The sequence below is a fragment of the Mesorhizobium sp. WSM4820 genome (genome assembly GCF_055811075.1).
Genome location: NZ_JBVVQN010000001.1, coordinates 569,608 through 627,160 on the forward strand (window position 1 = coordinate 569,608; position 57,553 = coordinate 627,160).

The following is a 57,553-nucleotide window of genomic DNA, read 5'->3' on the forward strand; positions in this document are numbered from 1 at the left end:
ATTTCGAGGCGAAGGTGAAGGACCCGTCTGTCACGCTGTTCTTCCTGTGCCACCCACACAATCCAACCGGCCGCGCCTGGACGGAGCACGAACTGCGCCGTGTGGGCGAATTCTGCTTCGCCAATGGCGTTCGTGTGGTGTCGGACGAAATTCACGCCGATTTGTTGCGTCGGGGCAAACGGCACCTCCCGCTGGCGAAGCTGTTTCCGGACAGCAAGGACATCGTCACCTGTATGGCGGTCAGCAAGACGTTCAACCTCGCTGGACTGATGCTCGCGACCGTCATCATCCCGGATCCGTCGCTTCGCGCGCAGTGGCGCGAGCGGCACTATCCGTTCGTCAATCCGATCAGCCTTGCCGCGGCGGTCGCGGTTTACGCAGATGGAGGTGCGTGGCTGGACGCGCTATGCACCTATCTCGACGAAAACTTTCGGATGGTTGCGGCCTTCCTTGGCCAACATCTGCAACAAGCCCGCTTCAAGATCCCCGATGCGACCTATCTCGCCTGGGTCGACTTGTCGGCCTATTTCCCACGGCCGATCAACCTGACGCGCTTCTTCCTGGAAAAAGCAGGCGTCGTACTGGAAGGCGGTGAGATGTTCGTGTCGAACGGTGGCTGCCATGTTCGCCTCAACATCGCATGCCCACGGCCAGTGCTGTCGCGCGCCCTCATGCATATACACCAGGCGCTTGCGGGGCGAGGGGCCCAAACAATCAACGCGGATGCAAAGCCGCTTTGGTAACCCCGAAGATCGCTTCGGCGGGAAGTTTCGGTTTTTGCTGACAAAGCGGAAGGCACCGGCCTGTTCGGCCGGGGGTCTTGTGCTCGGCCTCAGTCGCCGCATGCATGGTGGTCGGGATGTCGCCGGCGTCGATGCAGCAGACCGGCTTGCCGCGCCGGGATAGGTGCTGCCGTGACCGGCTCCGAAGATCACAGCACGGGCGTGTGGCCATTGGCGAGACGATCGGGGAAGCCGAAAAGGGAGGCGAGGCGGTCATTTTGATGGTCTTGAGGATTTCGGTGCTGTAGGGGACGAAATCCTACGCTAAGCCGATCGACGCAAAATCAGAGAGGCTTTCCGTCGGTTCACGCTGAGAATTCCACCCATCAGAAAGTCGCATAAGATAGAAACTGGAACGATGGTTCTGGAACTATGCGGAAAATTTATTTCAATTTACTTCAGCCTCTTCTTCACCGTCTCGGCACTGCCGGGGCGGCAATACTTGTCTCCCACGGTGCCGACGCTGATCTTGCTAATCAAGTAGTTACAGGCGTCGCTGCGGCTATCTTGATCGGTATCGATCTGGTCAACAGCCGCAAGCCAAAGTCTCTCGACTAATGGCGATCCCGTGGGCTCCAATCATCTCCGCAGGCGCTAGCCTGATCGGGTCGTTGTTCGGTGAGGACGAAGAAACGACAAGCCAGATCAACTACAAGGATATGGCGAAAGACGCGGAAGCGGCGGGGTTCAATCCCTTGACCGCGATCCGCAACGGCGGGTCTGCCGGTTACACCCAGACAAGCCATCCCGGCTTGTCGTCGGGTGCCTTCATCGCTGACGCCATCGGGCAAATCGGCTCTGCTATCGCAAGCGTTGATCCAATGGCGGAAAAAACCGCGCAACTCGAATACCAAATCCGTCAGGAAACGCTCCGCAACCTTCAAGCCGATACGTCGGCGCGGTTGCGGGCGTCTATCGGCGGGGTTCCCGTCTCGGCCGGCGCTAGCCGCGTCGTGGCGGGCGCGGCTCTGTCGAAAGTGGTCCCTCCTGGCATGCCCTTTGGGCCGGATGTTCCGGCCAAGGTCGTTCAGGACGAAATCACCAGCCCGTTTCCGGTCGGGTCCGGAATCGAAGTACCGGGCGGGATCAAGTCCGGTGATGCGTGGGAAAGCTTCATGGGTGATCTTGGTACGATCCCCGCGACAGTAATCAACGTCGGTTCCACGCTCTACCACAACTTCCGCAAGTATCGTCCTGAGATCGATACGCCAAACGCGTTTAAGAAAACGCGTGAGTATCAAAACTCGGTGCGGAAAACCTTGGGGAAGTCGGCCAATCCCGACTTTTCTCCATGGGGTTATTAAAACAGCGAGGCAAGGCCGCCAATCATGGTCATGGCAATTACGGCAATGGTCATGAACGCGAGGACATTAAGCAGGGCTGACATGTCTAACTCTCCCAAAAAGCGTTGCGGCGCTTGTATGCGCCGCCGCGTGAAACTTCGCAAGTTCCTCAAAAGCCTGAAAGGCAAACGCAAATGATCAATACCCGCAAGCATGTCGCGCCTATCGACATTCCTCGCACCAACCGCGTCCATACGGGTCGCGGTATCACCTCTCTGCCGGCCGGCAAGATGGTGCCTATCTTCGCGGCCGGTCTTCACAGGGAAGACGCCATTGTAAACGGCGCTCTCCGCTGTTCCTTCGAACTGGAAGAAACGGTTGAAATCTTGATGAACGCCGTTCGCGTTGACGTGAAAGCATATGTCATCCCAATGCTCGCTCTCGACCGCTTCCAGGGGTCGCTGGATGTCCTCAATCGGTCGTATGAAGGCCAACCGCCGCTTGACGGCGAAACCGTTATTCCGTTCATCGAAACTATGGTGGGTCCGGCCTATGCCAGTAACGATATTCTCACGTACCTGGGCCTTCATTATAAGGTCGGCGGCAATATCAATACGGCGATTATCGAAGCATACAATCAGGTCTGGAACTATCGCGCGGCCAACCGCTCGAAGGCGTTGACGCCGCGCACTCGCCTTCAGGCCAATCTGGCTCCGGCCTTCTGGAACCACGAAATGTTTAAGCATATCGTGCCGAACTTCGATGAGGCCAAGGTGGACGGCGAAGTCGCGCTTAGCGTCGTCAACGCCAAGCTGCCGGTTACGGGTATCGCTGCCAATCCGGTAAACTCCTATGTGGCAGCCAATGCCACCTTTAAAGAGGCGGACGGCACGCTTGCTGCCGGCTCTAACTGGCTTGGTATCGATGCTACACGCTTCGCCATTCAGGCCGACAACGTGTCTAAAATCCCGCAGATTTTTGCGGAAATGCAACAAAACGGGATTACCGTCTCGCTCGCCAACATCGAGCTAGCGAAGAAAACCCAAGCATTCGCGCGGCTGCGGGAGCAGTATGCCGGTCACTCGGAAGAGTGGTGTATCAACCTTCTGATGGACGGTATCTCCATCCCCGACCAGTTCTTGAAAGACCCTATGCTGGTCGCTGAGGCGTCAACCATCTTCGGCATGAGTAAGCGCTATGCCACGGACGCCGCCAACCTGACCGACAGCGTTGTCAACGGCGCAACCTTCGTGGACCTCAACATCCGTCTGCCTCGCCTCAATACGGGCGGTGTGCTGCTCATCGTCGCGGAAGTGACGCCGGAGCAGTTGTTCGAACGTCAAAAGGATGCCTTCCTGCATCTGTCGAACAACGAAGCCGACAGGCCGAAATTCCTGCGGGACTATCTCGATCCGCAGAAAGTCGAAATCGTCACAAACGATATGATCGACGTGAACCACGCGACGCCGGCCGGCACGTTCGGCTATGCGCCTATGGGGCACAAGTGGAACGTGACCGCTCCTCATATCGGCGGGCGCTTCTATCGCCCTCAGGTGGATGCCGCCTTTGACGAGGATCGTCAACGGTTTTGGGCCGTCGAAACTGCAAACCCTACCTTGGGGCCGGATTTCTATCTGTGCACGAACATCCACACGAAACCTTTCGCCGTGACTAATCAGGACATCGCGGAAGTGGTGATCCAGGGTGATCTTCTCATCCAGGGCAACACGCAGTTTGGCCCGGCTCTCATAGAGGCGTCGAACGATTACGCCAAGGTTCTGGCGGAAGTCGACACGACGCGTATCGTTACGCCGTGAGGCAGCTTCGGCTCCTTTGGCTTACAAACCGGCATGGGGCGGTATGCCGCTCCCTGCTTCTTCTGTCCAGAAACGGGCATCGTCCTGCGGGGCGTCCCATCTTCAAAAGGAAATGAAATGTCTATCAAGGTCGGAAATCTCACGGACTGGCTTCCCCTGTCCGGTTCTATCATCCTGGACGGGTCGGAAGACCGCACCAGGCGCGTTCGGCTCTATCTCAACTGCCTGGAGCCAACGCCGCTGTTCGTCGTGCTGGACGGCGCTCCGGCGCGCTTCCTGGCAACGATGCCGGCCGGGCTCGAGCTCATCGAATTCGTCGCCTCTGGCGAAATCGAAATCTCGGCCGATAGTCTTGACCGCGTCGTCTACTACCAGTCCACCGAACACGAGAAAATGTGGTTCGATGGCAACGGCGCAAGCTTTACCACGATCCACGAACGCGCTCCGCGCAACGAGGCGCTGGAATGGGTCCAGTTCCAATCGGAACAAAATCAGAAGCGGATGGAGTCGGCGCTCCGCTCTGAGATGCAAACTCATCTCGCCGCAATGAAGGCTGAATATGAAAAGTCCTCCTCTGGAATACATGGCGGCGCGGCTCCGCAACATCCGCAACCTGCGAAAGCAAAAGCAACCGCCGCTCCTGTCCCGCCAGTGGACGGGGGAGCGGGGCAACCGCCGAATGGCGGCGCTGTCCAGCCAGCGCCAGGAAGCGCTCCGGCTGACGGACAAGCTCAAGGCGCGGGTGCGCAGTGAGTATCGCTGATAAAGTCCGGGAAGCTGTCGCGCGTCTTCACGCGCGGCAGTCCCACATCCCAGAACACAAGGTCCGCAGGGCGGCCGAATTGGTCCACGCGCCAGCTGGTCCATTGGTCCAGTCGGGCGAAGACGGCTTGCGCCAGTCTCTCCTGGCCATTGCCGACGGCAAGTTCTGCCAGGGCGTCAAATACAGCGACCAGCAGCTGCGCGCCGATCGCCGTGCCGCTCATCCCAATGTGATCGAGTTCGGCCGGCTGCTCGTCAAGCGCATGCGGCGGCTCAACGTCCCCATGTTCGAAAGCTGCATGTGGCGGACCATGGAAGACCAGCAGGCCGCGTTCGTGCTTGGCAATTCCAAGGCGAAGCCGGGGCAAAGCCCGCATAACTACGGCGTTGCCGTCGATGTCATCCACGGTATTCGCGGCTGGGACTTGTCCGAGCGCGAATGGTCCATAGTTGGCCACGTAGGCAAGGAACTGGCCGCACAAAGGGGCTTTAAGCTCACCTGGGGCGGCGACTGGAAGTCGATCTATGATCCTGCCCATTGGGAGCTAGCCGGATGGCGTGCGAACTTGGACAGTCCGGCCGAAAAAAACAGGCTCGTTCTGCGAGGCTCTGGCCGCGACTGGCCGCCGCTGTCCTAGTGGCGAAATGCCATTCCAGGTCAGATCTGAGTTCTGAAATTCTATTCCAGATCAGATCTGATTTCTGGGCGTTTCTCCCTGGCTGGGCTTGTTCCCGGCCTTGCGGGCGCGCGTGTATCTTTATGTACACGCGCGCGCCCGCACACACGGTTACCTTGTCCCCATGTGCAATTAGTGACACCAAACAATTCAGCAAGGTCTAAAATGTGCAAAGCACCATCCCAACTAGCTGACGGAACGATTGTTGGGTGTCGCAATTGCTCGCAATGCTTCGGCCGGGCTGTCGATGACTGGTCCGGCCGGTGCATTGCGGAAAGTAAGTTCGCAACCGCGCCGTTCTTCATCAACCTGACCTATGGGAAGGAATTGGATGAGAACAACAAACAGACGGGCTCGTCTGATCATCATCGGGCGGCGGTGCTGACTTACTCGGATGTGCAGAAATATTTCAAGCGCCTTCGCAAAGGCGGGTTCCCCGCTAGGTATTTTACCGTTGGCGAATATGGCTCTACCAAGGGCCGTGCGCACTGGCACATCCTCGTCTTCTGGCAAGGGCCTGTCCCCGTCCACACTCCTTCCACCCGTTGGAAGCAAATCCGCTTCATGGAAGCGCACTGGCCGCATGGCTGGTCCGTGTGGGAACCTCTAGGTGCTACCGCAGAAGACACTGCCGCCGCAGTCCGTTACGTATGTAAATACCTCAACAAGGACCTGGGCGGCTCAGAACGGCAAGCAAAATGCCAGATGTCTAAAAAGCCGCTCCTTGGGGCGGCCTGGCTGCACCATCGTGCGGCCTTACATGTGGCTCAAGGGATTGCTCCGCAAGGCCTGTTTTATACCTTTGCCGACATGCCGGAAAAGCAGTTCATGCTCCGGCCGGGCTCCGCTGCGGCGGACCTGTTCTGTCAGTCCTTCAACGACCAATGGGCGGACGCCTATGCGTGTGAGCCAATCTATGCTCGCCGCAACGTCGAACGCGGCCCTAAGGGCAAGCGCCAGGTCGTGCCAGAAACCCGAATCGTCGGGTTCAAGGGCGTTGGTCGCCCGCCTCCTCCTTCCGATCTCATGGATGAGTACGGGGATAGGATTTTCACCACATATGAGGGAAAAACGTCATGGCTTCTAAAGGACGAAAAAAAACTAGAAGAGTACAGGGACCGAGTTCGGGCCAAGTACTGGCACCCCGTATACGGGGCGGGGTTCAACCTATATCCGCCACACCTGCAAGGGGTCGTGCCATCGGGGCTCTAAAAGCACCCCTTCATCCTAAGCCGCTTAAGGCCGGTCCCACTAGGTCGGCCGTCTCAGAAATGAGTAAACGCCTAGCGGCCGGCCGTGCGGAGCACGACAGACGCGTAGCGGCTGGGTTCTTAGCTCCGACAGAAGCCGGCAAGCTCAGGCGCTCGCGGCTCAATATCTCTGCTGTCAATCCAAGCCGCAAACCTAAAGCTGACGCCTCAAAGCCTGAGCCTGCGAAGTCGTCAAAGACGCGCGAAAAAGAGGCCGTCTGCAAAAAGCGGCCTGACAGCAAAAAGGCCAGAACCGGCTCCGGCTCTGGCCCTAGAAAATTCATCCCGTGGTGCGGCTAGCAAGCCTTGGTAGCGAAGCGATCAAGCGCGAAGTGCAAGAAATCTTTGCCGACGAGCGTCCCCGTCCGGCTGTTCTTCAACGGCCCCGGCTCAAGGCCGGGGTCGTCCCGCATCCTCCGCATGACCTGTTGTAGGTCTGCGGCTTGGTGGCTGTGAACCCAACCGGTCACTTGGACAAAGCCTTCGCTCTCCATCCTCTGGCGAAAGTCTGCCTGCCGTCTGGCGCTACCCGTGGCCTTGGCCTTCGGGTGCTTCTTGGCATGCTCTGCGCCGGCTGCTTGCAACCGGGCGGCAATCTCGTCGCTACGCTTTGTCATTCTGCTCTGCTCCATTCTGCGCCGGATGAGTCCGTGCGCCCACCGTTATTAGTAACGGAAAAGGGCAGGGCAATCAACCAAAAATAAAAGGCGTTACATTAGCGCGAGCGCTATGGACAAAGCCTTGCAAATCACGGCTTAGCTCGTCCTGGCGGCGATCCTCAAAGCCTGCGCTTTTGGAATAGCATTCTAACCGTTCTCGGTTTGTGCTTCCAAAGTCGCATAAGATAGATTATGGAACTGATGTGCGTTGTGATTGCGTTGCTTTTCGGCCCAACCGCAGTTCCTTGTTTCCTTTGGAACCAGCGGAACTGCGGTTGATGGCGTTGCGTCTCCTGCGACGCACACAAGTTCCTACGCCGCCTGTGGCACGCAGGCCTCGCAGATCGCCGCGACGTGCCGGTGGTCGGTGCCGCAGCAGCCGCCCAGGATGCGCATCGTCGGAAACGAGGCTGTCAGCCTGCTGTAGCGCCGCCCGAGATCGTCCGGGTCGCCCGCGTCGAGCGTTTCCGATTCGTCCAGTTCGGCATGGCTTTTGGTTGAAGCGTTCGCCTTCACGCCATAGACGCGATCGAGCCAGCGCTCGCCCTTGTTCAGCGCCTGCATGAAATGCGTCGGATGGGCGCAGTTGATCATATAGTAGGCCGGCGCACCGTCTGTCGCGTCGTCGACCCTGTCGATCGCCTCGCCGAGCGTCGTGCCGGTCACCAGCTTGCCGTCCGTCTCCACCGTGAACGAGATCATGCACGGCATCTCATGCGCCTTGGCAGCCCGCGCCACGCCGATTGCCTCGTGGAAATTGGTGAGCGTATAGGCTGCAACCATGTCGGCCTCGGTCCGCGCGAAACTCTCGATCTGCGCCGCGTGATAGGCTTCCGCCTCGCTGGCGTCCATCTTGCCGGCTTTGTAGCCGTCGCCGCGCGGCCCGATCGCGCCGCTGATGACGCACGGCGTTTCGGCGGTCTCGAACTCATTGCGCAGGTCGAGAAGAAGCTCGATCGAGGCCTCGTTGACGGCCCGCAACGCTTCCTGCCCGTAGCCGAGCAAGGTTCCCCAATCGGGGTTGGCTCGCCACGTCGGCGTGTCGAGGATGAAGCCGGTCCCGCTTCTGCGCGCAATGGTCAGATAACGAACGAAATATTCCCTCAGCTTCTGCCGGCCTTCAGCCGTTGCCATCAGCGTGAATGAAGCAAAGTGCGGAAGGTCGAGGCCTTCGTGAAAGATGAGGGTCGTTTCCATGCCGCCATCGCTCAGGAATGTTCTGTTGGCGAGTTGCGGCAGATTCTGGCGGTACTTGGCCATGTTTGTCTCCAGTGGTAAGATGACACCGTGCCGACCTGATGGCGGCCGGTTCGCAATAGCCAGGTTTTAGCAGTACGTGCCGCCGGTGCGGTAGAAGGCTTGTGGTCCGGTACTCCACCGAAGCGGAAACCGCAGCAATTACAGACGGATAGCCGCGCTGGGCCGGTCATATTGCTATCGGTGCCGATGGTGGCGGGTGTGAAAACCATACCGCCGGTACAGTAGATCTGAGGGCATTCGGCCATGCGCAAAGGTGCGGAAACGCGCGAACGCATTCTGGAGATCGCCGAGGCCTCGGTGCTCGCCAAGGGCTTCGGCGCGACGTCCATCGAGGAGGTGATCGCCGAAGCCGGCATCACCAAGAGCGGCTTCTTCTATCATTTCAAAGACAAGAACGAACTCGCCCGCGCCTTGATGCTGCGCTACGTCGAGGAGAACGACCGCATCTTCGATGATGTGTTTCACCGCGGCCGGCAATTGTCCGATGATCCGTTGCAGTCGTTCCTGATCACGCTCAAGCTGCTTGCCGAGCTGATGGGTGACTTGCCGAACGGCCACCCCGGCTGCCTGATCGCGACGTTCACCTATCAGGAGCGCCTCTTTGACCGCACCGTTCGCGACATCGCCGCCGCCGCCGTCCGCTCCTGGAACGGGCGGTTTCGCGATGCGCTGAACGAGATCGCGGCCGTTTATCCTGCCCGCAAGGGCATGGACCTCGACGACGTCGCCATCATGTTCTCCTGTGTGATCGATGGCGGCATCATCATGTCGCGCGGGCTCGGCGACCCGCGTGTCCTTGAACGCCAGATCCTCGCCTTCCGCAACGTCGTAAAGATGTTGTTCGCGCCGGCGGCGCCCGAAATCATGCAGCCGCCCACCGCAGTCGCCGCCGAATAGAGTGCGCCGGTCGGCGCTCGCTGCAGCCTCGAGACTGCGTATCAGGCGCGTTCGATTCAGACTGCCAGCGTCGCCACGACAGCTTGCGCTGCCCGGACCATCGCCTGTGGTTCGGCGGCGAACACCGCGTCGTGCGCGCCGGCCGCTGCCCAAACACGATCGAAACCGAGCAGCGTTTCGTCGGCGAACGCCGGGATTGCAATCAGATGGCCGATCGGCGCCACGCCGCCGATTGCAAATCCAGTCTCGTCGCGGATCTGCCGCGGGTCGGCGCGCTTCAGCAGCTCGCCGGCCAGTGCTGCAGCCTTGGCCAGGTCGAGCTGGTTGGAGCCGGAAACCAGGAAGAGAAACAGCTTTCCGCTGGTTTCTCCCTGGAACACCAGGGATTTGACGATCTGGGCGACTGTGCAGCCGCATTGCGCGGCGGCTTCCTCGGCGGTTCGTGTCGAGGCGCCCATGCGCCTGATTTCGATGTCGAGGCCGGCATCGGCCGCTGCCCTGGTCACACGATCAATGCTTCCAGCCATGAAGAACCGAACCTATCATGCAGATTCATAAAGGATTTCGATCGTCATGCCGTCATAGGCCGGGTCGACGTCGGCCGGCGTCTCGGCCACCACCGCAGCGTAGTCGAGCGGCACATGCATATGCGTCAGTACGGCCTTTTTCGGCGCCAGTTTTTCGATCCAGCCGAGTGCCTGGCCGAGCGACAGATGGCTCGGATGCGGCCTGTATTGCAGCGCATCGATGACCAGCACGTCGAGATCGCGCAGCCGTTCGGCGGTGGCGTCGGGGAAATCACTGACATCGGGGCAATAGGCGAGGCCGCCGATGCGAAACCCAAGCGATATGATGTCGCCATGGATCTGCGGCAGCGGCTCGAGGGTCAGGGCACCCCCCTCGCCTTCGATCACCACCGGCCTGGCATGGTCGATGATATGGGGCTCGACAATGGGCGGATAGGAACTGCCTAACGGTGTTTCGAAACAATAGCCGAACGCTTCCCGTAACCGCAGCATGGTCGGCTGGTCGGCGTGGATATCGATCCGATGACGCTGCTCGAGCACGAAGCCGCGCAAATCGTCGATGCCGTGGATGTGGTCGGCATGCGGATGCGTAAAGACGACCGCATCGATGCGCCTGACTGAAGCCAGCAGCATCTGCGCGCGGAAATCCGGCCCGGTGTCGATGACGACTGTGGTCCTGTCGCCGTTTGCCGCGATCCGCTCGATGAGCGCTGCGGTGCGCATGCGCCGGTTCCTCGGATTGGCCGGATCGCAATTGCCCCAGTCGCCGGTGATGCGCGGCGTGCCCGGCGATGAGCCGCAGCCGAGAATGGTGAGGCGCAGCCGGTCGCTCATGCGTCAAACGCTCAGCGCGGTCGGGCGCGGCATCTTGCTGAACAGCCGGAAGAAATTGTCCGTGGTGACAGCGGCGATGTCAGCCTCGCTGACGCCGATCGTTTCGGCCAGCACCTTGGCCGTGTGCGCGACATAGGCAGGCTCGTTGCGCTTGCCGCGAAACGGTACCGGCGCAAGGTACGGCGCGTCGGTTTCGACCAGCAGGCGGTCATGTGGCACATCGGCGGCGATGGCGCGCAGCTCGGCTGAATTCTTGAAAGTCACGATGCCGGAAAACGAAACATAGCCGCCGAGCGCCACGCCGATTTCGGCCAGCCTGCGCCCTGACGAAAAACAGTGCAGGACGAAGGGGAAGGCGCCCTTCCCTGTTTCGTCCTCGAGGATATCAGCCATGTCGCTGTCGGCATCACGCGCGTGGATGACCAGAGGCAGGCCCGTCTCGCGCGCTGCGGCGATGTGCGTGCGAAAGCCCTGCGCCTGCGCATCGCGCGGCGCATGATCGTAGAAATAGTCGAGCCCGGCCTCGCCGATCGCCACCACTTTGCGATGAGCGGACAGCCGGACCAGCGCCTCGACAGTCACGTCCATCTCCTCGGCGGCGTTGTGAGGATGGGTGCCGACAGAGCAATAGACTTCGTCGAAAGATTCAGCGATCTCAAGCACTTGTTGGAACCGCTTCACACGCGTCGAGATCGTCACCATGCGACCGATTCCAGCGGCCAAGGCGCGGGCGACGATGGCCGCCCGCTCCTCTGCGAAATCCGGAAAGTCGAGATGGCAGTGACTGTCGACCAACATCAGATGTTCGCGTCCGGCTGCTCGACGTAACGCGGAAACACGCCCTCCGGCGCGGGCAGAGTAACCCCCGATACCAGCGCATGGTCCGCGTGGACATGCACGAAATCGCGGCTGTCCGCCGGTACGGCCAGCAGGTCGAGCAGCTTGGCGGCCGACCCCGGAATGAAGGGCTGGCACAGCAGCGCCACGCGTCGGACGACTTCCGCGGTCGTCCACAGCACCGTTTCCATGCGCGCCGGATCGGTCTTTCTGAGCGCCCACGGTTCCTGCGAGGCGAAGTAGCGATCGGCCTCCGCCACGACGCCGAAGATCGCCGCCAGCGCTAGATGGATGCCCTGCTCCGCCATCATCTTGCGTGCAGCAGCAAGCGCCTCCACAGTCTGATCGAGGATTGCCCTGTCGGCCTCCGCCAGTTCGCTGCGTTTCGGCACTACGCCGCCGCAGTTCTTGGCGATCATCGACAGCGAGCGCTGCGCCAGATTGCCAAGGCCGTTGGCGAGGTCGGCATTGGTGCGGTTGACGATGGCGTCGTGGCTGTAGCTGCCGTCCTGGCCGAACGGCACTTCGCGCATGAAGAAATAGCGCACCTGGTCGAGACCGTAATGCTCGATCATCGCGAACGGATCGACGACGTTGCCGACCGACTTCGACATTTTTTCGCCGCGGTTGAACAGAAAACCATGCGCGAATACGCGCTTCGGCAGTTCGATCCCTGCCGACAGCAGGAAGGCCGGCCAGTAGACGGCATGGAAGCGGACGATGTCCTTGCCGATGACGTGGACGTTCGCCGGCCAGAAGGACCATCTGTCATCGGCCGCATCCGGATAACCGGCAGCCGTGATGTAGTTGGTCAATGCATCGACCCAGACATACATCACATGCTTGTCGTCGCCCGGCACCGGCACGCCCCATTTGAACGTGGTGCGCGAGATCGACAGATCCTTCAGTCCGGATTTGACGAAGCTGACGACTTCGTTGCGCCGCTCGGCCGGACCGACGAATTCGGGGTTGCTTTCATAGAGCGCGAGCAGCTTGTCCTGATAGGCGGAAAGGCGGAAGAAATAGCTCTCTTCCTCGGTCCACTCGACCGGCGAGCCGAGCGGCTCGCGGCGCACGCCGTCGTCGCCGACCTTGGTTTCGGCCTCGTCGAAATAGGCTTCCTGCCGCACCGAATACCAGCCGCTGTAGCGGTCGAGGTAGATGTCGCCATTCTCCGCCATGCGCGTCCAGATCGCCTGGCAGGACTTGTAATGGCGCTCCTCGGTGGTGCGGATGAAAACGTCGTTCGAACAACCGATCGCTTCATACATCGAGCGGAAGATCGCCGAATTGCGATCGGCAAGCGCTTTCGGCGTCAGGCCTTCGGCGTCCGCCGTCTGCTGCATCTTCAAACCGTGCTCGTCGGTTCCCGAGACGAAGAAGACGTCCTTGCCGTCGAGCCGCTGGAAGCGGGCCATCGTGTCGCTGGCGATGACAGTGTAGGCGTGACCGATATGCGGCTTGCCGTTCGGATAGAAAATCGGCGTTGTGAGGTAGTATTTGTCGCGTGCCATGGATGAGCCGTCATGAATGTCTGAATGAAGATGTAGCGGTGGATATCGCATCGAAACGGCGATTGCCATCCCGATGGGCCGTCACATTCGCATTGCAGAATTCAGGCGGTCGATCATGGTCAAGGCATGCTGCTTCTTGTCGAGATTGTAGGTGTCGGTCTCAGATATAGCGTTCAAGGCCTCGTGCCAAGTATCGGACAGCGTTTTGGCCCGCGCCAGATCGCCCGCCAGCGCGGCCTGGCTTGCGCCGGTCGAGAGCAGGTCGAGCGCACGGCGATTGAAGATATCGAACTGGATTGCCCGGTCGCGCCCGGCGACCGCCTCCGCGAGGCGATAGGCGCCGGCAACATCGCTCTTTGCCGCTGTCGCCAGGGCGTCGAGCGTCTCGGCGATTTCCAGCCCGCCATACTGCGTCAACAGGATTGCGGTGCGCGCGCTGCCCCCTGCCCGCTTGGCCAAAGCCGCGCGCGCCGCAGGATCGTCCGGTGGCGGTGGTTCGACGCTCTCCAGGACCGTCATCAGGCTCTCGGCATCCAGCGGCGTCAGCCGCACCATCTGGCAGCGAGAGCGGATGGTCGGCAACAGGCTGCCCGGCGCGTGGACGATGAGGATGAACAAGGTGCGTGCAGGTGGTTCTTCAAGATTCTTCAGCAAGGCGTTGGCCGCATTGGTATTCATGTCGTCGGCCGGGTCGACGATCACCACCCGGTAGCTGCCGTCATGCGAGGTCAGCGACAGGAAACGGCTGACCTTGCGGATCTCGTCGACGGTGACGACGGTCTTGAAGCTTTTCGTCTTGTCGTTCGGTGGGCGGGTCAGATGCAGCACCGAGGGATGCGCGCCGGTGGCGATCTGGCGAAACAGCGATGACGCCGGATCGGGAACGGCAAGGACCTCCGGCGCCTGTTCGAACGCCGGATGCTTCAACAGATGATGCGCCAGATGAAAGGCGAGCGTCGCCTTGCCGATGCCGACCGGCCCGACAAAGATCAGCGCATGCGGCAGCTTCCCGGAGCGATAGGCTGATGCCAGCATGTTCGCTGCCTGGTCATGTCCGACCAGGCGCGGCGTCTCGGATGGCTCCGGGATGCCGTCAAGCGTGTCGTGCTGTTCTGGTGCGATCCGTTCGAAAATCATCCCGGCGACTGCTTCCTGTGTCTCGGCGTCATCGTCTCCAGCGCCGCGAACACGGCGCCGGCGACGACATTCTCCACCGTGTCGGGGTCGGCGGACGCGTCGACGACGATGCAGCGCTCGGGTTCTGCCGCGGCGATCGCCAGAAACGCTTCGCGGCGGCGCTGATGGATATCAAGCGTTTCCTTTTCGAAGCGGTCGGCGCCGGCATCGGTGCCGCGCCGTGCGGTGGCGCGCCGCAGTCCTTCGGCCGGGTCGAGATCAAAGATCAGCGTCATGTCGGGCACCATGCCGTTGATGGCGACCTTTTCCAGCGCGTCCATGAAGGCTGGATCGAGGCCGCCGGTGACGCCCTGGTAGACGCGCGAGGAGTCCATGAAGCGATCACAAAGCACGACCGAGCCGCGCTCGACCGCCGGCCGGATGACTTGCTCGACATGGTCGGAACGCGCGGCGGCGAACAGCAGCGCCTCCATCCTGGGGCCGAATGGCTCGGCAGCGCCGGAAAGCAGTACATGCCGGACCGCCTCTGCGCCTGGCGAGCCGCCCGGCTCGCGTGTGACAACGACATCGTATTGCTTGGCGCGCATCTTGCCGGCCAGGCGCTCGATCTGCGTCGACTTGCCTGCCCCTTCTCCGCCTTCGAAGGTGATGAAGAATCCGCTCACCAAAGCCTTTGTCCATGCTGAGGGACCGTAATAGTCCGGACTTGAGAAAAGGTCCACGCCGCGGCTGCTAACGCAGCCAGCCGACCGCCAGTTCCTTGGCGGCATCGAGCGCGCGTTGCGGCAGCGAGCCGACGCCAACCCTTTCGGCGGCGAAAAGCGGCGTTTCCTGGCTCAGCGTGTCACCGATCCAGACCCGCAGCGCACCCACCGGTTGCCCCTCCTCCACGGGGGCTGCAACCGGTCCCTCATAGACGATCCTGGCGGTCAGCTTGTCGCGGTTGGCGATCGGCAGGAAGATGACCACGGGCGCTTTTGCCTTCAGCGCCACGCCGGATTTCGCACCGCCGAAAACCTGGGCCTCGCCGACCACCTCATCCTTGGCGAAAATCTCGGTTTTCTCAAAGGAACGAAGGCCCCAGTCGAGCAGCTTTCGCGCTTCCTCGGCGCGCTCGCGGTCGCTTGCCAGGCCGCTCATCGCCGCAATGACCCGCCTGCCACCTTGGCTGACCGAGCCGACGATGCCGAAGCCGGATGCCTCGCTCCTGCCCATCGCCAGGCCGTCGGCGCCGATATCCATCGCCAGCAGCGGGTTGCGGTTCCTCTGGGTGATTTTGTTCCAGGTGAAATCCTTCTGGCCGTAGTAGCGATAGAGGTCCGGGTACTCGCGCCAGATATGCAGGGCAAGGAGCGCAAGCTCTCGAACCGTCGTCTGCTGACCATCGGCCGGCAGGCCGGTTGCATTGACGAATGTCGATTTCTCGAGACCAATCTGCCTTGCGCGCTCGGTCATTCCAGTCGCGAAATTCGCCTCCGACCCGGCAAACCCTTCTGCGATGATGATGCAGCCGTCATTGGCGGCCTGGACCGTCACGCCCTGGATCAGGTCTTCAAGCCGGACCGTCGACTTGAGCTGGGCAAACATCGTCGACGTGCCGGATGGCGCGCCGCCGGTGCGCCATGCGTTCTCACTCACCACGTATGTATCGTTAAGCGTCACGCGCCTCGATTTGATGGCGTTGAACACCACCTCCATCGTCATCAGCTTGGCCAGTGACGCCGGCTGAATCGGCCTGTCGGCATCCTTGGAAAACAGCACCGTTCCGGTTTCGGCATCGATCATGAAGGCCTGTGCGGCCTTGGTTTCGAAAAGCTGCGCCGCGGCCGGAGCCAGCGAAAGCAGCAGCAGGCCAAAACCCAGAAGCCCGGCGAGAGGCGCGGCGAAGCGAAATTTCATGAGAAGTTCGACCTGTCAGCCGGTAGTTCCGGGCAAGCCTAAAGCGCGTCGCCGTCGACGACTTCACGCGACGTGCTTTAGGCTGTTGTTTTATGCATGTCGTTATCGCAAAACCGCTGCACATTTTTGCGCGACATGCATTATCAGGCTTTGTCCCGGCCGAGCAACCGCGCGATGGACAACCGGCCAAAACTTCAAGTTTTGCCGGTCAATTCCGAACCACGAGCGCGTCCGGCGCGCCATGCGACCATGCCGCCTGCAGCATGTCGTCCAGGCTGCCATGGCCGTCCGGATAGAGATTGACCGAATACCAGTCCTTGCCCTCGAATTCCGAGCGCTGGATTTCGGTGTTGCCGAAGCCGGAAAGCTGGGTTGCCACCTGCTGCGCCTCGGCGGCATCCTCGAACGAGCCCGCCGCGATATAGTCGGTGGGCGAAGCGGCCGAAGGAACTTGCCGCTTCCACGATTGCAGGATTTCGGCGGGCCCGGCGCCATCCAGCGCGGCAAAGACAGTGGAGGCGCGCTGCACGCGTTCGCTCGCATAAGACAGCGTCGCTACCCTGAACGGCGATTGCGGCAGATTGATCTGCGGCCGTTCCGGCACGATCGGCCCGAAATCGGGCAGCGTCACGCTGCCGGCGGCCGGCGTCTGCGCCGCCACGACCGGCTGTGCCGATGCGGAATTCGTCAACTGACCGGGAAAGGCAGCGGCGGCGGCCAACGCCGTGCTCGGCGATGGTCCGTTCATGGCGATCATGACGCCGGTGGGCAGGCCGTCCGACGGATCCGGCGCCCTGTTGCCGGGATGGTAAGAGGCCATCAGATAGTGTTCGTCTTTGCCGTGAAGCGGCGCCCGTCCGACATATTCGACCTTCACCTTGGCCGTGCCGATATTGGCATAGTCGAGCATTTCGGCGGCGCGCTTCGACACATCGATGATGCGCCCCTCATGGTAAGGACCGCGATCGTTGACGCGCACGATGACCGAGCTGCCGGTCTTCAGATTGGTGACCCGCGCATAGCTCGGCAGCGGCATTGTCGGATGCGCGCCGGTCAGATGTGTCATGTCGTAGACTTCGCCGTTGGCGGTCAGCCTGCCGTGGAAGGCTTCGCCATACCAGGAGGCGAGACCCTTCTTGGCGTAGCGCTTGTCTTCCTTCGGATAATACCACTTGCCGCGCACTTGATAGGGCTTGCCGAGCTGATCGCGTCCGCCGCCACGCTGCAGGCCCGACATCTTGAAGCTAACGCGCGGGCTGGCTTTTACGCCATATTCGGATTCGGCAAAATATTCCTTGGAGCGAGGCTTCTTGTTGACCATTGCCTTTGGCTGTGGCGGCGCCGCGCAAGCCGCCAGCAAGGCAGCCGACAGGGCACACAACGCGAAAGCGGAAGCGCGACGAAGACGCGGGCGCGTCGTGCTTGGCATTTTTCGATTGTCCCCTCTCAACAAAGGCGCCGCAACTTGACCGTCGGCAGGGCCAAAACCTACCCGACAATGCCAGCGACACCTTGATTCGCAATCCCTTGTGCACAGGAATTGTTTATCACCGTATTAACCGATTATGGTCGGAACCGGGCGAGATTGTGGCACAAGCCGTCCCGGCGATCGCTGTGAGAAATCACGGCGTTTCGAGCTTCGGCGCAGCGCTGCTCGTCCTGCTCAAGCCCCGCCGTCAAGCACCCGTGCCCTGCCCCTGGCAGGAACCGGCAACAGCCGGTTGACAGGACTTCGTTGGGCGCACTAGAGCAATGAAGAGCGAACGATCTCCGAGGCGTGCCCACAGGGTACGCGTTGCGATCAGGACGAGCATCCAGGTGGTTGAAAAATCACGATGGAGGGATGGCCGAGCGGTTTAAGGCACCGGTCTTGAAAACCGGCGTGGGTGCAAGCCCACCGTGGGTTCGAATCCCACTCCCTCCGCCAACTGCCGTTGATTTATCTAAGTAATTTATCGATTTGCCAGAGTTACGCACTAATCTACGGACAGTGATTTGCAGGCCACCGATGAAATGCAGCCCAAGATGGACATATGCTGCTTCGTTAACCCGGACTAGGCTCCCGCAATTTGCGAGCCTCGTTCCGATCTTGGGTTATGCCGTAATCTGGGGAAACCAGTTCCAAGACTGGAACATGAGATTTGACTCTTTGGGGAGCACTTCTGGCTACTTCCGGTCGTGTCCCACCGCGTGGCGTAGGTCGGCGGTAGCGAAGCCGCTGGCGAGCGCGCCCTCAACAGCGCTGTGGCGAGCGAGCGGCGTAGCGGCGGTCATCGATGGTCGAGAAGATCCTGACCACGTATCTGCGGGAAAAGGGCTACCTGCCGAAAGGCGCAGCAGAATAGCTATGCTCGTCACCGTCAGCCGGGAGGAGTGTAGAGCGGCTCTCTGCATCGATGAACCAAGCACTGGCCATCGAGCGTCGGCACAAACCCTACCGCTGGGATTTCCGACCAGTCGCACGCATTGCTGTACCGGCGGACGTAGAGGGCATAGGTGTTCGGGCCGGTGGTCAGCACCGCCGAGCCATGGCTCTGGATTAGCGCCTGCGTCTGTTGGCAGGTCATGGCGCGGGTGTCCGGCCTGGCCTGGGCGAGGGTTGTGAAGGCAAGCGTGACCGCTGCCGAGGTCAACGCAATCCGGCGAATGGACATGACGAGACTCCCATGATGAGCCATTTGGTTGACAAACTCGCATGTCGCAGGGCAGCTGTGCAATGGCGGCCTCCAAATCGGAATTTCCGGACTGGAGCAAACCGCCCGCCCCGTGCGAATTGACGGCGTGCCGCTGGAGCCCGCAACCGAGGACGCTCTCAACGTGCCGGCGGTCACGGCCGGCAGCCTTGCAATTTGAGCAAACAAATAGCCCGACCAGGTCGTCATGCATCGAGCCGTGGTCACGGCGGAGCCTGTCAATCAGCGCCTGGATGTCGAGCTTCGTCGATCTGCAGCACATATTCACCAGCCAAGTGGAGCACGCCCCCGAAGGCTCGCCAGGCCCAGCGACCTCCTCCGCAACCAAAGCCGCTGGGCCGCCCCGCTCCGCCAGTCCGGCTAGAGCTTCCCTTTGAACCGATCTCCATTCATGGGGCTGGGCAGCACCATCACAGGCGAACGAATCCTATAAGCGGCAGATGATCGGAGGCGACCCGCGAAAGCGGCGTGTCATGGGCTTCGACGGATGAGATCATTCCGTGTCGGTTTGCCATGATCCGGTCGAGCGACAGCAGCGGCAGACTCGATGGAAAGGTGGGGACCGCCGGTGGCGCGGGACCGAAAGTCGTGTGCAGCGTATTCAGCGCGGAACGGTTTCCGAGTCGCCATTCGTTCAAATCGCCGAGCAGCAGTGTTGGTTTTTCGTCCGGTCTGTTCATGATTTCGAGCACGACACGGGCCTGTTCGGAGCGCGATCGGCGCAGCAAGCCGAGATGGGCTGCGATAATGCGCAGAGTTCGTTTCTCGTCCAGATCGATTTCGGCAACCAGGGCTCCGCGCGGCTCCAGCCCCGGGAGCTTTATCTGATGGACATTGCGAACGATGCCCCGTTTGAAAAGCAGAACGTTGCCGTGCCAGCCGTGTCCTTTGCCGTTTCCGGACACCGGCACCGGCACCAGGCCTGTTTCCAATTCGAGACGCAGCAGATCCAGAAGGCCGGCACGATCTCCAAAGCGATTGTCCGCTTCCTGCAACGCAATGACATCCGGGCCGATTTCCCGGATGACGCGACCGATTCGTTCGGGATCGAACTTTCTGTCGACGCCCACGCATTTGTGAACATTGTAAGATGCGACCAGAGTCCCCGCAGGGCGTGTCCCTTCGGACGGCGCAGCCTTCGCCTTCTGCTTCTTTCTGTCGCGAATGGATTTGAGCACACTTGCAGGAAAGCTCTGTCCAGTTCTTTGCATGAGTCTGCTGCTCGTCCTCACTACCTTCAAGACTTAGCTTTGTCTCACTCAAACAGGATCTGCAATCGCTGCTTCCTGCCCTGACGAGATGCGGCGCTCGAAAGGAGCGATGGCTGCGTCGCCCGAATTGCCTCGGGCAGAACGAGAAAGCCTCTAAAGGTAGGGCGATCCCAGCCACAACACTCGGTCGAACAGGCGGACGATGAATGGCCGGGCTCTCAAGGTTTCGATCGTTACAGACGTGGCGGAGGCGATTGCCGATCCGATCCGCGCTTCAATCTCCGCAGCAAAGCCTGCATCAAGAACCTCTACATCAATCTCAAAATTCAGCCGCAGGGACCGGGCGTCAAGATTGGAGGATCCTATAAAAGCCCAAACTCCATCGACCGACAGCAGCTTCGAATGATCGAACGAGCCCTGCGTGCGCCATACGCGGCAATAGTGCTTCAGGACCTGATCGAATTGCGCCGTCATCGCCCGGTCAATAAGGAAAAGATTGTTCATCGCCGGTACCACGATGTCGATCTCGACGCCTCGCCTGGCTGCGGTCGTCAGCGCGCTGATCAGTTCCCGATCCGGCAGGAAATAGGGCGACATGATGCGGATCGATTTGCGGGCGACGGAAAATGCCCCGATCAGCAAGTTGTGGTTCGTTTCGATGCTGGCATCCGGCCCGGATGCAACCGCCCGCGCCAGCATCGGTTGACCGGGAGCCGCGGGAAGCGCGGCCACTTGCCAGGTGTCGCCTTTCAGGAACTCGCCGCTCACGAAGCGCCAATCTTCGGCGGCAACCGAAAAAAGGTCGGCAACGACCGGCCCGGTGACCTGAAAATGCGTGTCCCTCGCGCTGGAGGAGCCGGCGAACTCGGCTGAGAATCCCTTTCGGATGTTCATCCCTCCGGTGAACGCAATCGTGCCGTCGACGACCAGGATCTTCCGGTGCGTTCTGAGGTTGGCGTAGGGAAGACGCAGGCCCATGACAATGTTGCCGTTGAAGAGGTCTGCCGGGATTCCCGCCTCTCGCAGGCGCCCAAGAATGCTGGGGACGGAGTAACGCGCCCCGACGGCATCGATCAGCACGCGAACGCTGACACCCCGCTGGACGGCTCGCGCGAGAGATTCCACGAAAAGCCGCCCGACATCGTCATTGTCGAAGATGTAGGTCTCGAGCAGGACAGTGCGTTGAGCGCCGTCAATCGCTCGGCACATTGCGGCATAGGCCTCGTCACCTGTCTCCAATATCGCAATCGCGTTTCCCGAGGTCAGGGCACGCCGGGCCACCCTGTCGCCCAATGTCTTCAGGCCGGTGAAGCGTTGGCCGTACCGCTCGGCAATCAGTTCCTCGGCGGCAAAGTTGCGCTCATGTTTTGCGGAAGCCGCCTCGCTGGAAAGGGGCCGCATGGCGCTGATCGTGGCACGACGGATGCGGTTTATGCCGGCAACGGCGTAGATGATCGCGCCGAGGAATGGCGACAGGAACATCACGCCGACCCAACCCGTGGCGGCGCGGACGTCTTCCTTCGTCATTATGGCGTGGACGATGCCGATGGCCGCCATCACCACCGAAATGATCGCGAGGACCTGGGGCCAATGAGTCAATAAGGTCTGCAACATCGCCAGGACTATCCAGCGAGCGGTTGCAGAACGCAATGCAACTCATCCCCGGGGTCAGACCACGGTAACAAACTGGACAGAGCCGCTGTCGGGTTCGATGGAACGGCCCCGTCGCCGGAGGCCAACAGCCACGAGCGGGCACTACAGGCCTAACTTCTCCCGGAGTGCATCGATGCGTTTAGAGGCTTCCGCCTTGCTGAGGCCGTCAGCATAGGCGTCAGGGTCGTCGGCCTGTTCGGCCAAAGTTTTCAAATAGGAGGCTTGTGCGGGGGTCATGGGATCATCTCCGCTGATCCAATCTTCCGGGTCCTTTTCGACATTTGCCGGTGCCTCGATTTTTGGGTTGTGCCGGTCACCCATGATCAATCTCCCTTGATGATCACCACAATGAGAATGATCATGATTTGTTCCGCCAGATTGGTATGCGCGTCGCGTCCGCCCGCGTAGGCCTCAAATCGGTGAGGACGCCCGTGAGCAGCGATCAGGGCATTGGAGCCGTGCCTGGCTCATAAACGACCCCCAACTCGGGAGTCGGCTTCTTCAAATTTTTTGGCCTTCAGCCATGTGCTCGACAGTCCGCTCCTGTAGCGGCTGTCGGCGCGCTTCGAGATAATTCCATTGAGCCCGATCTTCTCGACGGTGCGGAAGAGCGCCAGCGCGCTGCCCTCGAAATGCTCACTGTATTGGATCTTGCCGAGGCCAGGCTCAATCAGTTGCCACAGCGCCTGCTTGCGCTGCAGCAGCGGCAAGGAGCCTAGATCGTGGCCGTCGAGATGGAGGATATCGAACGCGACGAACACCAGCCGGCTCGGCTCGTTCCAGATCGCCGCTTCCAGCGCAGGGCAATCGAAAGCGCTCTGCTCGCCGGGAACAATGACTTCGCCGTCGAGAATGGCAGTCCGGCATGGCAGATCGACGGCTAGTGCGATGGGCCAGTATTTCGTGGTCCAGTCGCGGCCGTTCTTGTTGTAAAGACGCACACCGCCATTATCGATGATGATCTGGGTTCGATAGCCGTCGAGATTGGCCTCGTGGACCCAGCCCTCACCTTCAGGCGGCCGCTCGACCCGAGTCGGGATCTGCGGCGGAAGAAACTCCAGCCGGCCGCCAACGACCTTGGCACGCTTACTCAATGACGCCACCTTTGACCGCGCAGCGGCGGCTATCGGCACAGGCAGCACGACATCTCCCCAACATGATGCCTGCCACCTGTGCCGAGCCCCCGCCAAGCCGCCGAGCCCCCGCCAAGCATTGCAAGCATCTACGCACGAAGCCGATCTGTCGTTAGCTTTGCATCCTAATACTTATCCCGGCGTACATATCTTGCCCGGCGCGGCGCTCTTGCACCGTTCCCGACCGGCTAATTGCTGTCCGGGATCGCCGCCAGCCTACGCAGCCCTTTGCTGGTGAGATAATCCGGGCTAGAGCGGTTCGTCATTTCAAGGAACCGCAGAACCGCTCTATCTCTTTGTTTCTTGACTTGGCAAACATACGACTCGCGGTCTCAACAAGTGTCTTATGCTGCGTAGTTGCAATGTATGCTCCGCTGTGATGCGCGGCGACATCGATGAACAGTTGGTCGATAAATCGGGAATTGGCTATAATTGATGGCGCGGTGGACGCGACACGAAAATATTCTGGTCCATGAGCTTCCCGATCCTGTACTCAGCTTCCGAGCGCTTTGAGCCAATGTTCAAAGGAAGAGGCCTCCTCGTGTCCGGCATGCGAAACAGAGTGGGCGGGGCGCGGTAACACCACGGAGCTTCGGACTTCGCGGGGGCTGTAGCCGAATTCCTTGCTAAAAGCTCGGCTGAAATTAGCCGCTGAACTAAACCCGACGGCTTCGGCAATATTAACAATGCGCCGGCTGTCCGCCGGATTGCTAAGCGCAACATGGGCTGCCAGAAGTCGGCGACTTTGTATGTAGTGGAGAACACCACCGCTCGGTTCGAACAACTGATAAAGACGAGAGCGCGAGACGCCGAGCGCCCGGCACATTGAATCCGGCGTCAGATGAGCCGCATCCAGATTGTTGTGGACGTATCGACGGGCTCGCTCCATCAGCGCGACACTCACCAATTGTTCGGTGGCCGCGGCATGTTCCGCCGGGGGCGAGAGGCAGGCAATGATCATGCTGCGTGTTGCGTGCACGATGCGGGGCAGATCGTCAACCGTGAGACTGCGCAGTCTTGCTTCGATGTTCTTGAGGTAGTCGAGCAAAAGGTTGGCAAAGTTGCCGGACAGAATTGAATTATTCTTTGCGTCCAGGGTTGCCGCCGCATCGGCGAACAAATCACGCGGCAAATAGAGAAAGAGACTTTGGGATTCCGTTGCCCTCCCCCGAAACGGGTAGCCAAGCGATCTAATCTCCAATTTGCCCGGCTGGTTTTCCGCTACGCGGCGATCGACCTCCGTCCACGACCGGCCAGTATGCGGCAAAGCGATATACCAGTGATCGATCGAGCTGGACCGAAGCTTCGCAGCAGAACGCATATAACTATGTGCCGGTGCGCGCTGTTGAACGATCAGCATGCCGCCGAGGTTCCAAGCCGTGTGGTCGGCGGGAAAGCCATCGTCGAGCGATTTGTCATCCGGCAACTTGATCTCGACAAGCGGAGCCATATGCGCCTGCCAAGCGACGAATTGATCTTCTGGCGCCAGTTCGAGCGTCGAAAAGGGCAAAGGTTCGAGCGCCGGCGCAAGTGACGGGGCAGCCTCATTGTAAGGCTGAGCTTCGCGCGGCCAACGACGTCGATCGCGCTCAAGCGCCTGCCTCGCAAGCGCCTTGTCCTGCCTCTTAGCGTCCATCGCGTAGTGCCGTATCCGATTCCGGTATGCCCATCGCCACCGCAATCATGTGGTGTATCACAGCCATCTGGCAAGACCAGCTGAACGCGAGTCCACAGAGGGCTATCACACTGGGTTACAGCAAGAAATGCATTCCGAGATAAGTTTCTGGATGCGACGATAACGACACTCTTCAACGTGGTGCGTATAGAGTCTGGCACGGTGAAAGCGTAGTTGAGGAGGCAACGAAATGAACGCAAACCTCAAAACAGAAGCTCGTCGCAAGATAATTCTTGATGGATATTTTAATAACGAACCTTTGAAAGATATTGCAGCCAAGGTCGGATGCTCACTGGCGAGTTTGAAAGTCACCGCCAGTAGACTCGGTTGCACACGAACTCCGAAGAGGCGGCGGAATTTCGGCGAGGATTTCATGTCCCAGAACAAAAATTGCGGGATTACCGCCAACTTATGATTGCTGGACAGTATAGATCTCGCGAGTGCGCCCTGATTTGGGACTATTGAAAGACCAATTATCGGTCAGCGAGTAAACTTATTCCAATCACGCCTCAGCGGTTCATCGACAAAAAAGAGTCCGCCTCAATCACTGGCAACAGGCCCTGAAAGGTTCGCACAGATGCTGCGTCGGCGTTTCAATCGCACCTGCCTCAGCCCTCATGATCTGGCTATTTGCGAACGCGTGTTCGATCAGGTTTGCGCAGATGAACACATGGACTCTTCAAGCCGGGATGCCGAGGCCTTAGCGGTGGCGATTGTCGCAATCTTCCGAAACATTACTACCAAGGAGCGCGAACTGCTGGATGAATTGAGGTCTCTTCGTCTCTCAAAGGGCGCAGAGAAGGCGCACTAGCTTGGCGGCTTTCCCTGACGAATTGTTCGCGTTAGCACAGCCGGATTCGCATCTGCATTGCCCCATTGAGTCCCGCCAGAGTGTAGCCACAGCGCTTGCGAAGGAGATGGAAATGGGTTTAGCCCAAGACTTGTCTGATGTTGCGCTCACATTCGATTGTCCGAATTGCTCGCATCCGGCGGTAAGGAAGGGCTCTGCGCTAAGAACGATCGCGCACTTCAGATGCGACGGGTGCAACGCCAAGGTACGGATCACCTATCCGCAGAAGCTAGCGATCTTCGAAAAGTACAGGCTATTAGCCGCCCAAGGGGCATTGCGATAAGACGATCCGGAAACGCGTCGCCAATGGCGGTGACGCGGACCAGCTGCAAAAGGTCGATGCCCTAGTGGGTCTCGCTAAAGAAATGGCCCACCGGCAACTGGCCGGGTTAGAAAGCCCGGCAGATAAAGCGTGGTCGTGGTTGTGGTCGTGGAGGTCTCGCCCGAAGTTCCGCTCGTCGTCTGGGCAAAGGAAAGGCCGGCGGAAAGCGCCAACACGGCCGAGGTCAAAACGATTCGTTTCGTATTCCTTTCTCCTGTCTTAAGCGCACGACGCGCTCACAAACCAGCATGCGGACAGAAGGAATGTTCCACTGATGGGGCTCACCCTCGGAATCGTTCCGCGTGCCAGTGGATCTTGCCGTCAGGCCGGCGTGATCGTGAGATCCTCGCTTACTCGAACATGATCCGAGAGGTTCCTCTTTCTGCGATCGACATTCTCCGAGCTTCTTGGATCCGCTCGGCCTGTTGTTTGGTATAGGGACCCATCGGCCGGGTCTTTTCATGGCCGCGGCGAACCCGACAGTACCAGTGGCCGCTGTCAGAGAAGATCTCAACCGAGGTCGGTGCATCGTTGGCCGCCGCCTTGGCGACCTCGCTGATGAATTTCACGACCTTTGAATGGTGCCGGGCGGGTGCAACCGTGCGCAAACCACTGGTGACGCTAAGTTCCTGCTGCACTGGGGACATGGTCGAACTCCTGTCGGTCATTTGCTTGCGCTCCCTCCCACCGGCGCTGCGCAGCATTCAGCGCAGAGCTGGGTGGATAATCTCGAAGCCTATTGCTCTGACTAGCTATCTAGCAAACGAAATTGATTGACATTTAAACGCAATTTTTATGCTATATGTTTTATGGACATTGAACTCGCCCGGACTTTCATCGAGATCGTTTCGACAGGGAGTTTCATTCGGGCATCGGAGCGCTTGAATGTCGCCCAGACGACCGTAAGCGCACGGATTCGCAACCTCGAGCAGCAATTGGGCCGCGCGCTTTTTGTTCGCCACAAAGGCGGAGCTTCTCTCACCCCGGCCGGTGAGCAATTTCTGCGCCACGCGCCGATGTTCGTCCAACTATGGCAACGCACCCTTCACCAGGTTGCCGTGCCCCCGGGACGTCGAGCTGTTCTGACGGTCGGCAGCGAAGTCAGCCTAGCGCAACCTCTTCTGCTCGATTGGGTCCGATGGATGCGCGGGTCGCTTCAGGATATTGCACTTCGAGTACACGTCGATGTGCCGAAGGATTTGATCAATCAGGTTGCGTCAGGAATGGTCGACTTGGCTATCATGTACGCGCCCCCCCACAGACCGGGTTTGAAGATCGATCTGCTTCTGGAGGAAAAACTCGTCCTCGTGACGACCAATTCCGAAGCGCGCCTCCTGGACGAATCCGATTATGTTTATATGGATTGGGGGCCGGATTTTGAACTTCACCACGGGATGAATTTCCCGAGTGCTGCGCCGGATCTTTCTTTCGATCTCGGTCCGCTCGCACTGAGCTATGTTCTTGCGACTGGCGGCTCCGGATATTTCAGGATGAGTTCTGTGCGGCCTCACATGGAGGCCGGCCGGCTGCACCTTGTGCCTGAAATGCCGCAGTTCTCCTATCCGGTTTACGCGGTGCAATCCGCAAGTGCGGACGAGAGCGTGGTAGGTCCCGCCCTGGCAGGATTGCATTCCGTCGCGAGCGCCGACATCAAATTGTAGGAGTTGTTGGGCGTCTAAAGGTCCGCTTGGATTGACGGGAACAGAAGGTCGACCGTTGTTCCAATCCCTCGCTCACTCTTTATCCGGATCCGACCACCAACCATTTGCGCCAATGCCTGCACTTGCAACATCCCTATCCCGGTGCCCTTCTCACCCTTCGTCGTGAAGAAAGGATCGAACACCTTTCGCAAGACTTCCGGAGCCATGCCGCAACCACCGTCCTTGACGCGAACGCATGCGTAGGTTTCGGGCCCGGGCAGGTCAGGCGTCGGGGCCGTCTGCACCAATCGCTCAGTGGTGACGCGGATCTCCCCGCCACTTGGCATCGCATCTCGTGCGTTCATTACGAGATTAAGCACTGCAGAGTCGAACAGCGCCGGGTCGATCAAGCAGTTCGGGATATCGGAACCAAGCTCCAGCTTGACGCGGACATCGGGGCCTGCGCCATATCTCAGGAAAGGCTCAAAAGACCTGAGGAATTCATTCAAATTGCCAGCGTGGATTTCGAGTTCCTGATGTTTTGCGAAGGCCAGTACCAGTGACGTCAGTTCGATACCTCGATCGATTCCCTGCCGCGCTGCAGCAATGTAGGTCCTCACGCTTTCGGGCTCCTCGGCTCTTATTTCGGCAAGCCTCAGGCCGGATCCGATGACTGCCAGGAGGTTTCTGAAATCATGGGCAATACCGCCAGTCATCTCGCCTAAGGCGGCAAGCCGATGTGTGGCACGCTCACGTTGTTGGGCTGCAGCCCGAGCACCGGGAGGCATATCTACCGGACGCTCGTCGCGCTTCGCTCGTGTTTCATTATCGTATGGAAACGCGCTGCCGGTCATGATGGTCGCCCCTATCGATCATTGACGACAAACAGGAAACTCGGGCTCCCATTCGCATCGTCGTTTGGGTTCTCCTGTTGCTGGTGTCATGCATCCTGCACGTATGCCTAGGCGCGCCGCACGATCCTTTTCGTCATGATGTCTTCGACCATCGGAAAGGCCTTGACGGCCTCTTCCGGTAGGTCTCCCTTCGCTCCGGTTAGCTCCGTCCAGTCATGCGCCTCGGGCTCGCCGACGACGATACGACCGACCATTCCAGCATGCTCATGCGGAATGCAGTAATAATCATAGACCCCCTGCTCGGTGAAAGTAACCGAAAAGCTTTCGTTGGGCAGTAGATAGTCAGAATCCCAAGATTTTGCCGCTTTGGGCATGCGGAGCGGCCGCTCGAAGTTTGTGGGATTGTATGCCGTCGTCGTGTGCGAATTGCCGGGATTGAGATTGGTCCAACGGATCGTCTGTCCTGGTTTGATCAGGATGCCTATCGGGTCGAACCAGACGTGTGAACCGTCGTCGCGCCCTTGCATCTTGACTTCGATCATCTCGCCACCCAACACGGCCAGAGAAGAGAGGGAAAGGGCGGCGGCGAGCCCGCCGCCAGCGCCCAGTATCTCACGACGCGTCAGTGTCATTTGGCGACCTGTGCCTCGTCAGCCGCTGAAACATGCCACAGCACGACATGGACATGCGGCTCTTCTACCCCCGGATGGCCGGCATTGTAGTAGACGTCCACATGGTCGACATTGCCGCCGGGTGAAGCGAGGTCGTCAAAACGCTTGTCCGGATTGAGGTCTTTGATCGGCAGCATGTAAATCGTGCTGACAAGCTCGCCATCGTGGTCATAGGCAAAGAATGGTCCGGCAGGCAATGTCGTCGGATCGACGAAAAGTTGGCCCATGCCCGGCAGGAAGTCGGGCAGTTTCACAAGCTTGCTGACCTGTTCGTAAGGAGCGGCTGGCGGAGCTTTGGTGACCTCATTCGCCGCCATGGCGCAAAGCGAACTGCCCACTGTCAAGGCAACTGCGAGGACGAGTTTTTTCATCACGGCATCTCCTGGTTGAAATAAAAATTGCAACGGCTGAAGATCTGGAAGTCCGTCTAAAAATTCGATCTTCACTTTCTGACACGGCATGTTCGCGCCCAGCTAGCAAGCAGGAGACTGTTCTGTTCGTCAAACGAAAATAACTGGCATTTAAAAGCATTATTTCTGCTAGTCAGGCCCGTACCTGTTTTGCTTGATTTTCAAAAAATCTACCATTACCTCTGAATTGCTATGAATATGTTCAGCCTCAATTTCCGGCGGGAGCCTAAACGCCTCAAAACGGGCCATTAGCCCGGACGCGAGAGAGTTCGCGTCCGGGACAGCCAGCCTCATCTCCACTCCTCAGTCCACTGAGAACTATTTACACTATACTTTGGCCGCCCTCTGCCACGTCCGCCTTCCTCCCTGCCCTTTCCCAAATATGCCGGCTGCTTCGGGCATCTCAGGTTCGGGCGCGACTCCGACAGGCACGGTCATCCGATGAGGCGTTGGCGATTCTCGAAGCTAAGCCGCTTCCGGCAATTTCCACCAATTTGCATATTTGCTGCGTCGAGCCTGGCGTTCTGGTGTCCAGGCACTTGAGCCATGCCTAGATCCCATTTGCCAGCGTGCGCGAACCAGTGCGAGTTGGAGAAGGTTGGATCTCAGTTGCTCTCCCTCCGCCACTCGACGATTGGCGGCTTGGCATAAACGAACCAGTTCTTCCTCCGAAGCGGCGCCAGGAATTGAGCGAAGGCGCTGTGCTCATTCAGACCGTCGTGACCGCCGAAGAACTGCAGTCGCCCAGCAGCATGGGCGTCGGCGAGCTTCGACAGGAAGAGCCGTCGGAACAACTTCGACAGCACGCGCACGGGCAGGAAGAAGCCCGGCCTGCAATGCACCCAGCGCTCGCCGTCGAGCGAGATACCGCCACCGGGCACGATCATGTGCACATGCGGGTGATGGGTCATCGCCGAGCCCCAGCTGTGGAGCACGGCGGTGATGCCGATGCGCGCGCCGAGGTGCTTTGGATCGGCCGCGATCGTGAGCAGCGCCTCGGAGGCGGCGCGGAACAAAAGGTCGTAGATCACGGCCTTGTTGTAGTAGGCGATGTCGGCAATCTCGGCCGGCAGCGTGAACACGACGTGGAAGTAGCCGACCGGCAAGAGATCGGCCTGGCGCGCGGCGAGCCAGTCCCGTGCCGCCGCGCTCTGGCATTTGGGGCAGTGCCGGTTCCGGCAGCTGTTATAGGCGATCCGGCTGTGGCCGCAGTCCTCTCAAGCCTCGACATGGCCGCCGAGGGCAGCGGTACGGCAGCTCTCGATCGCCGACATCACCTTCATCTGGCCGAGGCTGAGATGACCGGCATGCGCCGCGCGCCAGGTGGCGCCATGGCGATGGAAGATGTCGGCGACTTCCAGTGACGGGCGGCTCACCGCCGCGGCGTCATCTGTCCGGTCGCGTCTCGTCCTCCGTCAGCAGCTTGATCCGGTCGAGTGGGCTCATCACGGTGCGGATCGTGTTGGTGGCGACGCGGGCATAGAGCGCCGTGGTGTCGAGCTTGGCGTGCCCGAGCAGGACCTGGATGATGCGGATATCGATGTCCTGCTCCAGGAGATGGGTGGCGAAGCTGTGGCGCAACGTGTGCGGCGTCACCCGTTTCCTGATCTCGGCCGCCTCCGCAGCGGCATGAACAGCGCGGTTCAGCTGGCGGCTGGAGAGCGGTATGACCGGATTGCGTCCTGGGAACAGCCAGCCCCGCGGCAACATCACGCCGCGGCGCTTGCCCTCCCGCCACCAGGCGCGCAGCAGTTTGAGCAGATGCGGCGACAGCATGGCGTGGCGATCCTTGCGGCCCTTGCCTTGTTCGACGCGAATCAGCATGCGCGCCGAGTCGATGTCGGTCACCTTGAGCGCCGCCACCTCGGAAACCCGCAGCCCGGCGCCATAGGCCGTGCCGAGCGCCGCCTTGTATTTCGGCCCCGGCGCCGCTTCGAGCAGCCGCGCTACCTCCTCGGCGCTCAGCACCAGCGGCAGCTTGGGTGGCTGGTGGACTATCGCGAGACGACGAGAGAGAGCGTGACGGTGAAGAAGAAGCGCAGCGCCGAAACCGAGCTGTTGATGCCCGGCGGCCGCATGCCGCTCTCGGTCTGGTGCACTTGGAAACGGCGGAGATCCTCAGCCGTTGCCGCGCCGGGCGAGCGGCCGATGAACGCCGCAAATCTCTTCACGCAGCGGATGTAGTTACGGCGCGTGTCTTCGGTGAAGCCACGCACGTTCATGTCTTCGATCATGCGCTCGCGAAGCGCGCTGCCGGACGGATGCGAAGAGATGGTCATCGGATGCTCCTCTCAAGCTGAAGGTTGACCCTTCATGCTCGGAGGCCGAGCCTGTCCGTCACCCCTCGTCGATTACAACCTCACCGGCGCTGCCGATAAACCACCAAGCCTCGAACCCGCGCCCTCCCGCGCGAGCGGGTTCGTTCTGTGACCCCTAATGGTCATTCCGGAGGCGAGATTGCAGGTCCGAATCGGATTGAGAAAACGGACGTTCGGCCACGCTATCTGCGCCGACCGTCGCGCCACCCCGCTGGCGAGGCGTCGTGAGCCTCTTGAAACCCCGACTGTAGGCCGCCTCCGCCGGCCTACAACGTAAGCCTACGGTGAAGGCCGCCTTGTCGCCTTAGGAAGAACATTGCAAGTCCGGGGAATAATCCTGGGGAGGTGTCCTATGACGATTGCGCGTGGAAGTGATCACCTTGGGGCAGCGCCGGCGGCGCTGGTCGCGGGCGGAGAAGGAGCGGCTGGTTGGCGGCGACGTTCGAGCCCGACGTGACGGTATCGGAGGATTCGCAGTACCGTGTGCCGGCTACGTCAACCGATTTGCGACATCTCCAAGATTTCTCGTAGAGCGTTGGGGATAACCGCACTGACCCCATTTGCAGCGGAATCGGTGTCCATTATCCTTCCGTTAACAAATGGACGATTTGATCTTGGTGGGGGGTCAACCGCGAAAATGTTGCGAGAACGAGGAGCCCATCAATGGCTGCGATTGCTCTTCCTGGCGATTGGACCGAACAGTACAAGGGATCGAAGCTGAACCTCTCCGGGTTCAAGCTCTCCTTTTCTGACGAGTTCAACACGCTTGATGTCGTGCCGAACAACGGCACCGGCAAGTGGTACGCGCCTGTGCATGCCCCCTATGGGGCCGCCACGTTCATGTCGCCGGTGGGGGCAACGAATCCGTTCTCCGTCTCTGACGGGAAGCTGACCATTACCATGAAGCAGGTGGACGGCGCCTGGCAGTCGGGAACGATGCAAACGGTTAACAGCGCCGGCCAGGGTTTCGCGCAAGAGTACGGGTACTTCGAGATGCGCGCAGCCTTTCACGGCGGGGCGGGAGCCTGGCCGGCTTTCTGGATGCTGTCGCCCGATCAGACTTTGCCACGCGTCGAGGTCGACATCGTTGAAGCGTATGGGGGCGATCCCGATGGTCATCACCAGGCGGTGCACTTGCGCAATAAGGAAAGCCACGCTTGGGAAAGCAACTATACGGGCCTCCCCGGTTCGATGTTCGACGGGGCGTTTCACACCTACGGCGCGAGGATCACGACGGACTGGATCACCGTGTACTATGACGGCAAGGAGCTGAGCCGCTTTCCAATGAGCGAGTCCTTCCGCACGCCGCTCTATATGCTGGCCTCGCTTGCCATGAATCCCCTTGAGGTCGAGCGGGCGTCCGGCACCTACAAGATGGTCATCGACTACGTGCGCGCCTATGCCGCGCCGGGCGTGATGGAGCAGCACCTGACCGGGACGGATGCAGCGGATATCCTGAACGGCGGCAGCTTTGATGACGTTCTGAACGGCGGAGCCGGTGCTGACAAAATGTCCGGCGGTTTCGGCAACGATACCTACCGCGTCGACAACGCATTCGACGTCGTCATCGAGGCTGACGGCGCCGGCATCGATGTGGTCATCACGTCGATGATGTATTCGCTGTCCGGCCAGCAAATAGAGCAGCTCACACTCACCGGCGTTGCCGACATCGACGCGATGGGTAACGAACTCGACAACACGCTGGTCGGCAACGCTGGCAGCAACCTGCTCGACGGCGGAGTCGGAATCGACAAGATGGAGGGCGGCGCAGGCAACGATACCTACTATGTCGACAATGCGCTCGACCGCGTGGTCGAGGGCGATGCGGCGGGCAAAGATTGGGTGTTCAGCTCGAGCACCTATTCACTGCCATCCTATGTCGAAAATCTGACTCTCATCGGCCTTGCCGCTATCGATGGTCGCGGCAATTCTTCCGACAATGAGCTGACCGGGAACAATGGGAACAACACGCTGGTCGGCCTTGCCGGCAACGACACCATAAGGGGCGGGGCGGGTAGCGACCGGTTAGCGGGCTATGATGGCGCCGACCTTCTCGATGGCGGGACCGGGGCCGACCAGATGAATGGCGGAGCCGGCAACGATACCTATTATGTGGACAATGTGCTGGACAACGTCATCGACGAAGCGGGCCTCGACCAGATTTTCAGCTTGGTCACGTACTCACTGGCGGTCGATCGCCGGCTGGTAGAAAATCTGCGTCTGACCGGAAACGCCAACGTCGGAGCCACGGGAAATTCCCTCGACAATGTGCTCGACGGCAACGACAGCGACAACAAACTGGACGGCGGCCGAGGCAATGATACCGTGCTTGGGCGGGGTGGCAACGATGCACTAATGGGCGGCCTGGGCATTGACCGGCTTACTGGTGGCGCCGGCAACGATTTCTTCGTTTTCAGCGCGCCGCTCTCAGTGGCCAACCGCGACATCATCACGGATTTCAACCATACGGCCGATGCATTCAGGCTCCAGAATTCGGTAATGCAGGGGCTTGGAGCCACCACGGGAGCCCTCAAGCCGAGCTACTTCTTCGCTGGGACTAGCGCGCACGACGCCGACGACCACATCATCTATGACAAGGTTACGGGTGCGTTGTTTTACGATTCCAACGGAAACGTCGCAGGCGGCATGACACAGCTTGCGACGCTGACGAACAGGCCGACGCTGCTGGCCGACGATTTTTTCGTGATCTGATCCGGCGCTACAGCGGTGCGCGTGAAAAAGCGATCAAGCGCACCGTTGTAACTTCTTGTTTGCGCATCGATTTGTCCGAAAACCGGTGACTTCTTTTTCGAGGGATGCTCTAAATTAGTTCTACTGCGTCATAAACTGTGTTGGGTGTCACCCTGGCATTCGTCACAGTCCGCAGTTGGCCGGGCGCCGAAGGATACGCTTCACGGGACACTTTCTTTTCCGACGCGCTCTCCGGCCGCAGAAGTCTCAACTTTGCCAATGGTGAACCTCTGACCCTGAGCGGTTATCGCGGAGCGCATTCCGGGCCACAACCGGGCCGGACGGATAGCGGCAAGCTTGAAGCTGGCGATGTTCTTTCGCCCCGCCCCAGCTATACGGTCGGCGGCGAATAGGCTGGCTTTGGCGAAACTCGGTGGTTATTATCCTTGCGCTTTGTGAGTTGTGGCCAAACTCCGTTTCTAACCTCCACAAACGATGAAGCTCGGCCATCGTGCCGCGCTGCTCAGTCTCCTTTGACACGCGCGGTGAACGGCGAGCGACCGCACCCCTAAAGTTTGGAAAGACTGCTCCAGAACAAAGACTGCTCCAGATTGGTATCGAGTTCGTGGCGTCGCCCGCGCATGCGGGTTGCGCCGACGTATCTTGCACGGCAAGCTGCCTCGAAGCACTCCAGCGATCGCACGTGGCTGCTCCAATGAGGCTATTCTGGATCTTCAGGTTCTGGCGTTCCTTCTCAGCCGCTGGCCTGCTGTTCGGAACACTCTTCTTTGCGGCCTCGCTCACCCCTACGCTGCTTCACGCAAGTTTGTGACGCAAGGCGTTCTATCCGGATGCTCTTTCGCGGCCGGATATGGGCTTGGCGTGTTCGGGCGCCGGCTGGCCGACTACCTGGAGTTGCCCAAGTCCACCGGCCGCATCTTGCGGGCCATCAAACTCGTCGCTGCGGCCACCTGCATCCTGGTTGCCGTGGCGTTTCTCTGGCAGGCTTCGGAATGGCAAAATTCGATCCGGCAGCACATGAGGTTCGAGCCGGTAGAGACTGCGCACCCCCTGAAGGTCGGTCTGATCGCGTTGCTGACCTTCGTGCTCTTGATCCTCTTGGCGCGATTGTTTCAGGTCACGTTCCTGTTCATCTCGCGAATGCTTGGCCGGATCGTGCCGAAACGCGTGTCATACGTGATCGGCATTGCCGCTGCGGCTGCGTTATTCTGGACGGTGGTCAACGGCGTTTTCTTCAGGGTTGCGCTCCATGCCGCGGATTCGTCCTTCCGGGCATTCGATGAACTGATCGAGCCCGAGACCCAACAGCCTGCCGACCCCGGCAAGACCGGAAGCGATACCTCGCTGATCGAGTGGGATGAGCTAGGAAGGGCGGGACGGGAGTTCATCGCGACCGGGCCGACGAGCAAGGATTTAGGCTCGTTCCTGGGGATGGATGCGCGTGAGCCGATCCGCGTCTATGTCGGATTGCGGTCTGCGGAGACAGCCGAGGAGCGCGCAAAGCTCGCCCTCGAGGAGCTCAAGCGCGTCGGCGGATTCGATCGCTCGGTGCTGATCGTGGTGATGCCGACAGGCACCGGTTGGATAGACCCTGCTGCAATGGACACCGTCGAATATCTCCACGGCGGCGACGTCGCGAGCGTCGCCATGCAGTATTCGTATCTCACAAGCTGGCTGTCCCTCCTGGTCGAGCCCGGCTATGGCGCCGAGGCAGCTCGCGCCCTGTTTGCGGAAGTCTACGCGCATTGGACCACGCTTCCCAAGGAAAGGCGCCCCAGGCTCTGTTTGCATGGGCTGAGCCTTGGCGCCTTGAGCTCCGAGCAATCCGCCGAGTTGTTCGAAGTGATCGGCGACCCGTATCAGGGGGCACTTTGGAGCGGCCCGCCATTTCCGAGCAGGATCTGGCGTTCCGTCACCGACGACCGCGAGCGAGGATCGCCAGCCTGGCTGCCGCGCTTCAGGGACGGGTCGTATGTGCGGTTCACGAGCCAGGAGAACGGCCTGGCGATCCCGGACGCACATTGGGGACCGATGCGGATCGTCTATCTTCAATATGCGAGCGACCCGGTGACGTTCTTCGACTACCGGTCCCTGTACCGACAGCCGGAATGGATGGCGGGGCCGCGCGGTTCCGACGTGTCTCCCGAGCTCAAATGGTATCCGGTCGTGACGCTTCTCCAGCTTACCGTCGACATGGCGATGGCCACAACGGCCCCGATGGGGCACGGGCATGTCTATGCGCCGGAGCACTACATCGATGCCTGGATCGAAGTGACTGACGTTCGCGGATGGACCGCGGAGCAGATCAACCGGCTGAAGCTGGAATTTTCGCGACGGCGGTGAAGGGGCGCGGCTGGCGAAGGCCAAGTTCGCGGTGCGATCGGGCTGGTCTATCTCTTCTCCGGTATCAAGGTCGATTTCGACCTGACGGCGCGCGACATCCTGCTCGTCTACTTCTTCACCGTGATCGGCCTCAACGCCCACATCGGCGATCTCGCAAGGGTCGGCAGGCCGCTGCCGACGTGGTTCTCAGTGCCCGGAGAGGACAAGCGTCTGTACCGGAAGGAGCAGCGCCTGAATTCGAAGGATGACGGCGTGCACGACCCCGACCGTGTCTATGACGTGGAAAAACAGCCATTTCGAGGTGCTCAGTCCTTCTTCGGACAGCCGGTCGTGGTTGTTGGTATACGCATTGGCAATACAGCTGCTTCCCGGCGGAACGCCTTCGAACCCGCCCTGGAAAAGCGGTTCCAGAAAGACGGTGATCGTCCCGGGCCTGACCACTTGCTGAGCGTCGATCAGTTGATCCGACGCGCGCACCTGGCCGGTTGCGATAAGATCCTGCACCTCGGTCACAACCATCGGGATGATGGTCATCGGCATGGAGATGCAGGTGGCCTCGGCAACCATGCCTACCTTCATGACCTGCGCCTCCAACTGGCCGAAGCCCGCCACAAGCGCCCGCCTGCCTGCCTCCGCGGGAACCAGCACTCCCGCGGGCCGCATGATAGGATTGACTATATCTCCCTTGCGCAGCGTGAACTGCTCGAGCGTTCCGTCCACTCCCGCATAGACGACCGTCTTGTCCAGTTCGACCTGCGCCTGGGCAAGTGCAGCCTCGGCGCTGGCTTTCTGCGCCGGCAGTACCGAAGCGATCTGGGCTTCGACGGACTGCTTGCTAGCCAGGACGGCAGACACCGCGGCTTGGCGACCATCGACGATATTCTGAAGTTTCTCGATCTCCCGTTGCGCAACCGTACCGGAGTTTCGCCTCTGAAGGTCGGTTCTGGTCGCGAGTTCGTCCACGGCCTGCTGATAGGCGCTCCGCGCTTCCTGGATTCGGGCATCGGCCGTCGCCAACTCGGTCTTCGCCAACTCCAGCGCCGCATCTATCTCCGACACACGCAGCCGCGCAGTTTCAAGCGCGGCTTTCTGGGTCGAACTGTCGAGCTTGAAGAGGCGCTGTCCCGATTTCACCTTTTCCCCGAGACCCACATAGACCTCTTCAACGCGGCCGGAGCCTTCGGGAAGAATGGGCACGGTGCGATAGAAAGAAACGGCGCTGGTTGTCGATGGATGGTAATAAAGGATCAGCGTCAGGAGAACGATGGTGAGTCCCAGGCAGGCGGTTATGCCATAACGGAGTTCATACCACACCGAATAGAGCGTGATCTCACGTCCGATCCTCTTTCCCTGGACAAAACGCCGGACGAGAAAATCGGGCAGGATCGTCACGACTGAGCATAGCAGTAACTCGATCATGGCCGGCGCTCCTCGTTTGCTGGAACACGGTGTTGGTCATCGAGCGGCGTGGATGGAGCCTCGAAAGTTTTGCCGTCTGTGAGTTCCACAACCCGCACCTGGGATAATGGCGCGTCGTTCACCGACAGCGGCGATCCCGCAGCAATTGCTTCCGGCGCAGATGCTGCAGGTGCGGGCGCCTGGCGCCTGTCGGCAGCCATCCTGGCAAGCGATTCAGCCATGGTGGACAACGGCGTCCAGAAGTCGGGAATGGGAACGATCGCAAGCAGCAATGCCGCAACCCAGAACACATTGATGTGAGTGAACAGCGCGAGCAACGCCAGAACCGCCACCAACTGAAACTGGACCTGGCTGGCCCCATGCGCGATGCGCTCAGGCAGCGAATGGAGCCAGAAATACAGGCTGCCAAGCATCATGAGCAGCGCGATGATGAATATTACCGTTCCGGTGAAGAGAACATCGGTCTCTCCCGGAGCCACAATAAAGCCCGGCAGATGATGGGGTGCTAGGGGATGCATCGCTTCGGACATTGCCATCACTCCAAAATATCAGGCGCTGCCTGATGATCGCCGCTTCCTGTTCGCCACCCTGTGCGGTCTGGGCGGCTTTCTGCTGGGCAAGCCTGACGACGGACTGGTGGCCGGGTCTGGCCATGAATGCGAAGCTCAATTCCATACCACCTCTTCTGCCACAGCGCAGGGTTTTGCCGATCGACTCGAAAATAATCCGGCTTTTGATCCATTTCTCTCAGTCGCCCACGACCTGCCACGTATCGTCCGGATTGAAGCGGTCGATGTATTTGACGATCTGCTCGGTGGCTGGCCCGAGATCCGCCTCGTAGACGACGCCGTGCTGGTTGACGGCGAAGGTTTTTGCGCCCGTCTCGCCATATTTGGCCGGCCAGGCGATAAGGCCAAAGCCGGCGATCATGTTGCCGTTGATGACGTAGTCGTAGGCGCCGCCGGCGATCTGGTCGCCCTGGCCGGTCAGGATCTTGTACTTGTAGCCGAAATAGCCTTCACCTTTGGCCGCGTCTTCAAGCTCGGCCTGATCGATATTGGCACCGGCCGGGCTCTCACCGTTGATATCGTCGGTCGGCCAGTAGAGCCCGTCGGTCGCGTCTTCCGAGCTTATCAGTTTCTGCGCGAACTCCTCCACGCCATCCTCGTCGCGGTCCTGCGACGCATAGTCCTCCTGCGCATCGACATAGGCGCGCATCGTCTCGATCGCGTTGAGCTCGTTCTCGCCGACATACCGGTTCACGATCTCTTCGAGCCCGGCATAGGTGTCGAAAGCCCACTTGCCGTCCTCGCCCTTGACGAGCGGAAAAGGCAGCGGCCACAGCTTGTCGCCGATCTGCAGCGTGCGTCGGTCGCCCTCGCCATCGAGGACAAGCTGCTTGGCCACACCCTCCTTGATCGCCGCCAGCGTCTCGTCCGCGTTCTCGTCGGCTTTCAGCTTCTCCGCATCGAGGCCGAGAAGGGCCGCAACCGCACCGTTGCCGCCGTCGTTCACCGCCTTCTTGAACGCCTCGACAGCCGCTTCCGGCGTGTCGAAGACGGGCGGCTCGGCAGCGGCCACGAAGGCAGTAATCTCCGGCGCCTCCGGTGCATCCTGTGCGGCGGCTGGCTTCGAGACAGCGATGCCCACTGCAAGCGCCACGGCGCAGACAGAGTGGAGAAGGATCGTATGCAAAAGTCCCGTGTGACGGGTGGTGCTGAACATCAGTGTCATGGTCCTGTCCTCCCGTTCCGTTAACGCCGGCGTCCGCCGCCGCCGCGCTTGATCTGCTTGTGGCCGCCACCACGGCTGCCGCCACCCATGGATTGGTGGCCGCGGTTGGAGCTGACCTTGGTCACCTTGCCGCGATCGACGTTGCCAAGCCCCGACGGCTTCTTCGGCCGATTGTCGACCCTTGCCGCCGGTTTCGGCTTGCCGGCCGGGCGGTTGATCTTTGCCGGTTTGGCGGTTTGGCGGTTGGCGGTCGGGCGGTCGGCGACGGCGGGCCTGGCTTCTGGACGGTTGACGTTCGGCCGGTTGCCCGGCCTGCTTGCCGCCTGACCGCCTTGGCCCTTCAGCCCGTCGAGCGTGCTCTTGCGGATGTCTCTCTTTGCAGCCGTCTTGCCCGGCACCCTGTTGGCGAGCTTGTCGTTCTTCTTGATGTCGCGGGCGCGGTCGCGGATGGCGTTGTCGCCGTTCTTCTCGATCCGGTTCTTGATGTTGGTCTGGTCGAACTTGTTGAACTGGTTGCGGTCGATCTTGATCTTGCTGCGATCGATGTTCTTCCAGTCGACGTCGTTCAAGTTGATCTTGCCGTTGAAGTCGCGGTTGTTGAAGCAATTGTTGCAATCGATGTTGATGTCGTTGCCGTTCCAGCGGCCGCCCCATACGCCCCAGTCGTTCCAGTCGACGGCGGCGGCCCAGATGGCGCCGGTCACCGCCCCGGCGAAAAAGGTCGCTCCCGGATACCAGTAATAGGGGTAAGGATCGGGATAATATCGGATCGGTTCCCACACGTAACCCGGCTCATAAAACATCTGCGGCGGATATTGCGGGACGTAGATCACTTCGGAGCTCGCCGACTTGATGACAAAATTGTCGTTCTCCTTGACCACCTGGATCTTGTCGTCGGTCTTGATCACGCCCTTGGCGACCGCCTCGTCGCGCAGCTGCTGGATGGCAACCAGCACGTCCTTCTGCTGGTAGGCAATGGCGTCGCCGAGCGTCTGCGTCCATTCGAGGTCGTCGCTCATCATCTTGACGATGTCCGGATAGTTGAGCAGCGACACCACGGAGCCGTCCCAGCTCTCCTTCGGCTTCAGGCCCTTGCCCTTCTCGTACCGGTCGAGGAAGCGCGCCGCCTCGACGATCTCCAGCGGATAGAGCGCTGCCGCCGTGATCACCGCGATCAGTTCGTCCGGATAGAGCGCGATGCGCGCAACCAGGACCTCCATCTCGTCGGCGCTCAGCGGCTCCGGCGAAGTCGTCGCATCATCCGAAGCGTCAGCCGCCGCGACCTGTTCTTGTGCAACGGCAGGGTACGCCGAACCAGGCCCGGCAAGCAGCAGCGCCAGCGCCGCCGCGCCGACCTTCAACATCTCATTGCCCGTCATGCTTCGATCCTCCCTGTCTGTCTCTGTTCCGGCAGGCTTTGCGCCGGGCGTTTTTGGCAGTGTTCGTCACGTTCTGCGTGCAATGCAGCGGAAACCTAAATGGCACGTCGACGTGTCGACGGGCTGCGCCATCCGCGCGGCCGGGCGGTAGCGCCGGCAATAGTTGGGCGCGCAAAGATGCGATCCGCCTTTCATCACCTTGCGCGGGATTCTGATCTGCGGCTGCCGTGGATCGAGGCTGTCGTCCCGTTTGGCACCGCGGGGGTTGTCAACCGTGCAGCACGGGCTGTCGATCTTGCCGTGTTCCTGGTACCAGTCCGTGGTCCACTGCCAGACATTGCCAGCCATGTCGTAGAGGCCGTAGCCATTGGCGGCAAAGGAGGCGACGGGTGACGTCCCCTCGTAGCCGTCCTCGCAGAAATTCTGCCATGGGAACTCACCTTGCCAGGTATTGGCCATGTGTCGGCCATCGGGTGCCATTTCATCGCCCCAGACAAATTCGGCCGCGTCGAGCCCGCCCCGCGCCGCGAATTCCCACTCGGCCTCGGTGGGCAATTCCTTGCCCGCCCACGATGCGTAGGCTTCGGCATCCTCAAAGTTCACATGCACGACCGGATGGTCGGCCAGCCGCTTGATCGAACTCGCCGGCCCGCGCGGATGGCGCCAATTGGCGCCGCGCACGTAGACCCACCAATTGTAGTGATCGCGAAGATCGACACGCTGTTTGGCCTTGCTGAACACCACCGACGACGGCGCCAGCATGTCCGGCTTCGCTCCGGGATAATCGTCGGGATTTACCGGACGTTCGGCCGAGGTGACGTAACCAGTTGCATCGACGAACCGAGCAAACTCGCGGTTGGTGACGGTGCAGGCGTCCATCCAGAAGCCGCCCACAGTCACCCTATGCGCCGGCGCCTCCTCGGGATAGTGCTTGTCCGATCCCATGAGGAATGTACCGCCGGGAATCCAGACCATGTTCAGGAATGGCTCTTCGACCTGTGTAGATTGAGCCTGGCGTTCCACAACTTGACGCATCGTCTTGCTCCGAATCCTTACTTTTCGAAGGCGAACACCCGGTTCCAGTCCTTCTTCATATCGACAACTGTCCAACCAGAATCGGCAGCAGCGTCGAGGCCCTTGTCGAGGCGGCCGATGTGCGACTGGCGGTCGTAGGCCCATTCGCGCTCCGCGTCGGTGTGGTGCACGTAAAGGCAAAAGTGCGGGCCAGGTCTCGAGCATGTCCATTGCAGCATCTGCAAGTCGCCGTCCGAATTGCCAAACGCCGCGATTGGCCGGCGACCGATGTGCTGGTGGATGCCGACAGGCTTGCCCGCCTTGTCGTCAATGAAGTTGATTTCCGGCAACCGCATGAGCACCGGCGTTCCGTCGCGCATCTCGAACTTGGTCTTGCCACTGCTGCCGACGACCTGTTCGGGCGGTATACCGTAGACCTTCTCCGTCCAGGGACGCATGAAATCGATGCCGCCGCCGGAGACGATGAAAGTCTTGAAACCGTTGGCGCGAAGATACGCGAACAGCTCCAGCATCGGCTGGTAGACCATCTCGGTGTAGAGCCGGCCGCTCTTTGGGTGTTTGGCGGTGGTAATCCATTCGCGAACGATCTGGTCGAATTCCACTGTTGTCATACCGGAGTGCGTGGTCATGACGATCTCCACGATCGCCGGCTCGCCGCCTGAGAGTGCAGCTTTCACGTCGCCCTTGAGCAACGAGGCAAAGGGCTCCTTGTCCTTCCATTCCGGATGCTGCGGGGCCATTGCCTTGACCCGATCGAGTGCGAACAGGAGCTGGAAGTACAGCGGCTGCTCGCCCCACAGCGTGCCGTCATTGTCGAAGACGGCGACGCGCTCTGCTTCGGGCACGAAGTCTGCCGCGCCTTCCGCAGTCACACGTTCGACGAACGCAACGATCGCCTGCTTGGACTGGACGTCATTCCAGGATGGTAGCTGATCGGTGCCTTGCGCAGTGGCAGAGGCAGCGGCCCCCAGCAACAGGAGGATGGACACTAGGTAGCGCTTCGCGGCGCAAGCAAGATTGGTCATGGCTTGATGTCTCCCGTAGGTCAGCGCCCATCAGGAGCGCCATCATCAAAAAGCGATCACTGGTAAGGGTGATCGCTCGGGTTCGTTGGGCCTGGCTCTTTCGCGGCAGCTGCCAAACCGGCTGACCGAGGTCCGTCGCGGCGTTCGAGCAGCAGCGTCCAGAGCCTGCCTTCGCCAAGGGCGACATTCAGTTCCCTGGACGCCAAATAGGGGATCAATATCAGCAGCATGATCAGGCTTGTCGCCAGCGTCTGAGGCAGCTTGGCGCCTCCGAACTCAGCGAGCGAGGCGGCGACCGATCGCCCATGAATCAAACCGACGACGACTTCCTCGATGACCGAGAGAACGAGAAGCAGGATCAGATAGAGCAAGGCCTTGTAGGCTATGACGTAGGCGATTCTTCCTCCTCCGCGCCGGTCGCCCAATCGAATCATCTGCCCGAGCATTATGAACTTCGCCAGGATCAGTGCCTTGATGGCCGCCAGGCCTGATGGCAGATAGCTGATGCCCTCCTCGCCAAGGATCGCTGCCTTGTAGAGAACGAGCGCACCAAAGCAGACGAATAGATACAAGGACAGGAGCGCGTACTCGCGCAGCTCGTTCTTTGCCCTCTGAGCAATGGTCTCGGTCGAGGGATTGTTGTTCGCGACTGCCATTGACCTGCTTCCGAGTTGGCTTGGAGGCCGCGCCTGCCGATAGTGCGAGCGCGGCCTATTCAAAGCGAAGATTCAGTGTCTGCCACCCTCCTGCAGTTTCGCCAGGACCTGGTCGAGCGCGAAGCTGCCGGGCCTCTGCCGCGGCGGGAATTCGACATAGGTCTGCAGGTGTTTGGCGACATAAGCCTGTGCCGGCACGAGCGCGAAGGCGTGCTCGACACGCCATCTGTCGTATTCCCCGGCGTCCGTCTGCGCCCGTTCGAACGGGTCGCCCTTGATGTCGAAAAGCTTCGGGAACCGCAGCGGAATCAGCGGGTTCTCCCACACGGCCAGGCCTTCCTCGCGCTGCTCGAGGAAGACCATCTTCCAACGTTCGTAACGCAAGCCGGCGAGATTGCCGTCATCGGTCCAGTAGAAGTATTCGTGGCGCTTGCCTTCGCCTTCGCCGGCCAGCACGTCGCGTTGGTTGTAGCCGTCCAGATGCACCTTGAACGTCTTGCCAGCAGCTTCGTATCCGTTCAACAGCTTGGCCGTCACGTCTGGTTCGCCTGCGGCTGCGACCAGCGTCGGCACGAAATCTTCGTGTGACGTTATGTGATTGATTTCCGTTCCGGGCTTGATGACGCCCGGCCAACGCATCATGCACGGCACGCGGTAGCCACCTTCCCAGTTTGTGTTCTTCTCGCCTTTGAAGGGCGTGGTGCCGCCGTCCGGCCACGAGAAAACCTCCGCGCCGTTGTCGGTCGTCCAAAGGACGATGGTGTTGTCGGCGATGCCGAGGTCATCGAGCTTGCCCAGAAGCTGGCCAACCATGCCGTCCATCTCCACCATGGCGTCCGCATAGATGCCCAAACCGGTCTTGCCCTTCGAGGCCTCCTTGAGAAACGTGTAGATGTGGGTCCGGGTCGAATTGAACCAGCAGAAGAACGGCTTCCCGTCGGCGTTCGAGCGGTCGATGAAGTTGAGCGCGCTGCCGAGGAACTCTTCGTCTACAGTTTCCATGCGCTTCTTCGTCAGCGGACCGGTATCCTCGATCTCCTGTTTACCCACCCGCCCGAAGCGCGGATCTTCGGTAGGATCGTCGGTTGCACTGGCCTTGCATTTCATCACGCCGCGTGGACCGAACTTGGCCTTGAACTCGGGGTTCTTCGGGTAGTCGGGATGCTCAGGCTCGTCCTCGGCATTGAGGTGATAGAGATTGCCGAAAAACTCATCGAAGCCGTGAACGGTGGGCAGATGCTCGTTGCGGTCGCCGAGATGGTTCTTGCCGAATTGCCCGGTAACATAGCCCTGCGGCTTGAGCAGTTCCGCAAGTGTCGGGTCTTTCTCCGACAGCCCTTCCTTGGCACCCGGCAGGCCTACCTTCAGCAGGCCGGTGCGGAAGCAGGATTGGCCGGTAATGAATGCGGCGCGCCCGGCTGTGCAGGACTGCTGGGCATAGTGGTCGGTGAAGATCGCGCCCTCTTTGGCGATCCGATCGATGTTCGGCGTGCGATAGCCCATCATGCCCCGGTTGTAGGCGCTGAGGTTCCAATAACCGACGTCATCGCCGAAAATGACGAGGATGTTGGGTTTTGCGCCGGCTGCTTGAGCTTTCGCGCTCGTGGCTATTCCGGATGCGACAGCCGAAATGGCGAGCACAGATCCTCCGGTCAGCAAAATGTCGCGCCGGTTCGGTTGTCGGTCTGGATTCGCCTGCTTGTCACTCATCTGACGTCCTCCTTTGACTGTACCGCTTTTCCAGGATGACCCGAGTTTTCGGTTCCCTGGCATGCTCCGCGTTCTGTCGACGAGACGAAACTGGTGGCAGGACGCCTCAGACATGCCCCCGACAAAATCGCCCTTCGTGAGGTTCGCCTATTGCCGCTCGGGGCGGAAGGTAATTAACGGTAACCTACGGACGGAATCCGCTCGGTTGCATCGAAAGCGGGCTATCCAGGATACGGTCTAGCTCGACGGGACAAATGAAAGCAGGGAGATCCAATTCCCGGCGCCGATATACCGCGCAATGGCCTTGGGTCGGATCGGGAAGACATTGCGGGTTCTTTGAGGACCGCTGCCACAAGCGTGTCAATCCTCGGCCATCGGCGGATACAGCTTCACCAAGCAACAGTCCGACTGCGTAACTTACATACTGATACTGGCACCATCAAAAAGACTATGCGCATTCTAGCGCATAAGGGATGGCGCTATGGCAGCAAACGGCAAAACACCTGGCAGGGAGCAGTGATATTCGGCGGCAAGCGACGCCTACCGTATGCCGAATTTGCGATCCGCAAATGAGGCATTCCGCGACAGTAGGGTGTGGACGGTCGACACCGACTTCTCCTTCAGTGAAGCGACGGGCGCAGCCTGGGTGGATGCCATGGCCGGTCTTCGTGGAAACTATTCGGTCAGGCCCGAGGTCGACCGGTGGGGCTCGTCGGCGCCGGCGAAGCCGACATCGACTGGGATGTCGCCGGGGCGGTCGGCTATCGTTTCAACGATCGCATCTCATCGGTCATCGGGTACCGGGCACTGGGCGGCGACTACAGCAACGACGGCGGTTTCCTCGATGTCGTGCAGCAAGGTCCGATTCTGGGACTCGTGGTCCGGTTTTAGCGGCACAAAGAGTCCGATGGATTTTGATTGCGCCCTTAGCTTGCAGCCACTCTGCCCGGAGACGTAGCATGCAGCCAGAGCAGTTGCCCATAAAAGGGCGAGGAGCCAATATGTGCAGCGGCGGCATTCAAAACTCGAGGCGCTCATGAATTACAAGCTACGGCTCGGGTTCTTGCCAGTTGTCGTGGTGCTCTTGCTAGCGCTCTTGCAAGGAACTTCCCTAGCTCAACAGCCCTCCCCCGACCTTCCGCCCGAAAAGGCAAAGCAGTTCCTCGAGCTTTTGTCCGATCCGCAACTAAAGGCATGGCTCGAGGGAAAGATTCCAGCGGCCACGGACGAGCCCGGCCTGTCCATTTCCGAGGACATCTTGAGCGTGGAGACGGGTATTCGTGCCCGTATCGGTGCGCTCGGCGCCGCGATCCCGCGCCTGCCGGAAGAATTTTCGCGAGCCGCCGAAATTGTCTCGCGTGACGTGAACTCCGGCAGGCCAGGGCTGGTCATGGGCATCCTGGCGGTCCTGATCGCGGTCGGTTTCGGAGCCGAGTGGGCGGTCCGACGAGCGCTCGCCAGGACGATGAGCGCGGTTGCTCAGGAAGACGCCGGACAAGCGGTCCTCTTCGAGACTGTCGCCCTGCTGACTTTTGCTCTCGCCAGCGCCGGTTCGTTCTTGGCACTCGGATGGCCACCCTTGCTCCGCAGGATCATTCTGACCCTGCTTCTTGCGTTCATCGCGTTCCGTATCGTTCGGGCGGCAGCCCGATTGCTGTTTGCGTTCGGCGGTGCGACAAGCGCCCCCTCGGACAAGCCGACTCGGCTTTTCGAAAGCGAAGCTTCGACCCGTTTCTGGCGGTGGCGTGTCAGCCTTGTGGCCGGGTTCCTGCTGTTCGGCTGGGCGATCGCCAGCCTCATGCCTGGCTTGGGCTTCTCTCAAGAGGCTGCAGAGCTCGCCGCCTTCCTGTTCGGGCTTGGCGTTCTGGCGACCGCAATCGAGGTCGTCTGGCAACGGCCCGACGGGCGAGGCTCCCTGGTCAAGCAATGGTTTCTCACCTTGTCCCTGATCGTGCTCTGGATGGCTTGGGTCGCCGGCCTGCTCGGCGTCCTGTGGCTTGGGATTTTCGCCCTGGTGCTGCCGACAGCCTTGCGCGGCGTCGGCGCCGCGGCACAGGCTTTCGCGGGCAAATCGAAGCGCAGCGGCGCGATGGGCGTCGCACTCAACGTGCTCATTGTCAGGGGCGCCAGGGCGGCGGTCATTGCCGCGGCGGTGGCATGGCTCGCCCATATCTGGCGGATCAGGGCCGCGAGCCTCGCCGGCAGCGAAACCGGCGGCTTCCTGATAACCGGGCTGCTCCACGGCATCATCATTTTGCTGATCGCCGACCTGCTCTGGCAACTGTCGAAGGCCTTGATCGAATATCGCATGAACCTCGCGCAGGCGGATGGGAGCAGCGCCGACCAGCTGGCCCGCAGCGGCCGGCTGCGCACGCTGTTGCCGATATTCCGCAACGCCCTTGCCGTGTTCATAGCCGCGGTCACCGTGCTAACGATCCTCGCTGGGCTCGGCGTGAAGATACTCCCGCTGATTGCCGGCGCCGGCATCTTCGGCATCGCCATCGGCTTCGGCTCGCAGACCCTGGTCAAGGACGTGCTGAGCGGCGTGTTCTACATGATGGACGACGCCTTCCGGGTCGGTGAATACATCCAGAGCGGCAGCTACAAAGGCACGGTCGAATCCTTCAGCCTGCGGTCGGTGCGTCTGCGGCATCATCGCGGCCCCATCTATACCGTCCCGTTCGGTGAACTCGGGGCGGTCCAGAACATGAGCAGGGATTGGGTGATGGACAAGATCACGATCGGCGTGACCTATGATTCCGACGTGGACCTGGCGCGCAAGCTGATCAAGAAGATAGGCCAGGAGCTGGCGGCAGACCCGGAATTTGCGGCTGACACGATCGAGCCGCTCAAGATGCAAGGCATCGACAATTTCGGGGACTACGCGATCGTTCTCAGGATGAAGCTGATGACAAAGCCCGGGACCCAATTCGGCATCAAGCGGCGCGCCTTCATGATGATCAAGAAGGCCTTCGAGGAGAACGGTATCAAGATCGCGGTTCCCACCGTTCACGTCGAGGGTGGCGGGGAGACTGCGGCCGCTGCTCATCAGGCAAACCAAATCCTGAAAAAGAGCAAGGCCCCCTTGGAGGCGGTGAGCGACACGCCATAGAGCTGCGCGGTCCTGTCCACGTCATCCGAACTCGGCCTGACCTTTCTGAGAAAGGCATGAAGCGGGGCGAGCATCCACCCACGGGTCAGAGCCTTCCTGCGGATCGGATCGCTGCTCGGATTTCATCGTACCCGTGGGGTCGCTCCACGCCCGCTACATGAACATTGAATCAACGCGCTCAATGCTCCAGAACGCTGCGATCGTCCCGATGACATAGGCTGACGCGACAACCGCCTGCCGCGGCAATTCATAAACGCGCTGGACTAGATGAATGGCGACCAGCACGACGGCAATAAATATCAGCTGGCCAAGTTCGACGCCGACGTTGAATGAGAAGAGCGCCAGCGGGACCATGGGATCCGCGCCCCATCGCCAACCGTATCCACTTGTCACGGGACGAGTTCGATCTCGCCCGGCTTCCAGGTCTTGTCGAACCACGGCTGCAGCGGACCATAGAGGCGAAGAAGAACGTTCCAGCCCTTGCCGGGGACTGTCTGGATCCAGTTGGCCTCATTGCCTTCCGGCGCCGTCGGGCCGAACCAGACATCGACCGAGGAGTCCGCGTTGATCACAATGTCTTTCTTGTCGCTGCCGATGCTAGGGAATTGCTGGTCCGTCTGCAGCATCGAACGCGTCTGATTGTCATACAAGACGAACGACCAGAAATTCTTTGCCGGAATGTTTGGCGGCAGATGCACCTTATAGGTCTTGCCGCCATCGAACGGCTTGCCGTCCTTGTCGGTCGTGGCGCCTGCGTACTGCGAACCGATGCCGACGCGCTTTATCGCCATGGCCGGCGTGATGCCCGTCGCATAGTAGTGGAACAGGACACGGGCATCCAGATAGCGAACGCCGGGCTGCAGAAGGAACTCGTAGCTGCCGCCGACAAAGCCGGTGAACCAGGCACTGTCCGGATAGTAGTAGGCGTCCTTCATGCGAGTCTTGAAGGTAATGGTGCGCGCTGTCGCATTGCCGACGGCCACGGATTCAGTGAGGATCTTCTTCATCCGCTCGTCGGGTGCGAAGGGTTTGCCTTTTACAATGCCGATGGCGGCGAGCTGTCCCAGCACTTCCGGGTGATAGGTCTCATTCGGCTCGTACTGGACGATGTTGTTCACTTCCTCGTAGAAATGGAAATCATTGGCATGGATGGTGTTGTACTCCTTGCCAGACGTATTGATGATTTTCATTGGCGGCGGATTGCCGACGTCCGAAAGAGGATACACCTTGGCGAATTTCCTGGTGTTTTCGACCGCAGTTGCGGTGCTGCCATTTTCGAGGAAGCCACGCCAGAAGAACAGGTTTCCGTAGGTCGACGTCCGCAATACGAAATAACCTTCGGGGACCTCGCCCTCATAGCCTGGCGGCAAGAGAAGGTATTTTCCACCCTTGCCCTTGTCCGGACCGGCATTGCCGACATCGCCAACATATTGGAACCAGTGATTGTCGATCATGCCCAGGATATTGGGCGGCGTCTCGATGACCAGTGGACCGGCCTTGGTGTCCAGCCACATCAGATTGTAGATGCTTTCGGTGTTGCCGGTCAGGTACAACGAATGCGAGTCCATGAGGTTTTCGAAGATCAGAATGGTCTGATTGTTGTCGGCGCCCTGCTTTGCCAGTCCGACTCGCAAGGCTTCAACCGATGCGCCGGGCATGGCGTTGAGGAAGGCGTCGACGCCGCGCATGAAGTCGAGGTTGTCGTAAAGCTTCTCCGAAGTGGCGTCATCCGGGAAGCCGTCGAAAAAGTTCAGCTTGCCAAGCCTGGTGTCCAAACTCTCCGGCGTGATGATGGAATCCGGTATCGGCGTCGTCATCTTCATCTTGGGCGCTTCGGCGGACGCAGTGCCCAAGCCCATCAGTACCACCGCGGCGGCGGCGCAGAGCAGTCCCGTCATGCGTATCATAATTCTCTCCTCATCTATATCCGACGCCACGCGTCAGCCTGGTCGGGATAATTATTGCGCCACTTCGATACCGGGCGGCTGCCACGTCCCTTCGCCAGCCGGCAGGATCGACGGCGCTTCCGACTTCGGCCAGTACAGGCGCATCACGAGATAGATCGTGCCATTGGGCGCAGGCAGCCAGTTCGCTTTCTGGTCCGTGCCGGGGCTGTCTTTCTGGATATAAAGGGTGAGCGAGCCATCCTCGTTCTTCTTCATGCCGGGCAACATCGGCGAGTTGATGAGATAGCGATTGATCGGGTTCTTGATCAGGAACTGGCTCTTGCCGTCATACATCGTCACCGACCAGAAGGAATTCACTGGCGGGAGTTGCCCGGCGGGAAAGGTGAGAGTGTAGTTGCGCTTGCTGCCGTCGAGCGGTTCCCCGGCGGCATCCGTTCTGGTGAAGGGGTACATGGCCTCCGCTGCATCATTGCCATAGAGGCCTGCCTTTGCAGCTCCGGCCCGCAGCAACCAATCGCCGTTGTAGAAGGCCTCGTCGCCAAGAAGCGAGCTGACGTTCCAGCCGTTGATGGGTTTGTTTCCGCTGGCCAGCCATTTGTTGATTTTACCGTCACCTTGCTTCATGCCTATCAGCATCTCTGCTTTGTGTTCGACCGATAAATCCTTCAACTCGAAGGTTTTTCCGGGACCGATGCCAATCTTCGCTAGTTTCGCACGGATATCCTTGTCCCTTGGCGTCTCGGGGACGAATTGCAGGGCCGCATCGAGATATTGGAAGAAGTTGTCCTTGATCCCGGCTGTGGTGGCAGGAAGGAACTCGATCGTCGGCGCGGCGGGCGGGGCGGGTTGCTTAAGAAACGCGGAAAGCGGCTGCGCCTTGTAGCCGGCCTGAATTTTCTCGACGTTCGGCATATCTTCCAGGTTGATAAGCTGGGTGCGAAAGTTGGCGAACACGAACGGGGTGGTCGAGGAGAATACCTGCTTGATGCCGGCGGGCTTCTCGCCTTTCCAGTCGGGTCCGACGACGAGATAGGAGCCCGGATCGTTCCCCGTAGCGCGGCTGCCGATGTAGCCGAAGTTGTACGTGTTGCCATCGATCAACTGCACCGAATAATAGCGCTCCTTCTCCACCGCCGGCACTGAGATCACCATCGGCTCGGCACGCAGGTCCAGCCACAGTATGGAGTATGGCGTGTCGCTGTTGGGGGTGATGATTGCCGTGTCCGCCGGAGTGGCGACTTGATGCATGTTGTTGATTTCGTTGAACGGCGCCTTGAACTGGCTGGACTTCGGGTCGACGGCGAATTCATTCATCACCGCATAGTTCATCACGAGCGGCAGGCCGTAGATGAAGCCCTCCTCGGCGATGTCCTTGGCCTCGATGATGCCGGGGTAGCTCTGCGCCATCACCAGGCTTGGCTTCGCAATTGCGGCGCCAGCGGCAATCGCCGCGGCTGAGCGAAGTAGATCTCGCTTTGTCAACATTTGCCGTGCTCCTTTATCATTCGATGAGTTGTCGAATTCGTGTGTTTCATAAATTCATTTCGTTAGTTCGCGCCGGCAGGCGGGCTGGTGTTCTCATTTTTTCGGGAACAGAACAGAAGTGTGATTCCGGCGGCGGATTGAGAATTCCGACTGCGGACCCGACGCGCTGCCGCTGAAAATGCTTTTTTGCCTTTTGGCCGATACTCGCTAGCATTGCGCCACGTTATCAAAGCAACCTAGGCTCGGCATTCGTGACGTGCCAGCCGCAGTATGTAAGTTACGTGGACCACCCCGTAATTGACGAAGAAACGAGGCGGCGGCGGTGGGTCGAAAACCTCAACACGCGAGGGTACGGTGATCCGGGCGGAAGCCTCCGCAGGAAGGAAGTTCAATCCCCTGCGGAAGACTGTCGTGCCCAACTCCATCGGATCGCCAACAGCATGCCAGGTGGCCCTCGTTCCCAAGGCCAGCGCTGGAGCGCGTTTGCCTTGGGAAAGCGGTCGAGCGATTTCCCACGCTACCGACGAGTGCCGGTTTCATACTGTTGTCGGCACCGCCGCCCGTCGCGCCGACCGTTAGGCCGCGGGGCAGACGTAACCTGGCGCGAATACCGTCAGCCGCCTCGACCGCCCCTACTATCAAGCCTGCTACGGCTCGCTGTCTGGATGAGTAGGCCCCCTGACGAACATGAGAACAGCAGGACCAGCGCCGCGATCGCAATCGGCGCCGCAAAATGCACTGGTGACATTGTTCGTCAGTGGCTCGATCGCGGACTTGATCTGACTCAGCGCGCGAATGATCGCCAGAACAACCGGCCAGACCGGCAACACGACAATCAAGCGCCGATCAGGGTCGTTTTGAGGAAGGAGAACGCTTGTCGCATGTCTGAGCCTTCCTGTCTTGGCAGGCGGCGCACGATCCGCCTGCCCCAACACCAGCCAAGCAAAATCCGGCGTTTCCTTTAGCCGGCCGGATTGTACCAGATCGGCGAGGTGTACGCGCGCTCCTGCATCTCCATCGTCGCTTCCGGCGGCATTTTCACTCCAAAATACTTGGCGTCGTAGGCCGTCCAGCGCGGCGTCGGGATCTCCAGCACGCGGCCGTAATAAAACGCCCGCTGCGTCGGATCGAACTCTGGATCGGTCCAGACGGCGACCAGTTCCGGGGCGCCTATCGTGTTGGTCCAGATGGCGTCGGCGACATCGACTGTGCTGCCGACAGCGGGCACCTTGCCGTCCGCGCCCGGCTTGCGATCGCCCGACCACGCAACGTCGTAGACCTTTTCCTGCACCTTTCCGGTAGCATCCAGCCATCCCTTGACGATTTGATAGCGATCGAGGTTTGCGCCGATCGGATCCTTCAGCGCTGCAACCAGGAAGGTCGGCGCCTTGCCTTCCGGCGCGGCAGTGAGATCGCCACCCATCGGCACGCCCTTGGTATAGCCGGCCAGCGCCGGGCTACGGGTATCGGCATCCGCGGCGACGAAGTCGAAGCCGCCAAACAGGCGAACCAGCATCCGCGGACCCGTTGTTGCATAGGTCTCTCTGCGTTCCATCGCATCGAAAATGGCATGACGCGTATTCTCGGTCGCCCACACCGCGGCATAGCCGGACGCCGTCTGCTCCCAGCCCATGATGGTCGCCTTCTCGGTCTTGATGAACGGGTGCGTGGCCCGCTCGGCGCTGGGCTCGCTGCTCGATGTCTTACCGAAGAAATTGTCCTCCTCGACCGCGGCCAGCCCAGTATGCGCATCGGTCGAGCCGATCATGCCGAACTTGTATGGATTGATGCCGAGTTCTTTCTCCAGCTTGAGCCCATTCTTCAGCGCCGAGCGCGCATATTCGAACTCCAGCATGTCGGGCGTCTTGACGACCGTCAGGTCGAGGTTGCCCTTGTCCCAGCGCTCGAAGCTGGCGAACTCGTCGTTCGGCGACAGGAAAGGATGCGTCTCTCCATCGCCTTTGATTTGGGTCGCTTCGTAAAGCCGCTCCCATTTGGATCGCGTTTCGGCATATTCCCGATCGATGGGTTTGTTAATGCCCGGTTCCACCATCGGGAACATGATGCCGTTCGAGAGATTGCCGTTGTGCGCGATCGCCAGCACGTCACCGCCGGTTTTTTCCTCATAGGCCGACATCCATTTCCACAGGTCGCGCGGATTATCGCTACCGGGAGAAAGGACCGTATATGGGACGACCTGGCTGGCGCGGTCGCCATTGTCGCGGAACAGCACATTGCGATGCAGATTGTTGCCGCCCGTGTTGGAGGTCCATTCGTAGCCGATGACCGCCGTGAAGCGTCCCGGCTCGTTCGCCTCCTCTGCCGCGTCGATGGTCTCCTGCCATGCCGAGCGATAGGGGGCGGAGTCAGGGGAATAGAGGATCGGGCCCTTGAACTTGCCGGCGCCAAAGGAGGTGATGATATCGACCGCAGCTTCGGCGCCTTTGCCCGACTGGACCATATCGTACCATTTGCGGCCGAGCGGATCGGCGAGAAGCGTTGGCTTGCCCGCAAGCAGATCCGGGAAAAAGCCCATATTGTCGGAATGGTCGGTCACGACGAGGAAATCGAGCGGCCGCGACAGTTTCACCAATTGCCCAGACGAAGCCATCACCTCCTCGCCCTTGCCGAACCGATAGGCCTCGCGTGGTCCCAGGCGCGCGCCGAAAGCGCCAGCATCCATCGAGAACGAGGTATGAGTGTGCGTGTCGCCAAACAGCGGCCGCGTCGGGAAATTTCGGCCGGCCGCCGGCGAATAGGGCTTTTTGGCGGGAAAGACCTTCCCCGCCGCTTGCTTGTCCAGGGTGCCGGTATCCTGCGCTGCAGCGGGCAGCGCGCCTGTCATGCTTGCAGCTCCAAGAGCGGCGACTGAAACAAACTGCAAAAGTCCGAGCGTTCTCATCATGGTCCTCCTCCACCTGTTTGGTGCATGCCCAAGCCAATCATTCCCTGGAAAACTGGTCATCGGAGACCACCGGACCGCGTGAACACGGCCTTGGAACTCCCGCCTTCATCAGCGCTTGAAAGGTACATAGCGATCGCGAAACGCGATGCTTCGTCCAGGCCAACGCCCGCATCCAGGATTTCACGCAGCCGGGGCACGAAACGAACCACTTTCCAATCGGACAGATCATTTGCGACATTTCCGGCAAGCTCGGGGTGATGCGCGAGCAGGCGACCGTAAGCTTCGATAATCGCGGACCGCAGTTCGACTGCCCCGCCCGTCCCCTGTACCGACAATGCTCTCACGATTTCGAGCAGCTCAGCATGACTTCGGCCCGGCTCGACGAAGTATTCTTCCACGAGCTGCGTCACCCCGTCCGCGCCCGTCATCTCGATGAGCGCAGTGGCATAGGCACCGAGGTTGATCGTCAGCCTGTACTCCGCCGCGGTCTTCAGTTTTCCGCGAACGAAGGCGATGTCGCCCGGGCGGTCCGACATGCCCAGCATGAGGATGTAGAGCCCATGCCATTCGACATGAAACAAGTCGTTGACGATTCGATAGATGTCGTCACGCGCAACTTTTGTCTTGAGAACGCGCAACGTTGCGTAGGGCGCGCGCGCGACCTCGAGGAAGGCCAGTTCGGCGAGCCTGCGATCTTCGTGCCGGAGGTAAGTGGCGAAGAACACCGCGCGTTCGGCCAGCGTCTTCGAGCTCTTGTCCCATTGCGCCATCTGGCGCATTACACTTTGATACTCGCGCCCCGCCATGCCAAGCGCCCTCCAGGCCCCGCCGGGACCGTTCTGGACAAGAATAACCTGGAGAGCCGGATACAGCTGGAGGACGCGGGCCGTCGTCGAATCGAGGAACAGAGGGATGGCGCTGCCGTCGTAGCGTCCCTTGAATGTTTCCAGCACGACGTAGGAGAAAGGTCTTGTCGGATTCTCGCGCGCGAAGACCGCCGTGCCGCTCGCGACAACCTGGTCGGCATTCGTCACCTTGGGATAGGGCATACAGAGCACACAAGCATGCGCCGGGGTGGCGGTCAGCAGGAACGCCGCGGCAATCATGCACATCAGCGATGCCAGTGCTGCGCTTGTCAGCCCGGTTCGCCGATCCCTGCGCGAGGTGTTCATATGCCGCCCTTCCCGACAATCTCAAAAGGTCGCCACACGTTCGATCACCCAGAACATTGCAATCGTGCCGATAGCGTATGGCGGTACGAGATCCAGCCAGGCCGGCAGCGATCGCCTGCGAACCCCCAGTGCGACCAGCGCAAGCACGGCTCCGACAAAAAGAAGCTGTCCGACTTCCACTCCGAGGTTGAAGAACAGCAGCGCAACGGGAATTTGTCCCGCCGGCAGTCCAATCTCGCTAAGGGCGCCGGCAAAACCGAAGCCATGGAGAAGCCCGAAAGCAAATGCCACCAGCCAGGGTGCTCGAGCGGCTAAACTTCTGCGCCCCTGCCGTACGTGGATGATCTCCACGGCGACGAACGCGATCGACAACGCAATCACCGCCTCGACCGGTGGCGAGGGTACGTTGACAAAGCCGAGCGTCGCCAGCGCGAGCGTGATGCTGTGCGCAGCGGTAAAGGCGGTGACCGTCTTGACGAGCCGCCACGAGCCCTCGGTGATGATGAGCAGGGCAAGCACGAAAAGCAGATGATCGAAGCCTGACAGAATGTGCTCGACGCCAAGTTTGAAATAAGTGGCGGCCGTAAACCAGCGGCTTGGCGTTGCAGGAATCGTCGCTTCCGGGGCGCCGGGTGTCAGCCGCTCGATCCACACGTCGCCCCTGGCGAACTCGACGCGCACCAGCGCATCGGTCATCGTGTTTTGCAGGCCGTCAATCGATACCACCTGGCCTTCCAACGGCTCGACCGCGCGCATTTGCCAGGTCTGTACCATTGCGTCGCCGGTCGGGCGCGAGACGACCGGCGTGAGGTTCTCGACCTTGCCCGAGAATGCTGCCGACAGCGCCAGTCGCGCGTCACCCTGCATCGGTGTCTTGAACAGCACGCTGAACTCGTTCGGCGCCTCTTCCTGAACGCTGAGGTAGGCTGGGCGCACCTCGTGCGCCGAGGCAACCTCCGAGAATAGCATGGCGATGGCCGCTGCCAGCACAACCAGCCGAACGCACTGCGTCGCGGCGCGGGCACGTCGGACGAGTGCAGGCCATTTGGTCGGCGGGTTCATTGCGTGGCCACTTTCGGTGCGGGCTCGGGCCCCAATACCGCTTTCGTGGTGCCGTCCAACTCGACGGCATACTTGTTGCGCAGCGCGATCAGGTAATCGCGGCTCAACTCGGTCTGCTTCGCAGAGCGCCACTCAGAAAGGACCGCATCCCTGACCGTCTCGAAGGGCTTCAGCGCCGTCGCTGTACGCTGCGTGACGAGCACCAGATGAAAGCCGTAGCCGGATTTCATCGGCCCCTGCCATCCGCCGGCTTCGAGTGCAAACACCGCGCGCGCAAAATCGGCACCGAACATCCCGGACAGCGCCAACTCGTCGATATCGGCGAAGCTGTC

The 57,553-nt window shown here is 60.3% G+C and carries 46 protein-coding genes, 1 tRNA gene and 4 pseudogenes (2 of these 51 running past the window's edge); 14 read left to right on the forward strand and 37 right to left on the reverse strand.

Annotated features, from left to right (window positions below; all coding sequences use genetic code 11):
- The 6 genes from AC0L2R_RS02920 to AC0L2R_RS02945 form a co-directional block, all read left to right on the forward strand.
- On the forward strand, positions 1-743 hold the 3' portion of the coding sequence (locus tag AC0L2R_RS02920; protein WP_473507660.1) for a MalY/PatB family protein. 493 nt of this gene lie to the left of the window's left edge; the window shows 743 of its 1,236 coding nt (coding positions 494-1,236); the start codon falls outside the window, past its left edge; the stop codon is at positions 741-743.
- 650 nt (positions 744-1,393) lie between these two features.
- A complete protein-coding gene (locus AC0L2R_RS02925) occupies positions 1,394-2,086 on the forward strand; it encodes a hypothetical protein (protein WP_473507661.1) in 693 nt (230 codons plus the stop codon).
- Between the two features lie 173 nt (positions 2,087-2,259).
- Complete coding sequence (locus AC0L2R_RS02930; RefSeq protein ID WP_473507662.1) at positions 2,260-3,882, forward strand: hypothetical protein; 1,623 nt, start codon at positions 2,260-2,262, stop codon at positions 3,880-3,882.
- 33 nt (positions 3,883-3,915) lie between these two features.
- On the forward strand, positions 3,916-4,635 hold the full coding sequence (locus tag AC0L2R_RS02935) for a hypothetical protein (protein ID WP_473507663.1): 720 nt from the start codon (positions 3,916-3,918) through the stop codon (positions 4,633-4,635).
- 137 nt (positions 4,636-4,772) lie between these two features.
- A complete protein-coding gene (locus AC0L2R_RS02940; RefSeq protein WP_473507664.1) occupies positions 4,773-5,282 on the forward strand; it encodes a M15 family metallopeptidase in 510 nt (169 codons plus the stop codon).
- Between the two features lie 204 nt (positions 5,283-5,486).
- Positions 5,487-6,533: a rolling circle replication-associated protein gene (locus AC0L2R_RS02945; RefSeq protein ID WP_473507665.1), complete on the forward strand. Its 1,047-nt coding sequence runs from the start codon at positions 5,487-5,489 to the stop codon at positions 6,531-6,533.
- Between the two features lie 334 nt (positions 6,534-6,867).
- Here AC0L2R_RS02945 and AC0L2R_RS02950 read toward each other — a convergent pair whose 3' ends face one another.
- Complete coding sequence (locus AC0L2R_RS02950; RefSeq protein WP_473507666.1) at positions 6,868-7,188, reverse strand: hypothetical protein; 321 nt, start codon at positions 7,186-7,188, stop codon at positions 6,868-6,870.
- A 354-nt stretch (positions 7,189-7,542) separates the two neighbouring features.
- Positions 7,543-8,490 (reverse strand): homocysteine S-methyltransferase family protein, encoded by a 948-nt coding sequence (locus tag AC0L2R_RS02955; protein WP_473507667.1) that lies wholly within the window; start codon positions 8,488-8,490, stop codon positions 7,543-7,545.
- Positions 8,491-8,733: 243 nt separating this feature from the next.
- Here AC0L2R_RS02955 and AC0L2R_RS02960 point away from each other — a divergent pair, with 243 nt between their 5' ends.
- The gene (locus AC0L2R_RS02960) at positions 8,734-9,387 is read left to right on the forward strand and encodes a TetR/AcrR family transcriptional regulator (protein ID WP_091591074.1); all 654 of its coding nucleotides are present in this window, start codon (positions 8,734-8,736) and stop codon (positions 9,385-9,387) included.
- Between the two features lie 56 nt (positions 9,388-9,443).
- On the opposite strand, the gene AC0L2R_RS02965 is transcribed toward AC0L2R_RS02960, so the two are convergent.
- From AC0L2R_RS02965 to AC0L2R_RS03000, 8 genes are all read right to left on the reverse strand, one after another.
- Entirely contained in the window at positions 9,444-9,914 is a 471-nt protein-coding gene (locus AC0L2R_RS02965) for a YbaK/EbsC family protein (RefSeq protein WP_473507668.1), read from the reverse strand.
- A gap of 15 nt (positions 9,915-9,929) precedes the next feature.
- Entirely contained in the window at positions 9,930-10,748 is an 819-nt protein-coding gene (locus AC0L2R_RS02970) for an MBL fold metallo-hydrolase (protein ID WP_473507669.1), read from the reverse strand.
- 3 nt (positions 10,749-10,751) lie between these two features.
- Positions 10,752-11,546, reverse strand: coding sequence for a TatD family hydrolase (locus AC0L2R_RS02975; RefSeq protein WP_473507670.1), 795 nt, complete (start codon positions 11,544-11,546; stop codon positions 10,752-10,754).
- On the reverse strand, positions 11,546-13,099 hold the full coding sequence (gene metG, locus AC0L2R_RS02980; protein WP_473507671.1) for a methionine--tRNA ligase: 1,554 nt from the start codon (positions 13,097-13,099) through the stop codon (positions 11,546-11,548). The genes AC0L2R_RS02975 and metG overlap by 1 nt, the downstream gene beginning before the upstream one ends.
- Before the next feature lie 81 nt (positions 13,100-13,180).
- The gene (locus AC0L2R_RS02985) at positions 13,181-14,236 is read right to left on the reverse strand and encodes a DNA polymerase III subunit delta' (protein ID WP_473507672.1); all 1,056 of its coding nucleotides are present in this window, start codon (positions 14,234-14,236) and stop codon (positions 13,181-13,183) included.
- The gene (gene tmk / locus AC0L2R_RS02990; protein ID WP_473507739.1) at positions 14,233-14,904 is read right to left on the reverse strand and encodes a dTMP kinase; all 672 of its coding nucleotides are present in this window, start codon (positions 14,902-14,904) and stop codon (positions 14,233-14,235) included. Before tmk ends, AC0L2R_RS02985 begins: the two co-directional genes overlap by 4 nt.
- Before the next feature lie 64 nt (positions 14,905-14,968).
- A complete protein-coding gene (locus AC0L2R_RS02995; protein ID WP_473507673.1) occupies positions 14,969-16,135 on the reverse strand; it encodes a D-alanyl-D-alanine carboxypeptidase family protein in 1,167 nt (388 codons plus the stop codon).
- 208 nt (positions 16,136-16,343) lie between these two features.
- A complete protein-coding gene (locus tag AC0L2R_RS03000) occupies positions 16,344-17,564 on the reverse strand; it encodes a septal ring lytic transglycosylase RlpA family protein (protein WP_473507674.1) in 1,221 nt (406 codons plus the stop codon).
- A gap of 408 nt (positions 17,565-17,972) precedes the next feature.
- Here AC0L2R_RS03000 and AC0L2R_RS03005 point away from each other — a divergent pair.
- A tRNA-Ser gene (locus tag AC0L2R_RS03005) sits at positions 17,973-18,062 on the forward strand.
- Between the two features lie 433 nt (positions 18,063-18,495).
- Here the strand turns inward: AC0L2R_RS03005 and AC0L2R_RS03010 are convergent.
- The 6 genes from AC0L2R_RS03010 to AC0L2R_RS03035 form a co-directional block, all read right to left on the reverse strand.
- Positions 18,496-18,789: a hypothetical protein gene (locus AC0L2R_RS03010; RefSeq protein WP_091591761.1), complete on the reverse strand. Its 294-nt coding sequence runs from the start codon at positions 18,787-18,789 to the stop codon at positions 18,496-18,498.
- A gap of 449 nt (positions 18,790-19,238) precedes the next feature.
- Positions 19,239-20,039, reverse strand: coding sequence for an endonuclease/exonuclease/phosphatase family protein (locus AC0L2R_RS03015; protein ID WP_287193318.1), 801 nt, complete (start codon positions 20,037-20,039; stop codon positions 19,239-19,241).
- Positions 20,040-20,192: 153 nt separating this feature from the next.
- The gene (locus AC0L2R_RS03020; RefSeq protein WP_473507675.1) at positions 20,193-21,653 is read right to left on the reverse strand and encodes a phospholipase D-like domain-containing protein; all 1,461 of its coding nucleotides are present in this window, start codon (positions 21,651-21,653) and stop codon (positions 20,193-20,195) included.
- A 141-nt stretch (positions 21,654-21,794) separates the two neighbouring features.
- Positions 21,795-22,013 (reverse strand): DUF3072 domain-containing protein, encoded by a 219-nt coding sequence (locus tag AC0L2R_RS03025; protein WP_091591041.1) that lies wholly within the window; start codon positions 22,011-22,013, stop codon positions 21,795-21,797.
- Between the two features lie 146 nt (positions 22,014-22,159).
- Positions 22,160-22,834, reverse strand: coding sequence for an ATP-dependent DNA ligase (locus AC0L2R_RS03030; RefSeq protein WP_473507676.1), 675 nt, complete (start codon positions 22,832-22,834; stop codon positions 22,160-22,162).
- 484 nt (positions 22,835-23,318) lie between these two features.
- Positions 23,319-24,461 carry a helix-turn-helix domain-containing protein gene (locus AC0L2R_RS03035; protein WP_031255952.1) on the reverse strand — a complete coding sequence of 381 codons (1,143 nt, stop codon included), beginning with the start codon at positions 24,459-24,461 and terminating at the stop codon, positions 23,319-23,321.
- A 229-nt stretch (positions 24,462-24,690) separates the two neighbouring features.
- Between AC0L2R_RS03035 and AC0L2R_RS03040 the strand changes: the two genes are divergently transcribed.
- Positions 24,691-24,915, forward strand: coding sequence for a hypothetical protein (locus tag AC0L2R_RS03040; protein WP_473507677.1), 225 nt, complete (start codon positions 24,691-24,693; stop codon positions 24,913-24,915).
- Positions 24,916-26,022: 1,107 nt separating this feature from the next.
- On the opposite strand, the gene AC0L2R_RS03045 is transcribed toward AC0L2R_RS03040, so the two are convergent.
- Positions 26,023-26,340, reverse strand: coding sequence for a hypothetical protein (locus AC0L2R_RS03045; RefSeq protein ID WP_139172500.1), 318 nt, complete (start codon positions 26,338-26,340; stop codon positions 26,023-26,025).
- A 141-nt stretch (positions 26,341-26,481) separates the two neighbouring features.
- Between AC0L2R_RS03045 and AC0L2R_RS03050 the strand changes: the two genes are divergently transcribed.
- A complete protein-coding gene (locus tag AC0L2R_RS03050) occupies positions 26,482-27,333 on the forward strand; it encodes a LysR family transcriptional regulator (RefSeq protein ID WP_027153958.1) in 852 nt (283 codons plus the stop codon).
- A gap of 14 nt (positions 27,334-27,347) precedes the next feature.
- On the opposite strand, the gene AC0L2R_RS03055 is transcribed toward AC0L2R_RS03050, so the two are convergent.
- From AC0L2R_RS03055 to AC0L2R_RS03075, 5 genes and pseudogenes are all read right to left on the reverse strand, one after another.
- A complete protein-coding gene (locus AC0L2R_RS03055) occupies positions 27,348-28,166 on the reverse strand; it encodes an ATP-binding protein (RefSeq protein ID WP_473507678.1) in 819 nt (272 codons plus the stop codon).
- A 107-nt stretch (positions 28,167-28,273) separates the two neighbouring features.
- The gene (locus AC0L2R_RS03060; protein WP_473507679.1) at positions 28,274-28,798 is read right to left on the reverse strand and encodes a plastocyanin/azurin family copper-binding protein; all 525 of its coding nucleotides are present in this window, start codon (positions 28,796-28,798) and stop codon (positions 28,274-28,276) included.
- The gene (locus tag AC0L2R_RS03065) at positions 28,795-29,208 is read right to left on the reverse strand and encodes a DUF5602 domain-containing protein (RefSeq protein ID WP_473507740.1); all 414 of its coding nucleotides are present in this window, start codon (positions 29,206-29,208) and stop codon (positions 28,795-28,797) included. The genes AC0L2R_RS03060 and AC0L2R_RS03065 overlap by 4 nt, the downstream gene beginning before the upstream one ends.
- A gap of 674 nt (positions 29,209-29,882) precedes the next feature.
- Positions 29,883-30,623: pseudogene (locus AC0L2R_RS03070) on the reverse strand (IS91 family transposase); the annotation flags it as partial.
- Positions 30,624-30,633: 10 nt separating this feature from the next.
- Positions 30,634-31,526, reverse strand: a pseudogene (locus AC0L2R_RS03075) (tyrosine-type recombinase/integrase).
- Between the two features lie 702 nt (positions 31,527-32,228).
- On the opposite strand from AC0L2R_RS03075, the gene AC0L2R_RS03080 reads away from it, so the two are divergent.
- Together AC0L2R_RS03080 and AC0L2R_RS03085 are read left to right on the forward strand one after the other, a co-directional pair.
- Positions 32,229-34,277 carry a family 16 glycosylhydrolase gene (locus tag AC0L2R_RS03080; protein WP_473507680.1) on the forward strand — a complete coding sequence of 683 codons (2,049 nt, stop codon included), beginning with the start codon at positions 32,229-32,231 and terminating at the stop codon, positions 34,275-34,277.
- Between the two features lie 694 nt (positions 34,278-34,971).
- Positions 34,972-36,620 (forward strand): annotated as a pseudogene (locus tag AC0L2R_RS03085) (alpha/beta hydrolase).
- 186 nt (positions 36,621-36,806) lie between these two features.
- Here the strand turns inward: AC0L2R_RS03085 and AC0L2R_RS03090 are convergent.
- From AC0L2R_RS03090 to AC0L2R_RS03125, 8 genes are all read right to left on the reverse strand, one after another.
- On the reverse strand, positions 36,807-38,039 hold the full coding sequence (locus AC0L2R_RS03090; protein ID WP_287317961.1) for an HlyD family secretion protein: 1,233 nt from the start codon (positions 38,037-38,039) through the stop codon (positions 36,807-36,809).
- The gene (locus tag AC0L2R_RS03095; protein WP_473507681.1) at positions 38,036-38,569 is read right to left on the reverse strand and encodes a hypothetical protein; all 534 of its coding nucleotides are present in this window, start codon (positions 38,567-38,569) and stop codon (positions 38,036-38,038) included. Before AC0L2R_RS03095 ends, AC0L2R_RS03090 begins: the two co-directional genes overlap by 4 nt.
- 217 nt (positions 38,570-38,786) lie before the next feature.
- On the reverse strand, positions 38,787-39,773 hold the full coding sequence (locus AC0L2R_RS03100) for a DUF2950 domain-containing protein (protein ID WP_473507682.1): 987 nt from the start codon (positions 39,771-39,773) through the stop codon (positions 38,787-38,789).
- Between the two features lie 20 nt (positions 39,774-39,793).
- Entirely contained in the window at positions 39,794-41,152 is a 1,359-nt protein-coding gene (locus AC0L2R_RS03105) for a DUF3300 domain-containing protein (RefSeq protein WP_473507683.1), read from the reverse strand.
- A 66-nt stretch (positions 41,153-41,218) separates the two neighbouring features.
- Positions 41,219-42,187 (reverse strand): formylglycine-generating enzyme family protein, encoded by a 969-nt coding sequence (locus AC0L2R_RS03110; RefSeq protein ID WP_473507684.1) that lies wholly within the window; start codon positions 42,185-42,187, stop codon positions 41,219-41,221.
- A 17-nt stretch (positions 42,188-42,204) separates the two neighbouring features.
- Positions 42,205-43,212, reverse strand: a complete 1,008-nt coding sequence (locus tag AC0L2R_RS03115; RefSeq protein WP_473507685.1) for an HAD family hydrolase — start codon at positions 43,210-43,212, stop codon at positions 42,205-42,207.
- Between the two features lie 56 nt (positions 43,213-43,268).
- Positions 43,269-43,868 (reverse strand): hypothetical protein, encoded by a 600-nt coding sequence (locus AC0L2R_RS03120; protein ID WP_473507686.1) that lies wholly within the window; start codon positions 43,866-43,868, stop codon positions 43,269-43,271.
- Positions 43,869-43,940: 72 nt separating this feature from the next.
- The gene (locus tag AC0L2R_RS03125) at positions 43,941-45,578 is read right to left on the reverse strand and encodes an arylsulfatase (RefSeq protein ID WP_473507687.1); all 1,638 of its coding nucleotides are present in this window, start codon (positions 45,576-45,578) and stop codon (positions 43,941-43,943) included.
- Positions 45,579-46,167: 589 nt separating this feature from the next.
- Here AC0L2R_RS03125 and AC0L2R_RS03130 point away from each other — a divergent pair.
- Positions 46,168-46,469: pseudogene (locus AC0L2R_RS03130) on the forward strand (hypothetical protein); the annotation flags it as partial.
- A 145-nt stretch (positions 46,470-46,614) separates the two neighbouring features.
- A complete protein-coding gene (locus tag AC0L2R_RS03135) occupies positions 46,615-48,690 on the forward strand; it encodes a mechanosensitive ion channel domain-containing protein (protein WP_473507688.1) in 2,076 nt (691 codons plus the stop codon).
- Between the two features lie 153 nt (positions 48,691-48,843).
- On the opposite strand, the gene AC0L2R_RS03140 is transcribed toward AC0L2R_RS03135, so the two are convergent.
- The 7 genes from AC0L2R_RS03140 to AC0L2R_RS03170 all read right to left on the reverse strand — a co-directional run.
- Entirely contained in the window at positions 48,844-49,044 is a 201-nt protein-coding gene (locus AC0L2R_RS03140) for a HupE/UreJ family protein (protein ID WP_473507689.1), read from the reverse strand.
- Between the two features lie 35 nt (positions 49,045-49,079).
- Positions 49,080-50,597 carry a DUF1254 domain-containing protein gene (locus AC0L2R_RS03145; RefSeq protein WP_473507690.1) on the reverse strand — a complete coding sequence of 506 codons (1,518 nt, stop codon included), beginning with the start codon at positions 50,595-50,597 and terminating at the stop codon, positions 49,080-49,082.
- A 51-nt stretch (positions 50,598-50,648) separates the two neighbouring features.
- Positions 50,649-52,082 carry a DUF1254 domain-containing protein gene (locus AC0L2R_RS03150; protein ID WP_473507691.1) on the reverse strand — a complete coding sequence of 478 codons (1,434 nt, stop codon included), beginning with the start codon at positions 52,080-52,082 and terminating at the stop codon, positions 50,649-50,651.
- 961 nt (positions 52,083-53,043) lie between these two features.
- Positions 53,044-54,927, reverse strand: coding sequence for a DUF3604 domain-containing protein (locus tag AC0L2R_RS03155; protein WP_473507692.1), 1,884 nt, complete (start codon positions 54,925-54,927; stop codon positions 53,044-53,046).
- A 116-nt stretch (positions 54,928-55,043) separates the two neighbouring features.
- Entirely contained in the window at positions 55,044-56,159 is a 1,116-nt protein-coding gene (locus AC0L2R_RS03160) for a hypothetical protein (protein ID WP_473507693.1), read from the reverse strand.
- A gap of 21 nt (positions 56,160-56,180) precedes the next feature.
- A complete protein-coding gene (locus AC0L2R_RS03165; protein ID WP_473507741.1) occupies positions 56,181-57,128 on the reverse strand; it encodes a HupE/UreJ family protein in 948 nt (315 codons plus the stop codon).
- A gap of 89 nt (positions 57,129-57,217) precedes the next feature.
- On the reverse strand, positions 57,218-57,553 hold the final stretch of the coding sequence (locus tag AC0L2R_RS03170; protein ID WP_473507694.1) for a peptidyl-prolyl cis-trans isomerase. It continues 540 nt past the right edge of the window; 336 of the gene's 876 nt are visible here — the last part of the coding sequence; the start codon falls outside the window, past its right edge; its stop codon occupies positions 57,218-57,220.

What these genes read in the sequence shown, in the direction of transcription:
- AC0L2R_RS03065 (WP_473507740.1), bottom strand. Translation starts at nt 29,208, where the DNA reads ATGAAAAAACTCGTCCTCGCAGTTGCCTTGACAGTGGGCAGTTCGCTT.
- metG (WP_473507671.1), bottom strand. Translation starts at nt 13,099, where the DNA reads ATGGCACGCGACAAATACTACCTCACAACGCCGATTTTCTATCCGAAC.
- AC0L2R_RS03145 (WP_473507690.1), bottom strand. Translation starts at nt 50,597, where the DNA reads ATGATACGCATGACGGGACTGCTCTGCGCCGCCGCCGCGGTGGTACTG.
- AC0L2R_RS03000 (WP_473507674.1), bottom strand. Translation starts at nt 17,564, where the DNA reads ATGCCAAGCACGACGCGCCCGCGTCTTCGTCGCGCTTCCGCTTTCGCG.
- AC0L2R_RS03025 (WP_091591041.1), bottom strand. Translation starts at nt 22,013, where the DNA reads ATGGGTGACCGGCACAACCCAAAAATCGAGGCACCGGCAAATGTCGAA.
- AC0L2R_RS03160 (WP_473507693.1), bottom strand. Translation starts at nt 56,159, where the DNA reads ATGAACACCTCGCGCAGGGATCGGCGAACCGGGCTGACAAGCGCAGCA.
- AC0L2R_RS03150 (WP_473507691.1), bottom strand. Translation starts at nt 52,082, where the DNA reads ATGTTGACAAAGCGAGATCTACTTCGCTCAGCCGCGGCGATTGCCGCT.
- AC0L2R_RS02960 (WP_091591074.1), top strand. Translation starts at nt 8,734, where the DNA reads ATGCGCAAAGGTGCGGAAACGCGCGAACGCATTCTGGAGATCGCCGAG.
- AC0L2R_RS03010 (WP_091591761.1), bottom strand. Translation starts at nt 18,789, where the DNA reads ATGTCCATTCGCCGGATTGCGTTGACCTCGGCAGCGGTCACGCTTGCC.
- AC0L2R_RS03090 (WP_287317961.1), bottom strand. Translation starts at nt 38,039, where the DNA reads ATGATCGAGTTACTGCTATGCTCAGTCGTGACGATCCTGCCCGATTTT.
- AC0L2R_RS03125 (WP_473507687.1), bottom strand. Translation starts at nt 45,578, where the DNA reads ATGAGTGACAAGCAGGCGAATCCAGACCGACAACCGAACCGGCGCGAC.
- AC0L2R_RS02985 (WP_473507672.1), bottom strand. Translation starts at nt 14,236, where the DNA reads ATGATTTTCGAACGGATCGCACCAGAACAGCACGACACGCTTGACGGC.
- AC0L2R_RS02995 (WP_473507673.1), bottom strand. Translation starts at nt 16,135, where the DNA reads ATGAAATTTCGCTTCGCCGCGCCTCTCGCCGGGCTTCTGGGTTTTGGC.
- AC0L2R_RS03035 (WP_031255952.1), bottom strand. Translation starts at nt 24,461, where the DNA reads ATGGACGCTAAGAGGCAGGACAAGGCGCTTGCGAGGCAGGCGCTTGAG.
- AC0L2R_RS03115 (WP_473507685.1), bottom strand. Translation starts at nt 43,212, where the DNA reads ATGACCAATCTTGCTTGCGCCGCGAAGCGCTACCTAGTGTCCATCCTC.
- AC0L2R_RS03060 (WP_473507679.1), bottom strand. Translation starts at nt 28,798, where the DNA reads ATGACACTGACGCGTCGTGAGATACTGGGCGCTGGCGGCGGGCTCGCC.
- AC0L2R_RS03080 (WP_473507680.1), top strand. Translation starts at nt 32,229, where the DNA reads ATGGCTGCGATTGCTCTTCCTGGCGATTGGACCGAACAGTACAAGGGA.
- AC0L2R_RS03105 (WP_473507683.1), bottom strand. Translation starts at nt 41,152, where the DNA reads ATGACGGGCAATGAGATGTTGAAGGTCGGCGCGGCGGCGCTGGCGCTG.
- AC0L2R_RS03055 (WP_473507678.1), bottom strand. Translation starts at nt 28,166, where the DNA reads ATGACCGGCAGCGCGTTTCCATACGATAATGAAACACGAGCGAAGCGC.
- AC0L2R_RS02935 (WP_473507663.1), top strand. Translation starts at nt 3,916, where the DNA reads ATGGGGCGGTATGCCGCTCCCTGCTTCTTCTGTCCAGAAACGGGCATC.
- AC0L2R_RS03015 (WP_287193318.1), bottom strand. Translation starts at nt 20,039, where the DNA reads ATGCAAAGAACTGGACAGAGCTTTCCTGCAAGTGTGCTCAAATCCATT.
- AC0L2R_RS02965 (WP_473507668.1), bottom strand. Translation starts at nt 9,914, where the DNA reads ATGGCTGGAAGCATTGATCGTGTGACCAGGGCAGCGGCCGATGCCGGC.
- AC0L2R_RS02955 (WP_473507667.1), bottom strand. Translation starts at nt 8,490, where the DNA reads ATGGCCAAGTACCGCCAGAATCTGCCGCAACTCGCCAACAGAACATTC.
- AC0L2R_RS03040 (WP_473507677.1), top strand. Translation starts at nt 24,691, where the DNA reads ATGAACGCAAACCTCAAAACAGAAGCTCGTCGCAAGATAATTCTTGAT.
- AC0L2R_RS02950 (WP_473507666.1), bottom strand. Translation starts at nt 7,188, where the DNA reads ATGACAAAGCGTAGCGACGAGATTGCCGCCCGGTTGCAAGCAGCCGGC.
- AC0L2R_RS03050 (WP_027153958.1), top strand. Translation starts at nt 26,482, where the DNA reads ATGGACATTGAACTCGCCCGGACTTTCATCGAGATCGTTTCGACAGGG.
- AC0L2R_RS02930 (WP_473507662.1), top strand. Translation starts at nt 2,260, where the DNA reads ATGATCAATACCCGCAAGCATGTCGCGCCTATCGACATTCCTCGCACC.
- AC0L2R_RS03045 (WP_139172500.1), bottom strand. Translation starts at nt 26,340, where the DNA reads ATGACCGACAGGAGTTCGACCATGTCCCCAGTGCAGCAGGAACTTAGC.
- AC0L2R_RS03110 (WP_473507684.1), bottom strand. Translation starts at nt 42,187, where the DNA reads ATGCGTCAAGTTGTGGAACGCCAGGCTCAATCTACACAGGTCGAAGAG.
- AC0L2R_RS02945 (WP_473507665.1), top strand. Translation starts at nt 5,487, where the DNA reads ATGTGCAAAGCACCATCCCAACTAGCTGACGGAACGATTGTTGGGTGT.
- AC0L2R_RS02970 (WP_473507669.1), bottom strand. Translation starts at nt 10,748, where the DNA reads ATGAGCGACCGGCTGCGCCTCACCATTCTCGGCTGCGGCTCATCGCCG.
- AC0L2R_RS03020 (WP_473507675.1), bottom strand. Translation starts at nt 21,653, where the DNA reads ATGTTGCAGACCTTATTGACTCATTGGCCCCAGGTCCTCGCGATCATT.
- AC0L2R_RS03135 (WP_473507688.1), top strand. Translation starts at nt 46,615, where the DNA reads ATGAATTACAAGCTACGGCTCGGGTTCTTGCCAGTTGTCGTGGTGCTC.
- AC0L2R_RS02975 (WP_473507670.1), bottom strand. Translation starts at nt 11,546, where the DNA reads ATGTTGGTCGACAGTCACTGCCATCTCGACTTTCCGGATTTCGCAGAG.
- AC0L2R_RS03120 (WP_473507686.1), bottom strand. Translation starts at nt 43,868, where the DNA reads ATGGCAGTCGCGAACAACAATCCCTCGACCGAGACCATTGCTCAGAGG.
- AC0L2R_RS03155 (WP_473507692.1), bottom strand. Translation starts at nt 54,927, where the DNA reads ATGACAGGCGCGCTGCCCGCTGCAGCGCAGGATACCGGCACCCTGGAC.
- AC0L2R_RS03165 (WP_473507741.1), bottom strand. Translation starts at nt 57,128, where the DNA reads ATGCTATTCTCGGAGGTTGCCTCGGCGCACGAGGTGCGCCCAGCCTAC.
- AC0L2R_RS03140 (WP_473507689.1), bottom strand. Translation starts at nt 49,044, where the DNA reads ATGGTCCCGCTGGCGCTCTTCTCATTCAACGTCGGCGTCGAACTTGGC.
- AC0L2R_RS03100 (WP_473507682.1), bottom strand. Translation starts at nt 39,773, where the DNA reads ATGACACTGATGTTCAGCACCACCCGTCACACGGGACTTTTGCATACG.
- AC0L2R_RS03095 (WP_473507681.1), bottom strand. Translation starts at nt 38,569, where the DNA reads ATGTCCGAAGCGATGCATCCCCTAGCACCCCATCATCTGCCGGGCTTT.